Below are 56,946 nucleotides of genomic sequence, written 5' to 3'. Positions count from 1 at the left end.
ACACGTTCAGCCACCCGGACAGCATGCCGTGACCGCGCCGCCCCGGACGACACCGGGGGCGGCGCGTCACAACGGGGCGAACGTTGCCTGATGCGGCACTAGCGTCGTTCATGTCCGTCTTCGCACGTGAAACGAGGAACTGAGATGGCGATTCTGGTAGTCAACCAGGCCGAGGGCTGGAACCAGGAGCTTTACCAGGCAAGCTTCGACCGGGCGATCCCGGACCGTACGAATCCGCCCGCCGGGCTCATCGCCCACTTTGCGGCGCCCGCCGACACGGGCGGCTGGCAGGTCATTGACGTATGGGAGTCGGAGGAGGCGTTCCGGCGCTTCATGGAAGAGCAGGTCAAGCCGGCCGCGCAGGAACTAGGGGCACCACCGTTCGAGTCGAAGATGGTCGAGGTCTACAACTCTCTGATTCCGTAACGGCCGCGTGGGCGTGGTCCCGTGACGAATCAACGCGTCGGAGGTGTAACGGTGAGGGCAGCCCTGGCCTGCGGGTGGCGCGGGCGACGGACTCGGTGCTGGTAAGTGGGACGGGCACCGGGCGCCTTCACATCCACCAGGGCGGGCGGCCCCTTCCTGCTTCAGACCAGGAAGGGGGCGCTGGTCCAGAACCGCTTCCTCGACCTCGTGGCGGCCTCGGCCCAGCTCCCGGCGGGCCTGACTCCTCGACGGCGAACTACTCGTCCTGAACGGTGACGGAACCATGGACTTCGGGCGCTCCAGCGCAGGGCGGCGTCCGCTTCTCCTCGGACGATGCGGACCCTCGCGGCGGCGCACCCGGCGTACTTCGTTAGTGGATGACGTGCAGGTTCCCGGAGAGCCTTCAAGAGCGGTGGAGGCGCTCGTCAGCAGGTCAGCGGGGTGCGTGACCCTCGTTTCGCAACCTCCAGGAATTTGCGAGTAACTGATCGAAGTTCGATGAAACTCCAGTAATCTCTGTGCTCGTGTCAGATTTCGAAGGTCGCACCCTCACGCTCGTGCCGCTGCCACGTGCCGCGGAGGAGGGCCCAGGTCCACGCGTTCTTCGCCTTCCTCGAACAGCGCTACGCCCACGAGATCATGATGCGGTTCGGGGCGACGGTGGAGCCACCGGTCGGCCCGTTCAACAGGCCCGTTCACCGTGGGGACTTCGGGCTGAGGATCCCGCCCTCGCAGACGGCGATGAAGGAGTTCTTCGCGCGGTGGCGGGAGCAGTTGCCGTATGCCCGGAAGTACGCCGTGGCCTGTCGCGACTACGTCATGACGAAGATCGCATACATCTCCGGTGTCCGGGCCGCAGAGCTGTGCCCGGTGACGATCGGCGACGTCCACTGGGAACACGGCCAGTGGGGCCGGTTCGTCGTCCAGGGCAAGGGCGCTCGCGGCTCGGGGCCGCGGCCCCGCGAGGCGTACCTGTTCCGCGAGGGGCGCGAGTTGCTGGTGGTAGATCGAGGAGGTTGGGCGGAGTTCGGCGACGATGCCGATCACCCGTCGGCGCCCCTGTGGCCGTCTGAGCGGAAACCCAAGGCGATAACGGCGCTGAACCTGCCGATCGCGCCGGCGATCACACCCTCGATGTTCCGGCGCCAGCTCCACGCGGCGGCCGCGAGCTACCTGACCGGCCCGGTCACCGACCTTTTCCCGCACCTTCTGCGGCACGCCTGCGCGACCCACAAGTACGAGCGAGGCATGACGTTGTGGGAGGTCCAGCGCATTTTGGGCCACCACTGGGCCACTACGACTCTTCGGTATATGGCGACTGCACAGGCCGACCCCGAGCATGCCAATGTTGCAGCGAGCTCGCGGGCGGCCAGCGCCTGGTGATGGACAAGGGGAACCTTCGGTGAAGTGGAATCTCAGGATGGTGGCCGCTCAGCGAGACCTGTGGCGTCCCACCGAGCTGCTGGAGGCGTTCAAGACGGCCGGGTTCACCCCGTCGCTGAGCAAGGTCGCAGCGATGTGGAGCGGCACACCGGTCACGGTGCGGCTCGACGACCTGGACAAGATCTGTGCGGTGCTGAATTGCACCGTTGGCGATCTGCTCCAGGCCGAGCCCCTGGAAGCCGCTGCAGGGGAGAGCGAGGCACTGCCGAAGGCCGTGGGAGCTGAAGGCTCTGGCGGGGGTCCCGTACGGCCGACGCCCCGTCGACAGGGCAGCCCTCGCTCACTGCCGCCGAATTGACCGATGCGGGCCAGATCTCACCCCGCCAGTGCCCGGACTGCAAGGGCCGGGGGAAGCTCGGGACAACGGTGTGCCAGGGGTGCACGGAGTGGCGGAGGAACCATCCCGCGCAGGGCGTGTGCCTGCGCTGCCGCCACACGGGATACCTCAACACCGACCGCCTGTGCCGGGCATGTCTGCACGCTGTCCGGCTCGAAGCCGACGCCGAATGGGTCACCGACCCCGAAGGCGCCGGCCCGTTCAGTCGCCAGCTGATGTTCCTCTGCTACGGCCTCGCCCCCACCCACGCCCAACCCCTGAAAAGGTACCGGCCGCACCGGCGTCGATCAGCGCGAGCGGCTGCACTGGGTGGAACACATACGCGCGGCCGCGGCCCCGACGCGGGACGACCCTGCGGTCCTCCCACCCACTGTCCCGGGGCAGCTTCCGCTCTTCCCGGTCCGCCGGATGCTGTCCATCGATGTCTGTCGGCGCATTCTGCAAAGGCCGCTCGCCGGCTATCGCGACGTCGTCGAGCACACGGCTGCGTTCGCGGCGGAGACCGGCATCAGCAAACCCATGCAGCGCAAGCTGCACGAGATGCTGGACCTCGCGCTCGCCATACGCGACACAGACGGCGACGACCTCGTCGACGAACTGCTCCTCGACGACATCCCCAACTACGGCCGGTCCGTCCGGGCGGTCCTTCTGCGGGCGGGGATGCTCAGGCTTTTGCCAGAGCCTCACGAATCTGACCGCCCCCAGCGGCCACGGACTACGCGCCGTGTTCGGCCGCCCCGGACGATGACATCGAGGTCCTGCCGGCAGTGCGGCTGCTGGTTCACCGCGAAGACGACGGTCACCTGCGAGCCCTGCTCGTCCTTCGCCTTCCGCAAGAGAGGGAACCTCCCGGCGTCCCCGGGAGGGTGTGACCGCTGCCACCGTGTGGACCTGCCGCTCGCCGGCGGACACTGCCGCGGCTGCCGCTGGCACATGGCCAACTACATCTCAGGAGACATGGCCCGGTTCGGAACCCAGCTGTGGCTCGGTTCACCGGTCCCGGCGCCCACAAGCCTGCGTCACCCTGACGTGGCCCCGCCTACACGACGTCCCCCTGTCTCCGAGCACTTGACGGGCCCTGGGCAATGGAGGCTGTTCGAGCTCCGGCGAGACTGGCGCCCGGTGGCCGAACTGGCGCGGCAGGATCTGCCGACGCTCACGGACTCGGCCAAGCGGCTGCTCGCCGACCTCGACAGTGGCCCCGCTGCTGGAGACCGACATCCGGGCGCTCGTCGACAACCGTCCCCTGAAGTTCAGCGGGCGGCGGGTCACACAGTTCCTTGAAACCCGAGGGCTGCTGGTCCCGGATGCCGGGTTCCGCGGGATGCGCATCAGAAGCGTTTGGAGGCCGAGCTCGCCGCGCTGCCCGAGACGATCGCACAGGGACTCTCGGTCTGGATCAAGGTCGTGCGCGGAGAGGGCAAGTGGGAGCATGCCGGCCGGACCTACCGCAGCATCGTCCGCTACTGGCATGTTCTCGATCCGATCCTCAAGGCGTGGCTGGCGGCCGGCGCCGAGAGCCTGCGCGAGATCACCCGCGACGACGTCAAGCGGGCCATCGCCACCCGCAAGGGGACGCCGGCCCGCTCGATCCACATCGTCTTGCGGAATGTCTTCCGGGCCCTTCGGCAGGAGGGCGTGATCTTCCGCGATCCCACCCGGGGCCTCGTCTTCGCCGGGATCAACAAGACTCCGCCTTCCGTGCCCTCGGACCGGCTGGCCGACGTCCTCAGCCATGCCAAGGACGACTTCCAGCGCTTCGTGATGGTGCTGGTCTGCGTCCATGCGCTCAGTGGCACCGACATTCGCCGGTTGCCGCTCACCGACCTCGACCTGTCCCGCGAGGGGCTCGTCGTGCGACGATTGGAAGGCGACACGTCATCTACCTGGACGAACTCAACTACCGCTGCGCCTCCGCTTGGATCCGCGAACGTCACCGGCGCTGGCCGGTGACGACCAACCCGCATCTGCTGATCAACAGATGGACCGCAGTAGACACCACGCACTCGCCCGTCGGTATCAACACGTTCAGCACCGCCTTCAGGCCCACCGGGCTCACGATGCCGACACTGCGGCAGGACCGGATCCGCGACGAGGCGTTCGAGGTAGACGACCCGCTTCACCTGATGCGTCTGTTCGGCATCGCCGCTCAGACCGCAATGCGGTACATCAGCGCCGCCCACCCGGAACGTACCGCGCAGCTACCCCGGTAGAGGTGCGAGCCCGCCCGTGGTGACGGCCGTCACCACGGGCGGGCTACGCAGAGCCTGGGCCGAATCCTGAACGCGATGCTGTCGGTGGTCCACTCAAGTCGCTGCACTCATTCGGCGCTGCGGAGGACGAGCGGCTGGCCGTCCTGGTCAGCACGCTTGCTAGGGAGTGGAAGCAGGTGTGCTGGGGAGTGGAAGCAGGTGTGCTTCGGCCGTCTGGTGGCGGTGGAGCACTGGAGGTGTACGACAGCAACGGATCGTTCGAGCGTGATCCGCCAGCGGAAGGGCGACCCGCGCATGGCCTACGACACGGTGTCGTTCCGGCTGGTCGCCGGGTCCGGGAGGGCAGACGCGTGGTGCGGACGACTTTCGCCACATTGCCGGGCGTCTTCTGTGATCGCCCTCCGGCGGCCCCGCGACGCACCTCACGGCGAGGCTCTGCTTCCAGCAGGGGCGCTTTCTGCACTGGTGCGCTGTCGCGGGGGCGGGGAGGCAGAGGTTCGCAGCTCAGGAGCCCGCGGTGAAGGCGAAGCTCGGCGTGACAATGAAATGCCTGATTTGGAACACCACAAGCTGGTTTGTGGTGACGAGGAGACGTACGTACTTGGCTGCGCGCCCGTTCGGGATCGTGAGGTCGAACCCGCCCCTGGTGTAGTCGCCGAGTGGGGTCCAAGTGCTTTTGTCGAGTGATGTCTCGACCCGTCCTACGAGGCTCGCGTCGTGAGAGGGCACGATCTGTACCCGGGTGACGGTCTTGGTGTCTTTCAGCTCGATCATCGCCCAGTCTCCGGTCCGTGGGATCAGCCGTGACTGGTAGAAGGTGTCGTCCTGGCCGTCCAGCATCTTGTCCGGTGTGGCACTGGTGTTGCTTTCCGGGAAGGCACTGGCGGCCGGGAGGCCGACGGTCAGGCTGTTGCGGGCTGTCATTGTCGTGGCGGTGAGTCCGCCCGAGATGGTGGCGCTTCCTTGGACGGTCAGGCCACCGCTGTCGACCGAGATGCCGCCAGACGTCTGGCGTAGCCTGCTGCCCACTTCGATGTCACCGCCGCTGCCGACGATTTTAGGGACGGCAAGTTGCTTGCCCGTCGCGATGGTGACGTTGCCCTTCGCGATGACATTGCCGTTGACGGTGAGGTTGCCGATGTCGAGGTCGGGTTTGATGACGGTGAGCTGGGTGGAGAGGATGCGGATGACGGGGTTGGTGGGGTCTCCGGTGGTGGCACGGAGGTAGAAGGTCGTGTCGGTTTTGATGCCTTCGAGGTCGAGGCTGGTGCGGTTGGTGACGTCGCGGTTGACGTCACCGTAGAGGAGTTCGTAGGTGGCGTTGGCGGAGCGTTCCCAGGTGAGCTTGATGTCGCCGCCGTTGTTGATGACGGAGGGTTCGCACAGGAAGTTGCGCAGGTAGAAGTCGGCGGGAAACTTGCCGAGGTTGAAGACGCTGGGCCGGTCCTGGAAGGCGGAACTTCCGGTGCGGGAGCGTTCGGTGACGGTGATCGGGGCGGTTCCCACCTTGCGGCTGATGGGGATGTCGGACAGCTGGATGGTGAATCCGGTGTCCGGGCCGATCGGCGCGTTGCTGCCGGCGGGCGTGCAGACGAACTCCTTGGCCGACGCGTCCAGACGCACGGTCCAACCGGTGAGGCTGATCCGGGGACTGATCTTGTTGAGGTCGGTGGCCAGGTCGGGTGCCATCGTCCCGGCCGGGACCTTCACCCTGATCCACTCGACATCCGCCGGCGTGCCGCTCTGCCGGGCGACCGAGATCACCACCTCCCCGATCTCCTCGGGCGCCTGCGGATCCTCCGGCGACGCCTTCAGCGGGCTCGGGCTGGTGGAGACGGTGTACGACAGCAACGGGTCATTGGCCGCCGAGGTGTCGGCATCCTGAGTCTGAATCACTACGGTCACAAAGCGCTCCTTGGAGTCTCGCGGACGCGCCGCCCCGGGAAGGAACGGCGCGTGGCGTCGGGAGTGGTGGTCAGCGGGCGGCGCGGGTATGGGCGGCGGCGTCGTCGAGGGTGAGGAAGCCGGAACGGATCTCGGGTTCCGCCAGGGGCAGGTCGTACTGGTCCTGGGTGAGGATCGGCAGCTTCTCCCACTCACCGCCGCGGTTCTCCGACCAGGTCCAGGTGCCGAGGACGCCGGCCGGGGCCGGCATGAGGACGGTCTCCTCGCTCTCGTCCTGGGGGCCGCGCAGGGCGGTGGTGGCGGCCAGGAGCGGTCCGGTGCGGAAGTTCACGCTCATGCGGGTGATCGCCTGGTCGGTGAACTCCTGTGGGACGAAAACCTTCTTGGTGGCCAGGATGTCGGTGGTGGCGTGCACGGCCGCTCGTGGGTCGAGCAGCACGGTGGCGACCGCGGTGCTGTTCTCACCGAAGTCCAGCTCGAGCCTGGGCTTGTCGCCGATGGGCCGCAGGTACTCCCCGGCACCGGGGGCCGGGTCGATGACCGTCTCGAAGTGCTCGTAGTCGTTGTCGAGGACATAGCCGACCAGGCCGTCGTCGCTCTGCTGCGCCTCGCCGAGACGGATCGCCCACGGGTAGCCGGGCAGCTGGGAGGGGGTGGGTTCGAAGAGGTTGTGCCAGCTGACGTCGGTGCGCAGGGGGCCACGGAGGTTCATGGTGAGGCGGGTGCGGACCAGCGCGAGGGGGCGGCCGAGGAGGAAGCCGAGGCCGGGGTCGGCCGGGCCGTCCGGGTCGATGGTCTCAAGGGTACGGTCGAGCGTGGCGCGGAAGGCGTCGAAAGTCGCGGGGCCGCGGGTCTTCACGGTGTTCAGCAGCCGGTAGGGGTGGGGGGCCAGTGCCTCCAGCTGTTCGAAGCGGGTCACTTCAGAGCCGGGCAGGGCGGACCAGGAGACTTCCCGCCGGCTGGCGGTGTTCAAAGTGACGCGCAGTTCACCGAGCGCCGCCCCCTCGGGCGCGTGGACTACGAGGGACTGGTCGAGGCGGTTGTGTAGCAGCCAGGCGCAGACGGGATTGGTACCCGGTGTCAGGTCAGTGTCCTCGTCGGTGGTCGCGGCGAGGAAGTCGAAGCGCAGGCGGGCCGGCTGGAGCAGGCGCGGTCCCAGTTCGACCAGCCGCTCGGGGGTGTCGTCGCTGACGGGGTGGGCCGGACGCATGGTGTCCGGCATCTCGGGGTGGAAGCTGGTGGAGTCGGCCGCGATGAGATTGACGGAGCGCCCGAAGCGGTCGACGACCGCGACGTCGAGGAAGGCGAGCTGGCCGGCGCGCAGGTCCTGGAAGGTGGAGACGGGGTCGGGGTCCCAGTCGCTGGACTTGAGGGGCCCGGGGTCCGGCGGGGGGTAGTCGCCGTTGCCGATCAAGCCGCGGAAGTCGCCGGATGGCTGGAGGCCGGCCAGGGGCTGGCGTTGGGCGATAGCGGCGCCGAACCCGTCGAGGGTCTGGGAGAGGTAGTTCGCCTCGCGGGCCTGGGAACGGACACGCAGCACGGCGTCGGCGGGCAGCTGAGCGCGTACGCGGGCGTAGGTCTGCAGCGTGCCGTCGATGATGTGGCCGGCGGTGGGGGCGAGCATCTGGCGGCCCGAGACGACGAGCGGCGTGCCGGGCTCTCCGGTGCCTTTCCACTGGTAGCGGGAGCCCTCGATGAAGTCCCAGTGCGCCGCGTCACCGTCACGGAAGGGCAGGGGGAAGTACTCGGCCTTCCACAGCAGGAACAGCGGCTGCCAGGGCATCTCCCACGGCTGGGTGCCGTACTCGGGCAGAGTTCCGGTGACGTCCCGGATCGCGCCGCTGCGCAGGGCGCGGTCCAGGATGAGGAACTCGCTGAGCAGCGCGGGGAAGCAGGGCGGCTGCTGGCCGGTGAGGTCGATCTGGGCCGCGGTGGCCGCGACGTCGGCGGTGGTGATGCCGGAAGCCCGGGTGACTACACGTTCGGGGGTGCGGCAGGGCAGGGCGGTGTCGCGGGTGAGGGGCGCGTGGAGGTTGGCGCCTTCCAGGGTGAGGACCGGGTCGGCGCTGTACTCGAAGTCCTCGGCCGGGATGCGGATCAGGCGGCGGGCGGCCCGGGCGCCGTAGGCCGGGTACAGGGCGTCGATGCGCGCTGCCAGGTCCGCTTCACTCTTGCCCCACGGCAGTTCTGCGCGCTGTTCGGCCACCTCGCGGGCGAGGGCGACGACACGGCCGGCCGCGCCGTCCGCGTTGCCGACATCGAGTTCGTCGTCGACACGGGCATTGAACTCGTCCGACCGGCGTTCCAGGCGGCTGAGCCACCACAGGTGGTAGAGGCGCTCGCGGGCGGCGTCGAGTTCGGCTTCGGTGGCGTCATGCGCGGCTTGGCGGCGGTTGAGGTCGGCGACGGCGTCGGCCTCCGCGGCGCGGGTCGCGCGGGAGATGGTGCGGCCCGTCTCCTCGCCGCGTTCGCCGATGAACCAGCGGTACCCGCCGGCGACCGGACCGAAGGCGCTGTCGTGGGCGCGGCGGCCGGTGAGGATGTCGGCCTCGGGCCGGTCGCTCTCCTCCAGGGCATCGATCCCTCCCAGGAGGAAGGCCCGGAACAGGTCGGCCTCATCCGCGGACAGCGCTCCTTGGCCGTCGGCCCGGGCGCCCAGCTCGCCGACGGCTTCGGCGATGCTGTTGGACACGATCGGGGTGACGTCGGCCGGCTCAGGGCAGGGCGAGTCGGGGACGGGGCCGGTCGGGTCCCAGTCCAGGCCCAGGACGGTGCCGGAGTAGACGGAGGAGCGGATGCCGCTGCCGGAGCCCACCGGCGGCCGCCACCGCAGGCGCTCCAGCAGCGCGGCCAGGTCGTCGGTACCGGCGAGGATGTCGCTGTCCGGCTGGGCGTACCAGCCGGCGACGAAGTAGCTCAGCCGCTCCCGCCCGGGCAGTTCCCCCTCAGGGGCGTCCAGGAGGGTGTCGTGGAGGGAGAAGACGTTGGTGTTGTAGGGCTGGAAGACCGAGAAGGTCAGCAGTCCGGGGCCGATCGCAGTGAGGAACGGCTCGCGCCGGCCGGATGGCTCGCGCCAGGGTCCGGTGAGCTCGTGGCACCTGCCGATCAGGGTCGCGGCCGGTTCCTCACTGTCAGGATCCTGGAAGGAGACACTGCCGTCCATCGGGTCGAGGTAGTCGCTCTCAACGACCCACGCCTTGAGCTTGCCGGTGCAGTCGGTGCGGCGGACGACGAGCCACCGGTTGGGCACCAGGGGAAAGTCCCCGATGCCCTCTTCCTCGTCGTGGCGGCCGCGGGTGAGGGCGGCGGGCAGCTCCCACTGGAGGTAGACGCCGAGGCGGTCCTCACGGCCGGTCCACTCCTCAGGGCTGGAGAACGGGGCGGGCTCGGCAGGGACGCCCTGGCCGACGTCTTTGAAGTTGGTGATCCAGCGGTGGAACACGTGCGGGGTACCGGTGTCGCGGGTGGCCCGGTTCACGGCGAGGGCCGCCACTTCGACCGGCACGATGAGGGTGGTGTCCACGGACATGGCCCGAGGTCCTTTCGGTCAGCGCATTGGCAGTGCAGCGCGGGGACGTGGAGTCAGGGCCGGGAGAAGGTCTGGGCCTGCGGTGCGTTGATCATCTGCAGGGCGAACTGCGCGGAGGAGATCCGCTGCCCACCGGTGAGCCCGTGCGCGCTGGAGAGGGCGGGCACCAAGGCGTCGCCGGTACCGTCGACATTGAGGACATCCTTCCCGCCCGGGCGCAGGAAGCGCCGGAAGCGGCTGTCGTCGGCAGGCGGTGGCGGAGGGAACTCGCCCATCGGGTGCCCGATGCGATCTCCGGTGATTTCGCGGAGCTCGATGGTGCCGAGGTCTCCGATGCCGAAGCACAGACCCCGCGGGGGCTCGGCGAGCTCGAAGCGGTCGATGACCTCGGGGAAGAGCGCCAGGCGGATCTGCGTGCCGAAGACGGCCTCACGTACGGGTCCGACGACTTCGGTGCCCTTGTGGGCGGTGACGATGGCTTTGGGCCAGTTCTCCACCAGGCTGGAGTTGACGAGCACAGCGCACTTCGGCACCGGACCGCCGCCGGTCGCCAGAGCGTTGAGGTCGGCGTCCAGGGCGTGGCCGACGCCGACGCTCACCGCCCCGTCCACCGCGGCCCGCACCCACGCGGGATCGAGGTAGGCGAAGCGGATGCTCTCGGCCGGCAGCGCGCGGGGGTCGGGGACCAGGTGGGAGAGGCTCAGCAGTTCCAGGCGGCGCAGCGCGTCCAGCCAGTCGGTGACCTTTTTGAAGTCGTCCGGGGCGGCCTGGGTGAGCAGGCCGGCGAGGTCGGGCTGGGCCAGGACGGCACGCGCATCCCCGGGGCCGCGACGGGTGCGAACACCCGTGCGGCGGCGGCCGGCGCGCAGCTGCGGGCCGGCTTGGTCGAGGGCCTGGTTGAGGCGGGCGACACCGGAGCGGGCGTCGCCGTCAGTGAGGAGCCGGTCGAATGCCTCGAACGCGAGCGGCGCGGTCAGGTGACGGCAGCTCAGCGTGCCCGCGGCGGCGTGGGCGAGCTGCGGGTGGGAGGCCAGACGCCGAACCGCGGAGCGTGCCGCGGAGCGGAACTCCAGGAGGGCGTTGCGGAATTCGGCGTCGGCGAGGGCGAGGGTGCGGCCGGTGGTGAACGCGGCGGCGTAGGCGGTGTCGAACACGCCGTAGCGCTGCAGGTAGATCAGCGCCTCACCGGGTGAGTCCAGGCGAGTGGCGGCCGCCGGGGGCGGGGTTTGGGCCGGCTGCGCGGTGAGCGGGCCGCGGTAGAAGGCAAGGGTGCGCTCGCCGGTCTCCAGGCGCTGCGGCAGGGCCACGGCCCCGGACGCCATCCGGTCCACGGCTTCCTTCTGCGCTCCGGCCGGGTTGGCCGGTGCCGTGGTCGGCACCCGTAGGCGCAGCTCGTCCGCGGGACGCGGGAGGGGTTCGTCGCCGGTGCCGTCGTCGGTGGCGGCCAGGTGCTGTGCGAGGTCGCCGAAGCCGACGCCGGAGTCGGGTTCGGTGGTGAAGGACCAGGAGGCGAGGGAGACCAGGCGTACGCCGTCGGTGGGCGCCGGTCCGGTCAGGTGCCGCTCGTGGCCTTCGAGGGAAACGAGGTGGACGACGTGACGCCCCCCGATGGCGGCGGGAAATCGGTTGGCCACGAGGACAGCGTTGAGTTCGCCCTCGTCCGGCTCGGGGTCCGCGCCGGCGCGGGTGTGGTCGGCGTCGGGGCGCCCGCCCTCGCGCAGGTGCGCCAGGTAACCCATCTCCACCGGCAGCGGCTTCACCGCGTCGAACAGCGCGGCCGGGACGAGGACGGAGGCGCACTGCTCGTCGTACTCGTCAGGACGCATGCTGCCCGGGGCGATGACCGGCACCGCTCCAAGGCCGTGGGCCCCCTCCAGGAGCTCGCGCACGGTGCCCGTCTTGACCAGGCCCACCGCGTCCGGGTCCTCGGGCAGTTCGTCCTCGCGGAACAGCAGCAGCGCCATCCACGGGACGGCTCCCGGCTGGTCCTCAGCGAGCAGCCGGGCCCACGGCAGGCCCGGGGCGTCGAGGTTGATGTGGGCGAGAGTCTGGCTGTAGGTGCCCACCGCGTCCGGCACGGGGAACTGCGCGTTGATGCCCGTCGGGTCGAAGCTGAAGCGCGGCTGGACGACATCGAATGGCTGCGGGGTGGCATCGACGGTCCGGTCCGTGCCGTCGACGTCCTTGAGGACCTGCCGGTTGTCGATCCGGTACCGGCCGGCGTAGAGGGAGGGGATGCGGTGGTCGAAGAACCGTGTGCGGTGCTGGCCCGCCGGCTCGGTAGGACGCGGCGGAGAGGCGGGTTCGGTTGTGGTGGTCACAGGGCGTGCCTTTCGAGAGAACGCGGCGGAGGGCGGGGCGGGGCACCGTGCGCAGGCGCGTGGCGAGGCGGGGCCGCCCCACCTATGAGGCGGCCCAGTGGTACGCGTCGCGTCAGCCGGCGACGAGCATCGGCTCGGCAGTGAACGCGGTGCCGGCGGCGTGGGCGTAGGCGGGCAGCTCGCTGTGGAGAGCGCCGAGGTCCGTACCGAGCCCCTTGAGCGCCTGGGCCAGGGCGGCGCGGCTGTCGCGGGTGACTGGGGTGTCGATGCCGTTGTGGATCGCTGCGATCACCCCGCCGGGCCGCGTCGGCACCGGGCCCGTGGCCGGCTCCCCAGACAGCGGCTGCTTGCCGTCGGGGTTGATGGGGTCGAAGGAGATGGCCTTCTCGTCGAGGAAACCGGTGGAGGTGCCGTGGTCGACCGGCGGTGAGGTCAGGCGGATCCCGAGGATCCGGTCAGGGATGATCCCGTCGTCGGACGCGTCCGGGCGCTGGCCCCATAGGCCGTTCGGCACGTTGCCGTGCAGGATGGTGCGGCCCCAGGACGCCAGGGCCGCGGGCTTGGCGTTGTAGGTGAGCCAGACGCGCAGTTCGCTGCCCTTGCCCAGCAGGTGCATGGGCAGGATGTCCACCGCATCGCCGGTGGTGGCCTCAATGGTGTCGCTGCCCTGGTTCAGGTACACCTTGCTGACGGGGGCCTGGGTGTCGGCGGTGAACGTGAAGCCGCCGTTGCTGACCAGCCACGGCTTGACCGCACCGCGGGTGGCCGGGGCGCCCTCGCCGGCGTAGCCGGCGATCGCCGTGGTGCGGACCATGTTCTCCGGCGGCGGCAGCATGCCCTGGAAGCCGCCCCAGTCCAGTGCCGGCGTGTGGTTGCGGCGGTCGGCGCCGAAGCCGATGGTGAAGGAGATGAACCACAGGTGGACGGTGGCCTCACCACCGACCGCAGGGCCCCAGACGCGGACACTGACGCCGACCTCGACCGAGATCCTGATCTTGACGAACCAGACCTTGATGGTCGCCGAGACCCCGACCCGGAGGCCCATGCCGACGTCGAAGTAGAAGGGGTTCCACTCCAGCAGGGCGTCCACCCGGGCGGTGAGCCAGGCGCGCAGCATCCCGGACTGGAAGACGACGTCCAGGGAACCGCCGGCCATCAGGGACTTGGGGGTGAACGCGGCGTAGGCGTTGCCGGTGATGTTGACGGTGGAGCCGACGCCCCAGGTGATGCCGGCGGGCTGCTGTTTGGGGTAGCGGGCGGGCAGTTCCCGTCCAGCGGGGATCGCGCCGAGCATGAACGCGAAGTCGCCGGCGTTCTTGTGGTTGCCGAACCAGAACTTCATGCCGACGCCGCCGCGCAGCTTGCAGTTCGGGTCGATGAGGAACGTCTTCTCGGTGAACGCCGCCCCGATGCTCAGCTCCCCGGCCGTCGGCCGCAACGTGGCCTCGATGCCGATCTCCACCCGGGCGATCTTCTTGTTGCTCTTGGTGGGCAGCTGCATCCCGGCCGCACCGAGCAGGCTGATCGTCAGGTCGGAGCCGGTCTGCACCAGCGCCATGGCGCGGCCGCTGAACGTCTCGAAGCAGTCGAAGGCCAGACCGGCCGCGAACCACAGGTCGCCCTCCTGCGGCCGCACCCACGGAAGTGAGCCGCCGATCAGCTTGCTGAGGACCTCGAGGGGGTCGACCTCATCGTCATCGGCGCCGATCGCCCCCGGATTGTCCAAGGCCATCAGGAACGGGAAGTCGTCCAGAGCGTCGGCGGCCGGCACCCGCACACGGCTGTTCCACCCGAACCCCGCCGAGATCCCGCGCACCTGGAACAGCGGCGGGCCGAAACCGATCTGGCTGCCCAGCGAACCGTAGGCGAACAGCGACGGATCCGCACCGGAGCCGGGCACCACGTAGGCGCCCATCGCCGCGCCGCTGAACGCGCCGGTGTCCACCAGCAGCACCCCGCCGACCACCGTCTTGTACGGCGGGGAAGCCGGCAGCGCCGTCAGTGCACCAGCAATCCGCAGCGGCGGGCTGTAGTAGTCGACGCTCAGACCGTTCTCGCCGCCAGGGGTACCGATCGGCGACCAGCCGCGCACCGACGGCGCCTCCAAGACCCGCATCCCCTTGCGGCGCCGCGGCCCGGGACGGGGGGTGAGGATGCCGTGCTCGGTCACCAGCGCGCAGGAGGTGCGGTCGCTGTCCGCCCGGTTGCGGGGCTGCCTGGCGAGCAGAGCGCGGCCCAGGCCGTCCAGGCGTTCGGGGTCGACCGGCAACGCGGGGGTACGCCTGGTCAATCGCAGCACCCGGCCGTCCGCCAAGGCCCAGGCCCCCACCGGCAGATCCGTTCCGTGCGGAGCGCCGTCGACCAGAACCAGAACGCGGCCCTCGCCGAGATCAACTCTGGCCAGCGTTCCGGTCACTCGTCCGCCATCGGCGGTGAACGCGACGTCCACCGGCGCCGAGGATGCGGTGATTCTGGCCTGCCCGCCTACCGTAAGGGCCTGCGTATCGCACACCGCACCGTCGATCCGCACAGTGCTGCCCGGAAAGACGAGCGCCGCGGCGTCGGGGTCGGCGAACACGGACACCGGGATCTCGACCGCGCCTCCCGGATCCGTCTGGACAAGGAACTTCCGTACATCTTCGACGCGTGCAGTCACAGCAGGCCAACCCTCTACTCGCGGTACAAGGGAAAGACGGAAGCCCTCCGCCCTCCCCCATTACGCGACGGGCTGGCGCATCCGCTGCGAGAAGCCTAGCCAGCTAGACACTCAGAGTGTGCGGATAATGATTCTGCGTAACGAGGTTGGCTGGAAGGTGGGCGCGAACTGCTGCTCTGCGTAGATATTTGCAAGCTGCACCACTTTGTCTGCAGAAGCGTTTCCACCGTGTCCCCCAAGGGTCTTGGAAAGGCAGCCACCGAGGCGCGACCCCATGGACGCCTCCGCCCGATCCGTACGGAAGGGTTGCTAACAAGCCATCCCGCCCGCATCTTCAGCGATACGCCCCCTGGGACCGGCGCGCAGCCGCGCGCACGACCAGCGCGGACGGACCCTGGCAATCGACGTGGCCTTCACCCCATCGCCCGGCACAGCGGCCGCGAACAACGAGCGGACCGCAAACTCATCCATCAAGCCCCCATCCAAAGCCTCTCGGTGGTCGGGGTCGAGCCTGAGCCCCTCCAGGAATCGACGAACCTGCGCGCTTTGGCCTTCGACGTCCTCCAGGTCGATGGGCTGCCGATCCTCTCCGACCAGTGGGACCGAAAGTCCGCCTCCAACACACCTTCTCCGCCACCGCACTCAACGTGATCAGGCTCGACGCCCACTGGACCGCAGGCCCCCTCGACCGCCCCCGCACCAGCAGGCTCGAACGACTCAGCTACCGACTCTCCGCCTGAACGAATTGCGCAGCAGAGTCCACTCCCGCCGGAAACCGGTCCTCTGGACCCGTAGGCCGGCCCAGTCGGCTCACCTTCGGCCCGCCCTTCTGCCAAGGGTGCGGGCCATCGCCGTCTCGGCGTCTCACGGGGGCGCCGGGGGGCGTACGAGGCCGGGGGCGGCCGCACCGCCGCTTAGACTCGGAGAACGCGTACGCCCGGAAGGAACAGAGCCATGCCCCGCCCCGCCCCCGCCCGCGGCCCCGCCGTGCCGCAGTCGGTCGACCGCGCGCTGGAGATCCTGGACGCCGTGGCGGACGCTCCCGGGCCGGTCGGGGCGAAGGCCATGGCCCGGCGGCTGGGATGCTCGCTGTCGACCGTGTACCACCTGCTGGGACCCCTGACGGCCCGCGGCCATCTGGTCCGGACCGGCGCCGGTTACGCCCCCGGGCCGCGTCTGGCCGCGCTGCACCAGTCGTACCGGAGACACCTGGGGCTCGCGCCGCAGATCGCCGAGCTGCTGCCCCGACTGCGGCGGGCCACCGGGGCGGAGGCGTACTTCACGGCGTACCGGGACGGCCGGATCGTCATGATCGACAGCACGGTGCCGTTGACGGACCTCGCCCACCCTTTTCTGCCCGGACCCGAGACACGGGCGCACGCCACCGCGCACGGCAAGGTGCTGCTCGCCGCACTGCCGAGGACGGCGCGGCGGCGGTATCTGGCCGAGCACGGCATGGCCCGGTTCACCGGCCGCACGATCACGACGGCCGAACGTTTCGAGGCGGAGGTCGCGCAGGTCCGCGGGCAGGGCCTCGCGGTATCGATGGGCGAGGCGGACCCGGCGTTCACCTGCCTGGCGACCACGCTGCCGCACCCGGCCGACGGCCCGGACGGCGTGGTGCAGGCGTTGTCGGTGTCGCTGCCCACCTCCGACTTCCGGCGGCGGCACGGGGAGATCCGGGCGGCACTGGCGCGGGCCGCGGCGACCGCGCTGCTCTGAGCGGACGACCGTTTTCCGGCAGAGCCGGAACGCGGCGTGCCCCGGGTGGTCCTCCGATATCGGTGGTGTCACCCTGGACGGCATGATCTTCATCGCCGTCAGGTTCACAGTCCTTCCCGAGTACAGCGACCGCTGGCTCGACATCGTCGACGACTTCACACGAGCGACCCGCGCCGAGCCGGGAAATCTCTTCTACGACTGGTCGCGCGGCGTCGACGCCCCCCACAGGTTCACGCTCCTGGAGGCCTTCGCCGACGCCGACGCGGGCGCGGCCCATGTGGCCTCCGACCACTTCCGGGCCGGCATGGAATCGATGGCGACGGCCATCGCCACCACCCCGGAGATCATCAACGTCGAGGTCCCGGGCCAGGGCTGGAACGAGATGGCCGAACTCGAGCCGGCGCGGTAGACCTCCGCCGCTACGTGGGCTGGTATCGGCACATCACCCTGGCCATGCTCGCGCACGCCTTCCTGGCCGCCACGGCGCACCAAGCCGGGGAAAAGGGGGGCGGAACAGATGGGACGGCCGGGGTCATCGGGTTCACAGTGGCGGAGGTTCGGCGACTCCTGGCAGCTTGTCGCGCCCGGCCTCCGCACCTGAGCGGACACCGGGGACTGCACCACGCGCTGAGCTGGTCGAACTGGCGCCGCCGACGCCAAGCAGCCGCCCGCCTGCTGGAGTACTAGCGGCCGGTCTCGGCGCGTCGGTGCTGTTCGGCGGGCCACTCGTCCACCTGGTCACGGCTGACGGCGCCGCCGGCGCAGGCTACTCCAGCCGTAGATCGTGATCTCGATGGTGAGGGGCGCCGAGGACAGAGGTGGCCTGTGTCGATCATCTGGACGAGCCTGACCACGCCATCGGGGGCGTCTGTTCCTTCTCCGCCTACCCGAGTCCACCGAGACGGAGGACCTCCCTTATCTCGCTTAGCTTCGCGGCCGTCGCTGCGGTCGGCTACTTCGCCTGTCCCGAGACGGCGGGCATCCTCGATCTCGCTGAGTTTCGCGGAGGACAGGGCGCCAGCCCGCTCGATCAGGTCGTCCCGGGACACGGTGGTCAGCCACATGCAAGGGGTAAAGCCTGGGCGCGGGAACGCGAACCGCAGCACGCCTTCACAGGGCAGTCCTTCCATGGCGCCTACTGCCACTTCGACGCCCAGACCGGTGATGTCGACGCCCGCCGGAGCGACGACCTGCATCACTTGGATCCCGGACGCGTCGTCTCCGACAGCAGCACGACCGGCCGCTGCTCGTCGAACTCCACCCACCAGACTTCGCCGCGTTGCATTTGTCCCCCTGGCATAGGTACGAGGTGCCCGTGGCCTCCCTCTGCTCGGGCTTGAGGTCGGCGTGTTCGAACGAGGCCTGCCATGCCGTCAGCCCGACGAGGGGCAGGGCCGCGGCGTCGGTCAGCTCGACGGTGCGGAGGGCGGTGGCCAGCGCCTCGGCGGGTGCGGCGACGTATTCGGCGGCCGCGCCGGGAGCGGCCGCGGGCAGAAGTGCGACCACCGCGTCCCCCATGCTCCAGTTGGGCACGCCCTCGCCGACCTCGGTGATGACTCCGGACAGGTCGAGGCCTGGGATGTGCGGGAGGGCAAGTGGAAGCAGGTCCTGTCGCAATCCGGCCCGGAGGCCGGAGTCCGCGTCGTTGTACGAGGTGCCGGCTACCTGCACCACTACTCGGCCCACACCTGCCACCGGCCGGTCTGCCTCCTCGTAGACGAGGACGTCGCTGCCGCCGTAGGAGTGGTAGCGCACTGCCTTCATGATTTTCCCCTTCGCTCGCTTGCATGGCCCATCGGTCGTCTCCCCGGCGGTCAGCTGACGAAGGGCCTGGTGTGAAGGTGCGGCCTCTCAGCGGCCCTCGTCACATCGTTGTGAGGGGTCCTGGCAGGAACGCCCTCCGCGTGTCGGGGACCAGTGATGTTCAGCGCAGCGTGAGCGGGGTCACGGATGTGACGTGAGACAGTTTCTCGGGGTTGCGCACGTAGTAGAGGCCGGTGATACGGGCGTTCTCGACACTGATCACCATGACGCCGTCGATCTCGCCGTCCAGGCGCACGAGGAGTGCCGAGCGGCCGTTGATCACGGTCGGTTCGGTGGTGATCGTGCCTTCGACCTTGCCGATGCCGCCGGCGAACATACGGGCCACCCGCTCGGCGCCGGTGACCGGCCGCAGTGCGGCGTGCTTGATGCCGCCGCCGTCGCTCATCAGGACGACGTCAGGGGCGAGTACCTCAAGGAGGGCCTGCGGGTCCTCGGTTTCGACGGCGCACCGGAATGACTCCAGGACTGCCCGGCTTTCGTTCGAGGAGACCGCTCGGCGGGGGCGGCGGGCATCGACGTGCCGACGGGCTCGGTGGGCGATCTGGCGTACGGCTGCGGGACTCTTGTCGACGGCCCTTGCGATCTCGTCGTAGTCGATGTCGAAGATCTCGCGCAGCACGAAGACGGCGCGCTCGGTCGGTGTCAGCGTTTCGAGGACGAGCATCAGCGCCATCGACACACTCTCGGCGAGCTCGGCGTCCTCGGCCACGTCCGGCGCAGTGAGCAGCGGCTCGGGCAGCCAGGAGCCGACGTATGCCTCCCGGCGGCGCTTCATGGTGCGCAGCCGGTTGAGCGCCTGGCGGGTGGTGATCCGGACCAGGAAGGCGCGCTGGTCGCGCACCTGCCCCCGGTCGGCCCTGACCCATTGCAGCCAGGTCTCCTGGAGGACGTCTTCAGCGTCGGCCGCCGATCCGAGTACCTCGTAGGCGACGGTGAAGAGCAGATTGCGGTGGGTGAGGAACGCCTCGGTCGCCGGGTCGGTGGCACCGTCGCTCATTTCTGGTCCCTTCTTCTCGTCCTTCGCGGTCGGCCCTGGCGGCCGACCGCGTTCGCGCGTCCACAGCACGACCCTCGCAGCACGCACCGGTCAGGCTGCCCGGTCGGCGGCGGCGGCCGGTGTCTCGATGCGGTTGGCGCGCAGCAGCTGCCGGCGCTTGCTGACCCCGCCCGGCACGCGGTGCAGGCGGAACGAACCGGGTTTGTGCGCCTCGTCGGCCAGGTACTTGATGACGCCCGTGCAGACCATTTCCTTGATCCTGGCACCCAGACCGTCGTCGATGTGCAGCCTCACCGCGACGTCGGACCTGTTGGCGAACTGGTAGATGCCCGCGCTTCGGCCCAGGCTGATGCACTGGGCGTAGAAACCCTGGTGAAGGTTGTCCGGCTGCTCACCCGCGAGTCGGCTGAGTACGGTGTCAGCGGCTCGCGCGGCCAGCGGCGCCGCGTTCAGGCAGCTCATCCGCAGCGGTAGGTTCGAGGGTGCCGCCGAGTCCCCGGCCGCGAGGATGCGCTCGTCGTCCACGCTGGTCAGCGTCTCGTCGGTGAGCAGGCGCCCCACTGCGTCGGTGCTCAGCCCGCTGCGGGCAGCCAGGTCTGGAACGCCGAAGCCGGCGGTCCAGATAGTGACCTCGCTCGGCAGTTCACGGCCGTTTGCGAGCCGCACGGCGTCGCTCGTCACCGTCGTCACCTTCGCATCTGAGCCGTCGATGACCGTCACCCCGAGCTTGGCCAGCCGCTTGGCGACCGAGCGCCGGCCCCGGGTGTGCAGGTACGGGCCGAGTACGCTGCCGCAGACCAGGGTCACCATACGGCCGGCCTCGGCCAGCTCGGCGACGGTCTCGATGCCGGTGGGACCGGCGCCGACCACCGTCACCGGGGCCGTCGCGGGGGCGGCGTCGAGGACCAGGCGCAGCCGCTGTGCCTCCTCCAGGGTGGAGATCTGGTGGGCGAACTCGGCCGCCCCTGGCACGCTCGGTTCGGCGCTGCCACTGCCCACGGCGTAGATCAGGTAGTCGTAGTCGAGCGTGCCGCCGACTGCCAGTGTCACGCTGCGCCCGGCCGCGTCGATCCGGGTCACGGTGTCGACCGTCAACCGGACGCCCTCGGCCAGGACGTCCTGGTAGGCAACGACCGCGTCGTGGGACCCGCCCACCAGCTGGTGCAGGCGGAGCCGGTGGACGAAGTCCGGGCGCGGGTTGATCAGCGTCACGGCCATGTCGTCGCGCTGCGTCAGCCGGTTCGCGGCCATCACGCCTGCGTATCCGCCACCGATCACTACCACGTGCGTGTTCCCAGTCATAATGCCTCCTCTGTTTCCGGGTGCTCGGCCATAAGTCACCGCACCATCGGTCGCTGTGACAGGGTGTGAAGCAGATCACTTCACGGGCTCGGCGGGAGCTGTGACCGCATTGGCTCGCCAGGGTGGGTCAGGCTGCGGTTGCGAGAAGACGTCCCAGCAGCGCGGCAACTACCAGCGGCAAGAGGCCGACTAGCGACCTCGTACACGGTTAGCGGCGAGATGTCGATCTCGGATCGGCGATCATGGCTGTGTGGTGGGGAACGTGACGCGCACAGCGATCAGCAGCGACCGGAGGATCACAGGCTTGTCGGCCGCTGTGATCGCCGAAATCGTCGCTGAGGTGGGGCCGTTGTGGCATGAACGTCATCAGGCCAGGCTTGCGTCCAGGCCGCGGAAGCGTACGGTTGGCGCTGGTGCGAAGCACCGCATGGTCTTCGTCGACCGGCTCCTGGCCACGCTCGTGCACCTTCGCCACGGGGTTACTCATGACGTGCTGGCCTGCTGGTTCGGCGTGGACCGCTCGACTGTCAGCCGGGCCATCGGCAAGGTGCGGCCCCTGCTCGCGGAGCGGGGATGCACCATCAGCCCCGACGTGCGGCTGCGAACCCTCGCCGAGGTCGTCGATCATCTCGGCCAGGCCGGAAAGACCGGCATCATCGACGGCACCGAGATCCGTGTTCGCCGCCCGGCCGTCGGCCATAAGGACCGGGACAGGTTCATCTCCGGCAAGAACAAGCAGAACGCCGTGAAGACCATGGTCTTCACCGACGGGGACGGACGGCTGCTGTTCTGCAGCCCGACCAGGCCAGGCAGCTGCGCGGACATCACCCACGCCCGAGAGTTCGGGCTGTCCATGTGTTCGCGGCGGCCGAGGTGGCGGGCCAGTGCCGCCAGTTCTGGTCCAGCGTAGCGATCCGGTCAACGGCTGCCAGGTACTGGAACAGGTGCTGCAGCTACCGGTCAGCACGTGGCGGTACCACTGGGACCCGCCACACGTACGCCACCTGGGCCCCATGGCGCAGGACTGGTGGAAAGCGTTCGGGGTCGGTGAGAAACGACCGGACGATCTGCTGCACCGACGCCAACGGCGTGGCCATCGTCTCCATCCAGGCACTGCACCGGGAACTGACCGAACTACGAGGCGAAGTCGAGGCTCTACGAGCCGAGAGTCCACGACAGGCACACCCGAGCCGTGCACCTGCGCACATGACATCTGAAAAGGCCGCAGACCAAGCGTAGGAGCACCCTGAAGTTTTCCCAAGGCCGGGTAGTTGGCGTTTTCGCTGGTCACGCAAGGGGTTCGGGATCTGCGTGATGGCCGCGTAGCGGCCCGTGCGGACTCTCTTGATCTTTCCTCTCTCGGTCCAGCGGGCAAGTTGGCGATAGGTGGCGGCGAGGGTGACGTCGCCGAGGAGCACGGCGATCTCCCGTGAGCGCCATAGTCGTTCGGGCTCCGCCTGCAGAATGGTCAGGACACGTGCCATGCGATTGCCGGTGTTCTCCCGGTCGGTCGTCGCGGGCAGTGCGGGCTGCGGCAGTGGGGGTGGCAGGAGAGTGATCGTCGTCGAGGTCACGACCTTGCTGCCGTCGGGTCGACCGTCCAATTTTCTCTCCGCATAACGGGAGATGGGTGACTTCACCTTGCGGGTGCTGACGCGGCTTCGCCGTGCGGGCGACAGCGTCGACAGGACTCGCCGGCCGATCTCCCCGATGCCCTGCTCGAAGACTCCTCCCGGGCATACCAGCGAGTCGCGAGCGGTTTGGAGGGCAATAGTGAAGCTGCAGCGGTCGGGATCGGTGCCCGGCCGGGACTCCGCCGCCTCGACCATGGTGCGGCGCACAAGCTGGTAGAGGGTGAGCAGGGCCCACATCTCCTGCTCGACGCCGACCGGATCGTGCGAGCGTAGGACCCGTGCATGCAGGATGGTGTGGCGGAGCGCGTAGTAGGCGCTCTCGTGCTCCCAGCGCTCGTGATACAGGTGCACGAGGCGGTCGGCGGGGTAGCGACGGGCGTCCAGCAGCGTGGTTGCCAGGCGGTAGGAACCTTCGAAGGCGCTGCCGTCCGTGCAGAGGACGCTTACCCGGGCCTCGATGTTGCGTACCTGAACGCCGCCGATGACCGAGAGGTAGGAGGAGTCGGCGAGCGCCTTCAGAACCGGTGGGCGGCGGCGTTGGTTGATGCGGCCCAAGACCTGCGCGCCGGTGGAGTGCACGGCGGCGAGGAAGTCGTTGCGTCGAAGCCCCGGTCCCACAACACCAGCATCTCGGGGCCCAGATGGTGCAACAGCCTGGTGGCGTAAGAGGTTTCGCCCTCCCGGGTGGGGCCGAAGGCCGCTCCGATCACGGCCCGGGTGCCGGTCTCGACGAGCGTCATCAGCTCGACCTGGGGATAGCCGCCGTGCGCACACCGCCCCAGCCAGCCGCGGTTGCGCTCGCTGTCGGGCACTTTGATCGAGCTGCAGCCGTCGAACGACACCGTCCGGTACGGGCCGAACCGTACCCCTGGTGTGGTCGGCTGGGCCAACGGCCCGGCGAGCACCTCGAGCAACGCCCGCACCGGTGCGCCGCCGACTCTGCGGCGCAGATCACGTAGCGCTTTCGTGCTCGGGCAGACGACTGGCAACCCCGACAGATCAGCGGTCAGTTTGTCCCAGACCAGCCGGTAGCCGACCTCAGGGAACAGGCACATCGCCAGGAGGAAATAGACGCCGACCCGCGAGGGCAGATCACGCAACCGCCGCTGCACGGTCCCGGTCTCGGACAAGACCGCGTCGACCAGCTCGAACGGCATGACCGGCGTCAGCTCCCCCAGATGTCCGGGAGCGAACCGGCCCGCGCCACAGTCACTCCGTCCGGGTGATGGTCGTCAGCGCCGACGACGGGACACAATGAACAGGCAACGGAGCTCCTTGCGGGACAAGCTGTCTTGGACGACTGCCTGTACCAACGAACTCCGTTGCTCCACGTCGAGGCCCCGTCAACACCCCTTGCGTGACCAACGAAAACGCGCTAACTACCCGGCCTTGGAAGTTTCCCCGTGATCTTGGACACTCGTTTTCTATGCTGCGAGGTCGTGGGCGAAGTTCAGACGGAACACGAAGTGCGCCAGGAGCACCACAAGCTGGTACGCGCTCTGGCCGATCAGCACGCCCGTACTGCCGCCCAGGACCAAGGCCAAAGCGTTCCGGATGAGGCGTTCGACGTCCTGATGGAACGCGCGCAGACGCTATGGCGTACGAGAAGCAGATGCCGGCCCTCCTGGCCGAACCACAACGCCTGCGTAGCCAGAAGATCATTTTCTGGTCCTGGCGGGCCCAGAGCGCGGTGGCGATCGTCCTGCGGCCGCGGCTTGAACCGGGCGCGCCTGCCACACCTCAGCGGGTCTTTCCTGTGGTGACAGCATGTGAGGAGGCGCTCCGTCTGCGTCTGCTGTGGCGGTTCGGAGTTTGGCAAGAGCATCCCAACCGGGAAGCGGCCCGCCGTGCCGATCTTGTTCCTGGGCAGGATCCCTTTGCTGGGGTTTCCTGACGCGCGTCTGGCTACCCGAGATCATCTTCGACCAAGGGATCGGAGACCTCTCCCGGCGCGCCTCATGAACGCTCCCTGGCGGCCAGCACCAGGTTCTTGAAGGAGGTGCCAGCCCGAGCGTGCGAGGTCGATCCGTACGGGCAGAATCCGCTGCCGGGCGAGGGGGGTTCGCCCCTCTGTGGCCGCTGTTCAGCACCGGTGAGCGCGGCCTCCAGCGTGCGGGACGTGGTCTTGCCGATGCCGCCGGCCCCATAAAAGACGAGCACGTTGTCGGGTGGGGCCTTGAGGTCCTCGACGTCGAAGGCCGGGCCGGCGGTGCGTTGCAGGTGCCCGGTGAGCCCGGCCGCGACGAGCTCCCACTGCAGCTGGCGGTCGCTGAGCGTCCCTTCCTGGCCTCCAGCGTCGTCAGGATGCGGCGAGTGGGCCCGTCAAAAGCAATTCTCTAACTCAGGTCACTGGCTGACCTGCTGCAGTTCCCAGTAGTGCGGTTCAATGGGGACCCGCCTCACCTCGACACGGCCGGTTACCTCGGGAATGTCGACCACCTTTCCCCACGAGTCGGATCCATCGGCGGGGGTGTGCTCGATGTCGGCCCACACCACGCTGCCGGGCCCGGCGGAGCCGAAGGACACGGTCCACTGGGCGTACTTGTCGAAGCAGGAGTCGTTCACCCTGACTTTGTGGTCCGAGTTCACGCCCAGGCAGGTGCGGGGGTTCGAGCCCGGCGTCGATACTTCCATCGTCCCGTCGGGGCGCTTGTGTACCTGCCAGTTCGCCGAGGTCGACGCGTTCTCGGTGCAGTCGCCCAGCCCGACCGAGCCGATGCTTGCGTGCGATTTGGTCCAGACCAGACACTTGCCGTCCTGGAGAGCAGCGAACCGGTACACCCCGTCGACGACCGGGGCGGCGTGGGCGGGTTGTGCGAGGGTCGCTGTGGCTGCGGCCGCCGCGGCCACGACTGCGATGATGCGTGAACGCATGGGATGGGGCTCCTCGGAACAGCTGTGGTCGCGCCGGTCGCCGGCGCGGACGCGGTCGATGCACGCTCCGCCGGGCGGCGGCGGCACCAATCTTGGACCACCGGCCCGCCCGACAGCAGTCCGCGTGGGCCGCTGTCACTCGCCTGGCCGAGCCGCGACACGCGATGGCGTGGCGGCCTGCCGATGCGTTTGTGCGTGCCGCCACGTTCGGAGGAAGCCGGGGCATCTGCGCGATCGAAAGGGTGAGAATCAGCCTGCGGGCTGGAGAGGTTTCGCTGGGCGGACCCGGTGCGCGTCCCCGCTAGTGGGGCGTCTCGCAGCCGAGGGAGAGCGGACATAGAGCTGTTTCCTTTATGTGCTGGTGGGTTACACGGGGTGCATGGATACCTCTAGGGCCCGGGGTCGGGTGCTTGATGTTGTTCGTGCGGTCCTGCCGTCCTCTGCGGGTCCGGGGCGCGTTCTGACCGCGATGGATCGTGTGGAGCATTCGGCGCGTGCGGACCGGCTGGTCGACGCGGCGCGGGCTGTCGTCCGGGCGGTGCCCATGGGGCGGGGCCGGGATGTTCTCCATGGCCGGTGGCTGGGGCATCCGGTGCATCCGTTGATGGTGCAGTTGCCGTTGGGCAGCTGGATGTCGGCGGCGGTCCTGGACTTCGTTCCTGGCCGGCAACGGGCGGCCAGAACGCTGGTGGGGGTCGGGCTGGTGGCCGCACTTCCTGCCGCTGCTGCCGGCTGGACTGACTGGGCGGAGCTACGGCGCCCGCAGATGCGCGTCGGCTTGGTGCACGCCGCGTCGAATGCGGTCGGTGTCGCGTTCTACGGAGTGTCTTTCGCCGCCCGGGCTCGCGGCCGGTTCGCTCGCGGCCGTTTGTGGGGCTTGGCAGGCCTGGCGGCCGTCAGTGTGGGTGGTGCGGTCGGCGGTCACATGGCGTTTCGGCAGGCATCGGGCGCCAATCACGCCGAGCACGTTGCTGAGCTGCTCGGGGACGGCTGGCATCCGCTCGGCGACCTGGCTGACTTTCCTGTCGGGGCCCCCGTGCGGGGCCGCCTGGGAGAGGTGCCCGTGATCGTGGTCCACGAGTCGTCCGGGACGGTCCGCGTGCTGGCCGACCGGTGCAGCCACATGGGCGGCCCGCTTTCCGAGGGCGAGGTGACCGATGGCTGCATCCGCTGCCCCTGGCACGGCAGCACCTTCCGCCTTTCGGACGGCTGGAACACTGCGGGGCCGGCCACCGCAGCCCAGCCTGCGTTCGCGATCCGTATCACCGGCACTCTCATCGAAGCCCGACTCCAACACCTCAGCGACAAGGTGCCGCCAACAGCCGCAGCTTCGGGGGAAGAGGACGGATGGTAGTGCCGACGCCCTGGGCAACTCCGCGCGAGAACAAGACGCCACACGACCTGGAACGTTCTGCCGCGGGCAGGATCTGGCGTCTGCTCGGCGTCTACGCTCCCCAGGCCGACAGCTACTTTCTCAGCGCCGTCATGCGGCGCGAGGGGATCGGCCCGGGCATGGACGTCCTCGATGTGTGCACCGGCAGCGGTGTCCTGGCCCTTGGTGCCGCCCGGCTCGGTGCACGGGTGACGGCAGTGGACGTCAGCCGCCGCGCGGCAGTTTCCGCCCGGCTGAACGCCCTGGCAGCCAGGGTGCCCGTCACCGTGCTCCGCGGTGACCTCCTCACCGGGCTGCCCCCCGGTTCGTTCGACGTGGTGGTCAGCAACCCGCCCTACGTCCCGGCCCCTGATACGCAGCTGCCGCGTCGTGGAGCCTGCCGGGCCTGGGACGCGGGACGTGACGGCCGCATCCTGCTGAACCGTATCTGTGAGCAGGCTCCCCGTGTCCTGCGGCCCGGAGGACGCTTGCTGATAGTCCACTCCGCGCTCTGCCACCCGGACGAGACCGTGCGCCGGCTGACGCAGGCGGGACTCGCCGTTGACGTGAGCGACCGCCTGTCTATCCCCCTTTGGCCCGGTGATGACCGCACGCATCCGTTGGCTTCGCGAAAACAGCCTGGTGCCGACCGGGATAACGACGGAGGAGCTCGTGGTCGTCCGGGCCCGCCGGGCCTGAACCACCCACGAATGAGTCTGGACCCGCCAACCCGGGCGCGTGCCCCCTGTGCCTCAACGGCTGACGTCCCGCAGCAGAGGTGCACCCAAGCCGCCCGCCGGATCGACACATGTCTGGCCGGTTTACCCAGAGACGCGAACGAACTCAAGGAGTGCATGGTGAGCGAGCAGAATCCGATCAAGGCCGCGGCGGAGAAGATCGCGGACGCGCTGCGCGGCGAGGAGAGCGGCCCGCAGGACGGTGTGCCGGGCAAGCCGGGACCGGTGTCCCCGCCGGTACAGGAGCCGACCGAGCCGGTCCAGCCGCTGCCGCCCAAGGCGGACCAGCACGGCCCGGAGACCGTGAGCCCCACCGGTCAGCCAACCGGTGCGGAACAGGCGCGGGTCGCGCAGAGCGGTGCATACTTGACGACCGCGCAGGGTGCCCGGCTGTACGACACCGACCACTCGCTCAAGGCCGGCCCGCGGGGGCCGGTGCTGCTGCAGGACCACCACCTGCGGGAGAAGATCACCCACTTCGACCACGAGCGCATCCCCGAGCGCGTCGTACATGCACGCGGAGCGGCCGCCCACGGGGTCTTCCAGGCGTACGGCACGGCTACCGCCGTGTCCAAGGCGGCGTTCCTGGCCAAGGATGTCGAGACCCCAGTGTTCGTCCGCTTCTCCACCGTTCTCGGTTCGCGGGGTTCGGCCGACACGGTGCGTGACACCCGAGGGTTCGCGACGAAGTTCTACACCGAGGAGGGTGTCTTCGACCTGGTCGGGAACAACATCCCGGTGTTCTTCATCCAGGACGCGATCAAGTTCCCCGACATCATCCACGCGGGGAAGCCGCACCCGGACCGGGAGATCCCGCAGGCGCAGAGCGCCCACGACACGTTCTGGGACTTCGTCACCCTGCATACCGAGGCCACGCACCACACGCTGTGGAACATGTCCGACCGGGGCATCCCGCGCTCCTACCGGATGATGGAGGGCTTCGGCGTCCACACCTTCCGCCTCGTCAACGCCCAGGGCGAAACGACGCTGGTGAAGTTCCACTGGAAACCCAAGCTGGGCGTGCACTCCCTGGTCTGGGAGGAAGCACAGATCGCAGCAGGCGTCGATCCGGACTTCCACCGCCGGGACCTCGCCGACGCCATCGAGGCCGGTGCGTACCCGCAGTGGGAGCTGGGCATCCAGACCTTCCCCGACACCCCGGAGCAGAACTTCGCCGGGATCGACCTGCTGGACCCGACGAAGATCGTGCCCGAGGAGCTGGCCCCCGTGCAGCCGATCGGGCTGCTCACCCTCAATGCGAACCCGTCGAACTACTTCGCCGAGACCGAGCAGGTCGCCTTCCACCTCGGCCACCTGGTCCCCGGCATCGACGTCACCGACGACCCGCTGCTCCAGGGCCGCCTCTTCTCCTACCTCGACACCCAGCTCACCCGCCTCGGCGGCCCCAATTTCGGCCAGCTCCCGATCAACCGCACCCACGCCCCCGTCAACGACATGCTGCGCGACGGCATGCACCAGACCGCCGTCCACCGCGGCGTCGCCCCCTACCGCCCCAACAGCCTCGACGGCGGCTGCCCCTTCCTCGCCGGCGAGAGCACCGGCGCGTTCGTCGAGGTGCCCGCTGCGGTCGCCGCGAGCGTCAAGGAACGCAAAGCACCGGCGTCCTTCGACGACCACTTCAGCCAGCCCCGCCTGTTCTGGCTCAGCATGACCCCCACGGAGCGCGAGCACATCATCGCCGCCTACACCTTCGAGCTCGGCAAATGCTACGAGCAGGCGATCAAGGAACGAGCCCTGCTCGTCCTGGCCAAGATCGACAGCGAGCTGTGCGAACAGGTCGCCGCCGGGCTCGGCCTTCCCGCACCCGCCGGGGACAGCAGGCTCACCGACCCCGGCCCCAGCCCCGCCCTTTCCCAGATCGGCCAGACCTGGCCGCTGGACGGCCGGATCGTCGGAATCGTCGCCGACGCGAACGCAGACCTCGACGGCGTCAGGTCCGTACGACAGGCAGCTCTGGACGCGGACATGGTTCCCCTGGTCATCGCTCCGGCCGGCGGCACGCTCGGCACCGACGACAACCCGGTCACCGTCCAGCGCACCTTCGCCACCGCACGCTCGATCGAGTTCGACACAATCATCCTGGCAGGCGCCCCCGCCGCCGGCGCGGACGCCCACGGAGCCCGCGACGCCAAAGCAGGCGCCCCGCAACCCACCGCCACCGACCCCAGGCTGCTGCTCCTGCTCAACGAAGCCTTCCGCCACGGCAAGGCCATCGGCGCCTGGGCCGACGCGGACGCCATCCTGGCCGACGCCGCCATTCCCAGCGGCGCACCCGGTGTCATCCAGGGCGACATGGCAACGAACACTTTCGAGCAAGTCAGCCAACTGCTGGGCGCCCACCGCGTCTGGGAACGCTTCCCCACCACGGTCTGAGCGTTGCACTCGGGTGCCGCGTCCCCTGTGCGGATGCGGCACCCTTGATCCGCCCCAGCGTTTTGCGTCTTCATTCGGCGACATGGCGGCAATGCAGTGCTGTTCTGAGGCGGCGCCGTGGCAGGCGCGCGGGCCAAACTCATCTGTGCAGGCTGTACCAGAGGTGCTCCGCGGCACCGTAAGCGGAAGCATCGCGGGAGGTCGCTGCGGCGAGCTTCTGGGCTGTTCATGTGCATGCCCCGCAACGTCCCGGCGGCCTACACCGTTTGGCCGGTGTGGATACGATGCCCCGGGACGTGCCCTGCTTGCCACATCGAACGTCAGAACGAAATGACGCGGGCGGCGCGCGAACTGTGAGATCAGGCTGAGCAGGCGGGGCGAAGGACTGGGTAACTGGTTAGTTTGCTGCCGGCCGGGGGGCTTCCCCCAGCGGGCGCTTGCTCGTCGCCTTCGACAAGACCCCCGACGGACTTGCTTCACCCTCGATCACACCCAGCAGGCCCTGGGTTCGGCTACCTCAGCCTCACACAGCACATGGAAAGGGCGAGGGAGGCGTGAGTCCAACGCTGCTCAAGCACCACCGTAAACGGAGCGTGGAGACCGATTGTCCGAGGAACCGTGCGACCACACGGCTCTGGAGGTCGTGCGCGGCGTGCCTCGTCGTCGGCTCTCCACTTCGTCAGCCAGCTTTGGGCCGGCTCCTCGGTGGTGGTCCGGCCCTGGCGATCCTGCTCGGCCTGGAACTCGACGCGGAAATGGCCCGTGAGCGGGCCGTCATCGGCGGCCAACCACAGACGGAGGAGCCGTACGTGGACGCCCGTGACACCAACCGAAGTCGGCGACGTAGAAGGCGAAGGCCGCCGACGCCACCATCCAGATCAGCAGCGCCAGCAGGCTGCCCGGCGACACGAACTTGAAGCCCCGTCCCTTGGCGTTCGGCGCCGCCCAGTAAAGGAGCGCCAGCATGATGGTCACCAGCAACACCAGGACGGGCCACTTGGCGATCGACCAGACGGTCATGGCCGTGTCGCCGACGCCCAGAGCGGTGCCGATCTGGCGCGCGATCCCGCCCGAGAGCACGACGATCAGCGCGCTGACACAAGCCAGAACCACCAGTACCAGCGTCAGGCCTACGCGGACCGGGAGCACCTTCCAGGCCGGGCGGCCCTCGGGCACGTCGTACACGACGTTCGAGGTCCGGATGAACGCGGCGACGTAACCGGACGCGGACCACAGCGCGGCCAGCAGACCCACGATGGCCATCACCCAGCCAGCCCCGCCGCTGGACTGCAGCTGGGTCACCGCGTTGGTCAGGACGTCACGCGCCGCTCCCGGGGCGAGCTTCTACATGTTGTCCAGGACGGTCCGCGTGGTCTCCTTGCCCGCGATGCCGAGCAGGGAGACCAGGACCAGCAGGGCCGGGAACAAGGCCAGGATGCCGTAGTACGTCAGTGCCGCGGCCCGGTCGGTCAGCTCGTCCCGCTTGAACTCCCCCAACGTGCGTTTCAGTACCGCGCCCCACGACCCCTTCCCGAGCTTCGTCGGCACCGTTCGGGTCACGGGAGTCACCTTTCACACGTCGACGCTCCACCAGGGCGGAACTGTTCATACAAGCATCCGACGTCGCACTCACCTGGTACTGAATGTAGTAGCTGATCACGTGATGAGCTCCTCGTATAGCTGGGTCTACTGGTCGGCCACGGTGTCCAGTGAGCAGAAGTGCTCGGCGCGTTTGCGTGCGGCGTCGCGGTCCAGCTGTACGGCTTCGGGAATGAGGGCGGCGAGGGCGGTGGCATTGTCGGCGGGGGTGAGCGGCCGCAGTCGGGGGTACCGATGGGGCATCTTCGTCGGCGAATGGGCACCGACGCGGATCGATGAAAGTCGAGCCGGCCGGCACTGCGCGGGCCGAGGTCTTGGGGGAAGGCGTACGTGGCCACAACTGAATAGTACGAACGTTCGAATTTGGGATGCGGGGTCACGCGCCGAGAACCGTGAGTGCCTCACCTGAACGGGCGCGAAGCTGGAGCGGATCACCGCCGACCCGACCGGGGCAGCCAGGCTCGGGCGTCAGGAGTGGCAGACGCTGAGCGAGACCCTGGACAACCCGGACGGCGAGCGGCTGTACCGCATGGAGGAAGAGCAGTCCCGCCGGCAGCAGACGGAACGCAAGGCCGCGGAGCGGGAAGCGCAGCGGCCGGTGTGCACCCGGTGCGGGACGAAGTTCACCGACGAACGCTGGCAGTCGGTCATCCAGACCTCATGGCGAAGCACTGGAGACAACCTGTGCGGGCCGTGCTGGAAGGAGGATTTCGACCGTGCGGAGGCTGAGCGCGCTGCGCGCCGCGAAGCAGAGGAGGCCGCGGTGCGGGAGGCGGCCGAGGCGGACGCGAAGAAGGGCCGCGGCCTGTTCGGGCGTCGCCGGTAGACGCAGAACGCGACGCTAACGAACTCGGTGCTCTACGGTCCCGCCCGCTCGGTCCCGCGACCGCGTCTCCAACCGGGAGACCAGCGGGGCCGGGCGGAAAGGACCGTCACCATGACCTTCATCGAGCCCGGCCTATACGTACGCAACGGCTTCGCCGAGGGACCGCTCGCCGACGCCGCGCTGTCCCGCGCGGCCCGTGCCGCGCAGCTGCTCGACGACCGCCAGGAGCAGGCGCCCACGCTGACCGACGGCCAACTGCACGACGGCGTGCACTGGGCGCTGCGCCGCTTCACCCAGGAGCAGCCGCCCGCCTGCCAGGTCGACAGCATCACCGCGCTGATCCGCCTCGGGGTCCGCATCGACTGGCCCGTGCCCGACCGTCTGCCCTGCGCCTGACGCCCGCCGGGCGGGAGGAAACCGCCAAGCCCTCCCACCCGGCGGGAGGGGCCGGACTTCTGGCACCGCTCGCCTTCCGCTGTCGGCGGTGGCTGGGACGCTGGCCGGATGAACGCCTATGACGAGCAGCTGCTGCGCGGCCGGGTGTACGGCCGAGACCACGACCGCCCCAACCCGGGCCCGCTCCCGCACCAGACGTACGCCGTCCTGGTCGGCGGGCCGCTGGACGGACCGCTGCTCGACATCACCGGCTGGCGGCCGGAGGAGATAGAGGACGGCGTCGCTCGGACGACCGAGCTGGGGCGGTGGCCCGGCGGCCGGGCGCTGTACGACCCGCTCCCCGGCGAGCCGCGCCCGCCGGGCGGCCCGGGTGTGGTGTGCCGCTTCCGCTCCTCCGGCGACACACCCTGACGCCCTGCCTTCGGTCAGCTGGTCGGCGGTGTTCTCGATCCACAGCAGCGCCCACTCGACTCCGGCCTGCCACACATGGCCCCGGGGCCCAAGGCTTGCTGCCGGTGCGTGGAAGGGGCGGTCCGGATGCTGGGGAGCGGGGTGATGGTCAAGGCGTCGGTCCTGGTGGCTCCTGTGGATCGTGGAGTTTTCGGCTGCGCCTTGTTGGCACTGTTGCCGGGCGTGACCATTGCCTGCCTGTGGCGTTGTTGGTAGCGGAACGGGCTGATCCATAGGGGGCGTTGATGAAGGTGGCAGGTATTCATCATGCCTACGGTGGCCGGGTGGTGTTGCGCGGCGTGGATGTGGAACTACCGCGGGGTTCACTGATCGGCATCGTGGGGGAGAACGGTGCGGGGAAGTCCACGCTGCTGAAGATCTTGGCCGGTGAGCTGCGGCCCGATCGGGGGGTGGTGCGGCACGAGGGCCGGTTCGGGTACTGCCCGCAGCAGGTGGTCCTCAATGACGCGTTCACCGTCCGCCAGCACCTTGAGCTGTTCAGGACGGCGTACTCGCTCCCTGATCTGCGCCGGGCCGAGGAGATCATGGAGGTCTTGAGCTTTCGCGAGTACGCGCAGGAACGGGTCGGGGCGCTCAGCGGGGGAACCCGGCAGAAGCTCAACCTGACCCTCGCGTTGATGCACGATCCTGATGTGCTGCTGCTGGACGAGCCCTATCAGGGCTTCGACTGGGAAACCTATGTGCGGTTTTGGGAGCTGGCCGTCCAGTTGCGTACCGCCGGCCAGTCCGTGCTGGTGGTCTCGCACCTTGCCTACGACGTGGACCGGCTGGACGTCTTGTGGCGCCTGGAGGAAGGCGTGCTGTGCGCTGGGGCGGGGGTGGTGTCGTGAGCCCCTCCCTGGTGCGGTTTGTCATCGCGACGCGGTTCACGCTGATCGAGCATGTGCGTAACCAGTTCGCCGTGGCGCTGGTGTTCCTTTTCGTTCCCCTGTGGATCTCGCTCGGACAGTTCATGATCGTGGACGTGGGGGTGTCGTTCAGGCTCTGGGCCACTGGCGAGATCCTCGTTGCCCGCGGCAACGAGCTCACTCAGATCAGCGGCGCTTTGAACGCGGTGACGCTGATCGTCGGGTTCGCGATGTTCTCGGCCACCTTCAGCTCGGGAACTTTCGACCGGCGTCTGGCCATGGCCGGCTACCCCCGCCTCCAGCTGCTGCTGGCGAAGGTCGCCTCCCTCGTTCTGGTCTCGGCCGTCGTCAGTCTTTATGCCACAGCGGTCATGTGGGCGTACTGGTCGCCCCGCCAGCCCGTGCTGCTGGCCGTTTCGCTGTTCAGCGCGGCCATGACCTACGGAGCCGTGGGCGTCGCCCTGGGCACGGTGGTGCGCCGTGAGCTGGAGGGCATCTTCCTCGTCGTGATGATCAGCGTCATCGACCTCGCACTGCAGAACCCCATCGCCAGCAAAGGAGCCGACACCGCCTTGGTGCGTCTGCTGCCCTCCTACGGCGCCATGCAGTCCGCCTCCGCCGCCGGCTTCTCCCACTCCGTTCTCCTGAGCTGTCTGGGCGTGCAGCTGGTCTGGTTCGCCGGTGCGGCCCTCCTCAGCCTGCTCGCCTTCCGTCGGCGCACCCGGTCCGCGGTGACCGGCCAGGCCCCGTCCTCCATCCAAGGAGCACCGTGTTCGCTGCCGACTGCGCGCAGGCCGAAATCCACGACCCGCAGCTGAAAGCCGCGTACAAGGCGTGCCACGATCATCTGCGGTCCACCAGCGCCGAGGAGTTCTGGTGCCTGCAGCTGATGCCCCCTGCCCTGCGTCCGGCATGCTGGGCCCTTTTCGCCGCGCATTCCCTTGCCGATGACCTGGCCGACAGTACCGAGGGCGACGGTTCTCAGCGGCTGCGGGCATGGCGCGAAGCCCTGGACACCGACCTGCGGCTGGGCACCAGCCAAGACCCGGTGCGCCAGGCGCTGGTGCACACCATGTGGTGCTGGAACCTGAAGACCGACGCCTTCGACGTCACCTTCACGGCCCTGGAGAAAGACGCCCTGCGGACCGCTCCCGCCGCGGCGACCTGGCAGCAATGGCGGACCCGCAGCAAGGACACCAACGTGCCCTTCCTGCTGCTGTGCCTGACGATGCTGCGACACGCCGGCCTCGACATCCCTCTCCACCTCACCCGCCTGGACGCCTACCAGCGGCTGTCCGACGGCCTGTTCCTCACCGACTCACTGACCGACCTCGCCGAGGACCTCAGCCGTGGCGACATCACCCTTCCCGCAGAAGAACTGCACCGCTTCGGCACCTGTGAGACAGACCTCCTCCAACGCCGCTGGACCCCCGCCGTCCAAGCGCTGATCAGCCACCTCCTGGACACCGCCCATACCTGGCTGGACCAACCGCGACTGTGGACCGGTCTGCCGCCCGGCCCCGCCGTCGTCCTGCGCACAGGCTGCACTCTCTACCGCGCCCGCCTGCACGCCGCCGAAAAAGCCGGACCCACCCTGCTGCAACATGCCGCCCGCCCACCCCTCGCCGCCCGCCTGCGCATCACCGCCCCCGGCCGGCTCCTCGCAGCCACCACCTGGCGCCTCTTCCCCCTCCCCGAACTACGCACCGCGCTCCCGCCGACCCGCCCGGTGCTCCCCGCTCCCCGGACCGCTTCCCCCAAGCTCCTGCAACCACCCGAACCGCACGCCGATGGGGCCCGCCCACCAGCTCTCCCGGCCGAGCACATGCCGCGGCATGTCGCGATCATCATGGACGGCAACGGCCGCTGGGCCACCGCACGCGGCCTCCCACGCAGCCACGGCCACAAGACCGGAGGGGAGATGCTCGTCGACGTCGTCCACGGCGCGCTGGAAATTGGGCTCTCCCACCTGACCGTGTACCTGCTGTCCACCGAGAACTTGGAGAAGCGCCCGCCGCAGGAGATCGACAAGCTGCTGACGTTCGCACGGGAACAGCTGGAGTCCGGAGACTTCCTGCGCTACGACGTACGGATCCGCTGGGCCGGGCTCCCCGACGGCCTGCCCCGCGACTTCGTCGACCTCCTGCACACCAACGAAGAGGCCACCCAAGACCGCACCGGTCTCAACCTGACGTTCTGCCTCAACTACGGCGGCCGCAGCGAACTCACTCAGGCCGCCGACTCCCTGGCCGATGCCGCACGCACTGGACAGCTCGAGGGCACCAGGGTGTCGGAACACCTGCTTCGCTCCCATCTGCCCCTGGGGGACCTGCCCGACGTCGACCTCCTGTGGCGCACCGGCGGCGAACAGCGCATCTCCAACTTCCTGCCCTGGCACACCGCCTACGCCGAACTGCTCTTCACCGACAAACTCTGGCCCGACATCGACCGCCGCGACCTATGGGAGGCCATGACCCAATACACCCATCGCCACCGCCGCTACGGCGCGGTCCCTGCCTCGCAGCCTGCAGTCCCCGCTCAAGAAGCGCACCGCGGCACAAGCGGCTAACAGACCACAGAAACTCGTCCCACTCGCGCCGCCATCCCCGGTGCGACAGGAACGGTCCCGGACGAACGCTCATTCGTCAGGTGATCTCTCGTGTCCTGCGAGGCTCCACAGAAGTTCTCCGAACGAGCAGCGGTCTGCGTCAAGCCGATGCCTCCCCAGCCGTACTCACAAAGGAGCCTGCCGCCATGAAACCCAGCCGCCGTACCTTCAAGCCCCTCCTCCTCACTGCCGGCGTGGTCTCGACGGCTGCCCTCGGCGTGTCCTTCCTCAGCATGACCAGCCAGGCGCAGACCCCGCCCGAGCACGCCGTGGACGCCTCGCAGCTGACCGCCGCCTCCCGCCTGCAGGCAGCCCCGCTGCCGCCTGCCTGCCAGGAAGCGATCTTCAAGACCAAGGAGAAGTTCCCCACCACCCGCTACACCGTTCCCGACGAACCGTGGAACGCCGCCCTGAACGCCGTGGCCAATCTGAGCGAGGAAGACCAGGCCCTCCTCACCGAGTCCGCGTGCGCGACCTGGAACACCTGGGCCGTCCTCAACGGCGCCGCTGTGGCAACCGAGCTCGACAACCGCTACCGCAACGCCGCCGCCCCGGCATGCAACAAGTGGACCGTCGCCACCCTCGCGACGATCAAGAACCACGCCTCGGAGGTCCCCGCTGAGTACAAGCCGCAGGAAGAAACGGCCAAGAGGATTTGGAAGGAAGTTATGACCAAGCTCTCCACCACGGCCGCCGACTCCGCCTGCCGCACGGCCTACACCAAAGCCCAGGCAGACTGGTAACCACCCGGCCCAGCACCCCCACAGAACGTGAGAGATCGTCCCGGCGACTGCCCGGGAAGCTGAACCCGGCTGGGGAACCAGCCGGGTTCAGTTGTGGTACACCCTCATAGCAACATCAGCGACGCTGGCCAGCGTGCTGAGCGGAAGGCGGTGGACGGTCAAGGTGCTGGCGCTCTCATAGCCAGCCCGGACCACGCTGACGGCAACTCGGTGTTCGTACGCGGGCCTCCGGCGGATCCGTAGCCGCGAGATCTGCCCCTACGCCGGACCGGCTCGGCCGGAGTCGTCCCGCCGATGTGCGGTGCCCTGAACAGAGCGGCCGAGCGGGCGTCGCGATCAGTACGCAGGTCGCGGCGCGTGCTGGGTCGTGCTCTCGCGCGCTTGACCGACGCTGTGCCGTGCCAGACGAACCAGCTGGAGCCGGTTGTGCGGATGAGGGGTTCTCAGGCGGTGAAGCGGTTGTCCTGGCGTGCCAGGAGCGCGGTCCTGGTGCAGGGGTAGGCGGGCACGAAGGCGTCCATCCCGGTGACGCTGAGCAGGCGGTCCAGCCGTTCGGGGATGGTTGCCAGGGTCAGGGAGCCGTTGGCGTCCTTGGCGCAGCGCCAGATACCGATGAGGGTGCCCAGCCCGGAGGAGTCGCAGAAGGTGACGTCCGCCAGGTCGGCGACCAGGTCGGGGTGTCCGGCCGCGATGAGGTCCAGGGCGCGGGCTCGTACGGCGGGTGCGGTGGCGACGTCGAATTCGCCGGACAGGGCGATCACGGCCAGGGTGCCGTCGGTGTGCGGGACGTCGATGTGGAAGGCGTCGGTCATGGGCGTGGGTTCTCCCCGACGCAGACGTCGGCGGTCGGGGCGGCGGCGCTGTGAGCGGTGGTGGTGATGCCTGTGGGAGCGGCGTCGGGGGTGGGAACGGACAGGGCGAGCAGGGCTACGTCGTCGCGTTCGGTGTCGGGGAGGGTGTTCAGGAGCGCGACGGTGTCGTCGATCAGGACGCCGGCGCTCAGCGGTCCCGGCCGCTGGGCCAGGAAGTCGGTCAGGCCTGTGTCGGCGAGCATGTCACCGTCGGCGGTTCGGGCTTCGGTGAGCCCGTCGGTGTACAGCAGCAGTCCTTCGCCGGGTGCCAGGTGCAGGGTGTGTGAGGCGAAGGCGGCTTCGGCGAAGGCGCCGACCAGCATGCCGCCCTTTGCACGGGCCGCTTGGACCCGCACCCTGCCGTCCTCGGTGGGGCGCAGGTGGTAGGCGGGCGGGTGACCGCCGGTGGCCAGTGTGACCGTGAAAACGCCGTCCCCGGTGGGGTCCAGCAGGCCGAAGATGGCGGTGCAGAAGCGGGTACCGACTGCCGGGTCCAGCAGGAGCGCCGTGTTCAGTGCCTTCAGCGCAGCCGTAGGGTCCGCGTCGACGAGGGCTGCGGCCCGCAGTGTGTAGCGGGTCAGTGAGGTGACCGAGGCGGCTTCAGCGCCTTTCCCGCACACGTCGCCCAGGAAGAAAGCCCACCGGCCCCCGCTTACGGGGAAGACGTCGTAGAAGTCGCCGCCCACTTCCTGCGGGGAGGCGGTCTTGTAATGGCAGGCCAGCTCCAGACCCGGTACCGCGGGCAGCGCCGGGGGCACCAGGGTGCGCTGCAGGGTCGATGCGAACGTGGCGATCGCCGCCCTGTCCCGCTCCGCACGCCGGCGGGCCTCTTCCTCCGCCTGTCGCTTGTCCTGCTCGACCTTGCGGAGCTCCTGCTCGGCACGTACCGCGTTCAGTGCCGATAGGCGCAATTCAAGCTGGTCACGCACTACCGCGGCCAGGTCACCGAGGGTGGACGCCTCGACCTCGCTGATCTCACGGGGGCGGGTGTCGAGGATGTTGACCGTGCCCAGCCGGTACCCGTCGGCGGTGATGATCGGAGCGGCGGCGTAGAAACGCACCCCCATCGGGCCGGCGACCAGAGGGTTGGAGCAGGCGACCGGGTCCAGCAAGGTGTCGGGGATGAGAGTGGTGTCATCGCTCAGCACCGCCGAGGCACACAGGCCCGGATCGCGGCCGATCTCGGTGACGTCTTCCAGGCCGTGCGTGGCCTTGAACCAGATCCGATCTTCGTCCACGATCGTCACCGTCGCCACAGGCACCTCGAACAACCGTGCCGCCAGCGCCGCGACTCTGTCGTAGGCGCCGTCCGGTGGGGTGTCGAGGATGTCGTAACGACGCACCGCCGCCATCCGCGCCGCCTCAACCGATGTGAGCAGGGGAGCGCTCGGTGCTATCGCAGGCGGGCTCGCTTGTTCCGGCATGGTCCTCGTCTCGTCATCCCCCAGAAGGCACCGACCGGACAGCCAGCACCCCGGCACCCTACCGAACGTCCCGGCACCGCCCGGTCCGCGTCGACGAGGGCTGCGGAAGCACCTCCACCACCGTCATGAAGTCGAGGGCGAGCAGGGTCGCCCTCTCCCCAAGGATTCGAAGCCGTTTCCACCCAGTCGAGACCAGGAACTCCAGCCCGGGACGATGCTTCTGCTTCGTCCTCCACGTGAAACCGCCTCCGGCTTCGAAACAACACCGGCACCGAACCCGGATCCCGGACCGGCCAGACGACCTCCGACCCGTTTTTGATCTGCCAGGCGGCCGTCCACCGACTCGCCCAGTTGTCCCGCATAACCAGCTTCCCCGCACGTCCTGGTCTGCACCGCCAGCGGCGGCGGCAGCACCACCATGCTGCCCTCCCTGACCGCCCAGTGCCTCCACCAGGGCGCCCACGCCCTTGTCCTGGACACCAAGCGGATCTTCCACCTGTGGGCGAAGGCCCTGCCCACGGTCACCGCCCCCCGGTCCCGGTCGAGCAGGCGCGCCTCCCGCGCCGGTCAGGCCGAGTGGCGAGTGAGGCCGCGGAGTCGCTTCACTGTCTCCGGTCACTGGCTGACCTGCTGCAGTTCCCAGTAGTGGGGTTCGATGGGGACCCGCCTGACCACGACACGGCCGGTTACCTCGGGAATGTCGACGACCTTTCCCCATGAGTTGGATCCGTCGGCGGGGGTGTGCTCGATGTCGGCCCACACCACGCTGCCGGGCCCGGCGGAGCCGGATGTCACGGTCCACTCGGCGTACTTGTCGGCACAGGGTTCGTTGACCCTGAGCCTGTAGTCCGTGTTCACGCCGAGGCAGGTGCGGGGGTTGGAGCCCGGTGTCGATACTTCCATCGTTCCGTTGGGGCGCTTGTGTACCTGCCAGTGCGCCGACGTTGACGCGCTTTCCGTGCAGGTGCCCAGTCCGACCGAGCCGATGTTCGCGTGCGTTTTGGGCCAGACCAGGCACTTGCCGTCCTGGAGAGCAGCGAACCGGTACACCCCGTCGACGACTGGGGCGGCATGGGCGGGTTGTGCAAGGGCCGCAGTGGCCGCAGCCGCTGCGGCCACGACGGCGATGATGCGTGAACGCATGGGAAGGGGCTCCTCGGAACAGCTGTGGTCGCGCCGGTCACCGGCGCGGGCGCGGTCGATACATGCTCCGCCGGGGACGGCGGCGGCACCCATCGTGGACCACCGGTCCGCCGGATAGCAGTCCGCCTCGGCCACTGTCACCCGCCTGGCTGAGCCGCGAATAAGAGTCCGAAGTCGTCGTGCGTAGAGGTGGGTGGGTCGCTGGCTGGTTAGGCGCGCCCGTGCATCCGGGGGGCTGCAGGTCCTAAAAAAAGGCACGCGCGAGTACCCGTACGCCCGCAGACACTCTCCATGAGCCGGGGTGAGCGATATTCCAAAACCGACTTGGTCTCCCTATCGTCATCCGGCATGGGAAGAGATGCCTGGGGTGAACTAGCCCGCTCGTTGAACGGGCTGCGCGCTGCGTTCGACGAGACCTACGAAGCAAGCCACGGGTTTCTTCCGGGGTCGCCCGCGAGCGAGGAGTGCGGGCGTGACTCTCTTGGCGGGGCGTGGGGCGCCGTGCCTGCCCGGGATGCCAACATCACTCCCTTGACGTCCGTGTTCGTTCTTCTCGACCACATGGAGAGCCTGGGCACCCTGATCACGTCTCCAGGAGGAATCACGGCGACGCACACCATTGCCCGGGCCATGCTCGACATCGCGACCGGACCATGGTTCCTCCTGGAGCCCGGCATCGGAGGACGCGAACGAGTACGCCGTCATATGAACCTTCGCCTCCAGAGCCTCAAGGAGCAGACTCATCTGGAGACCGGAACCGAACGCACGGCGATCAAGTCGCATGCCGAAGGGCGCATCCAGCGCATCGTGCAAGCGGCGCGTACGCACGGCTTCGACGTGCGCCGGGAACGCGACCGGTACCAGCCTCCGTTCCTGGACACCAAGCTGCCCACCACCACGACCTTGGCAACCCAGATGTTCGATCCCGCGCTCGGCCAGCTCTTCTGGCGCCTGGGCTCAGCGGTCGCTCACGGACAGCAGCACGGGATCAGCATGTTCATTGAGCAGATCGACCAGCCGGTGGACCCCCTTCATGGCGATGCCGCAGTCCAGATGGGAGTCAACGCCCAGAGCACCGCACTGCGATGCGGCGGAGCGCCACTGGCCGTGGTTTGCACCCTCCAGCGGCTGTTCTCCCAGTTCGGATGGGACACGACGCGGTTGTCGCACGCCACGGCGGATGTCATAGATACGTGGCAGACCGTGGCTGGAGTCCAGGGAGGCCTGCTCCCGGACAGCTTCCGCGCCAACTCGACGACCAGAGGTCAGAACAGGTCCTGACCCGACCACCCACCGCTGACACTGTCAACCCGAGGGCCCGCGGCTACTCACAGATCCCCATACGTGTATCCCGTGGGGGCGATGCGGTTCGCGGCCGCAGTAGCCGTCCATGCTGGAACCGGTGCCGCTACGGCCAGTGCCGATGTTCAGCCCCCGGCGCCTCGTCTGCGAAGCAGCACCAGGCCGTGGGATCACGCCGGTTTCGATCCACGGTTCAGGCGTCGTGCGGTGAGGTAGCGGGACTGTAAAACGTTCGCTCGTTTGACAGACCCAATCCGTGTCGACAGGGCTTGGAGTCCACGAGAGCTGCCGGGTGCCCATCGATGACGGGGTCCTCGACGCGCGACACGGCGCTTTCCGGGGTCACGTCGCAGGTCGGACACGACACGAGCGCGGGGTAGACGGCGCGGCCCCATGGCCGAGATGTGAGCGCGCTGCGGCCACATGCCGCCGCTCAGAGGCGGCCGTCCAGAAGCTTCCGTACCTCGGTGATGGTCGTAGGCCCCGTGCCGTGCGCCACCGCCTCTCGCTCCTTCAACAGGACGTAGGACGGGGCTTTGGTGATCCCGTATCGCTCGGTTGTCGACGGGCATCGTGTGATGTCGGCGCGGACGACCGTCAGGCGGCCCCTGCAGTCGTCGGCGATGCCGCTCATGACGAGGTCCATCGCCCGGCAGGGCTCGATCGCCTTGGGCCATGTCCCGGTGAAGTATGCGAGGACCGGAAGTCCGCTCCTTCCGAGGATGAAATCGAACTCCACGTCCTCACGGGGGCAATGAACCTGTTTTGCCACGGGCGCTCCTGACCTCACGTTTTGTCGCTCCCTCCCATCATCCCCCGCGTCGCGCGGTGTGCCAGGCCGGCCCGGTCGGTCGTCCGGCTACCTGCCGCGCGCCCCGTAGGACAGCCTGGACTGTCCGAGGCCTCGTCCGGTCTTCACGTCGCCCCCGGCCTCAGCCGGCTCATGCCGCCTTCCCCCGGGCCTTGGTCGAAATGCGCGTCAGCTGTCTCGCAGACCGACCGCCAGCGTCAGTTCCAGGACCCTGTGTGGCGATGCGAGATCCGGAAACCGCTCCCGTAGCTGCGCCATCCGGTAGCGGACTGTCTGGGGATGGACGAACAACGCCGCCGCCACCTCGTCCCGCCTGCCCTGGTGCAGCAGCCATGCCCGCAACGTCTCCTCCAGCCGCTGTGCGGTCGCGGCAGGCAAAGTTCGCAACGGGGCGAGGGCCCGGGCACGCAGGTCTGCGAACGCGTCCACGTCGGCGCTCAGCACCAGCTCGGGCAGGTGGTCCTCGGTGTCGCGAATATCAGGGGAGAGGGAACGCGCGCGTACGGCTCGTGCGTACGAGGCGGACGCACGAGTCCATGGCCGCGCCGGGCCGACCACGGCGGTGCGGTCGGTCAGCTGCCGCAAGAGATGTGATCGGTCGGCATCCGGGACGAGCAGCACACCGGTGGCATCCGGCAGATCGTCGAGGACGAGGGTGCCCGGGTCGAGTGCGCGGTAGGCAGGCCGGGCCTGGACGGCGGGCAGCAGGACGGCGGTCAGCGTAACCGGAGGCTGCCACCCGGCCCGTTGACAGGAGGCCAGCAGCACGTCCGGGCCGGCGCCGGTGAGGAGGTCTCGGGCCAGGTGTTCCAGGTGGCGCTCGTGGGCCCTGCCCCGGGCGGCCAGTTCGTCGGCATGACCCGCGGCGCTCGCGGCGGAGAGCTCGTCGATGTAGGCGAAGGTCAGCTCGGCGAACTTGGCGACCTCGGCGGCAGGCAGACCTGCGGGTACGGCACCCGCTGCCAGGCATCGCCAGGCCACGCGGGCACCGACGCGGTAGGCGCTGAGCAGGGCGTCCATCGAACGGCCGTCGCGCACCTCGCCGCGGCCCAGCTCGTAGGCGGCGTCACCGCCATCGCCGCCTGTGGCGTTCCCGCTCGCGAGGTCCAGGTAGTGCCCCAGGGCGGTGCGGACGGCTCGGCGGATGGTGCCGCCCATGCGGCCCGAAAGGGCGTTGGCATAGGAAGGGACCTCGTCGATGATCGCTTGGACGACCTCGTCGGCGGTGGTCTTCAGCGCGGCCCGAAGTGCGGTGACCGTCGTCTCATCCAGGGCCAGTTCGCTGGCCCTCCGGACTGCATGACTCACGTTTTGTTCCCTACGAACAATCCAGCCGACCAGATTCACGTCCTGCGGTCAGGACTTTACACCTTGAGGCACAGCAAGCTGGAGTCATGACGAGTACAGCCCTCCGCGGCAGGGCGTGGAAACTGCTGGAGATGGTCACGACGCCGCTGCTGCCGTCGGACTACCTCGACCTGGTCAGCCCGCTGCGTACGGGCGCTGACCTACGGGGGCGCATCGAGGCCGTGCACCCCGAGACGGGTGACGCCGCGACTGTCGTGATCAGGCCGGGCCGGGCCTGGCGCGGCCACACAGCCGGTCAGTACGTGCGGATCGGGGTCGACGTCGACGGGGTGCGCCTGTGGCGTGCCTATTCCATCACCTCGCCGACGAATCGCCAGGACGGCCGCCTCACGATCACCGTGAAGGCGATCCCGGACGGCAAGGTCAGCAACCACCTGGTCCGCAGGGCGAAACCGGGCACACTGATCCAGCTCGACCAGCCGACCGGTGACTTCGTGCTGCCGCGGGTCAGGCCCGCCAAGGTGCTCTACCTGACGGCCGGCAGTGGCATCACGCCCGTCATGGGCATGCTGCGCGACACCGAGTTCGACGACGTCGTCATGGTCCACTGCGCGCCACAGCCGCAAGACGTGATCTTCCGCAACGAACTGCACGATCTGGTCGCGGGCAAGAAGCTGCGGCTCACCGAGGTGCACACCGACACGGACGGCAAGCTCGACATCTCCCGTCTCGACGAACTCGTGCCCGACTGGGCCGAGCGCGAGACCTGGGCCTGCGGGCCCGCAGGCATGCTCGACGCCGCCGAAGAACACTGGACCGGGCACGGCGTCCAAGAACGCCTGCACACCGAACGCTTCCGCCCCAGCATCGTCGTCGCCGGCGACGGCGGCGGCGGCGGCGAGGTCACGTTCAGCGCCACCGGCAAGACCGTCGACGCGGACGGCGCCACGCCGTTGCTCGACATCGGCGAGGAGGCCGACGTGTTCATGCCCTCCGGGTGCCGCATGGGCATCTGCTTCGGCTGCGTCACGCCACTCAAGGCGGGTGCCGTCCGCGACCTGCGCACCGGCCAGATCACCGAGGCCGAGCCGGGCGTCCTCATTCAGACCTGCGTGTCCGCCGCGGCGGGCCCCTGCGACATCGAACGGTAGGAGCACCTTGACCGCCATCGACCCCACCGCCCACCTGACCGCGGAACAGATCGAGGAGCTGGGCCGCGAGCTGGACGCGATCCGCGACGAGGTGATCGCCGACCGCGGCGAGAAGGACGCCGCCTACATCCGTAAGGTCATCTCGGCGCAGCGCAAGCTCGAACTGGTCAGCAGGGGCGTGCTGCTGTTCTCGATCTTCCCGCCCGCGTGGCTGCTCGGCACCGCCGGGCTGTCCGTGGCGAAGATCATGGACAACATGGAGATCGGCCACAACGTCCTGCACGGCCAGTGGGACTGGATGCGAGACCCGAAGATCCACTCCACCACCTGGGAGTGGGATCACGTCTCACCGTCCGATCAGTGGAAGCACTCGCACAACGAGCTGCACCACACGTACACCAACGTGATCGGTAAGGACAACGACCTCGGCTACGGCATCATGCGCGTCGACGAAGACCAGAAGTGGCACCCCTTCCACCTCGGCCAGCCGCTGTGGAACTTCCTCAACGCCTGCTTCTTCGAGTACGGCATCGCAGCGTACGATCTGGAGCTCGGCAAGAACCTCACCAAGCGCCGCCGCAAGAACCCTGAATTCCGCGCGCGAGCCAAGGCAGTAGGCCGCAAGATCCGCAAGCAGGTGCTCAAGGACTACGTGATCCACCCGCTGCTGTCGGGCCCGTCATTCCTCACCACGCTCGCTGCTACGTTCACCGCGAACCTGATCCGTAACATCTGGACCCACTCGGTGATCATGTGCGGGCACTTCCCCGAGGGCGTGCAGGTCTTCGAGCGCCGGTCGATCAAGGGCGAGACACGCGGCCAGTGGTACCTGCGCCAGATGATGGGCTCGGCGAACATCAGCGGGGGCAAGGCCATGCACTTCATGACCGGCAACCTCTCGCACCAGATCGAGCACCACCTCTTCCCGGACCTGCCGAGCAACCGGTACGCCGAAGTCGCGGTGCAGGTGCGCGCGCTGTTCGAGAAGTACGAGCTGGAGTACGTCACCGGCCCGCTGCCCAAGCAGGTGTTCTCCGCGTGGCGCAAGGTCTTCCGGCTCGCGCTTCCGAACAGAAAGCCCAAGGTCAAAACGCCTGATCACGAGCGGGAACTCGTCACCGCCTGATTCCGGTATCGGTTCAGCTCTCGACCGTGTCGGCGGCTGCGCCGCGTTCGGTGAGATCCGTTGCCGACGGTGGGCGACCGCGACGAAGGACCTTACGACACGGGATCCTGGGGCATACCAGCAAGGGCCCCCATGCGAAGGATGGAACGTCGGCTTCAGAGCGAGGACCAGCCGTGCGGAGGCGAGACCCGTACGCCCTGCATCCTCGGGACCCGGCGGAGCCCGGCGCAGCGGGCCTGTCCCGGCATCGGCATCCCTGGTGGCGCTGCCGCAGCGCAGTGCGGTTACGAGGAGGCCGCGTCCTCGATCGTCTGCCGCACCTCCAAGACGCTGTCGACACCGGTGATCTCGCAGAGGCGTCGTACCTGCACTGAGGGGGCGACGACGCGCAACGTCCCGATCTCGTTGGTGAGGATCAGCAGGTTCAGGAACGTCGAGTCGGCGAAGGTGACGGCGGAGGCCTCGAGGACAACCTTCGGGTACTGCCTGGCTGCGGTGTGCAGCGCCTGGCGCAGCGGAGTGATCGAGCCCATGTCGTACGCGCCGGCAGCGACGATCACCCAGGCCCCGCGGTACTCGTACTGCCGCACCTCGGGACCGTACGAGGCGTCCACAGTGGCCGACTCCAGGGGCGACATAGCGCCGGTGCTGCTCGTGCACATCGACAAGGCGGTCTCATTCCAGAACACCCCGGGCTCCTTCTCAGATTCTCCCGCGCGGGAGCACGTCATCGATTACCGGAAAAATATGTCATGCAACGCGCTTCAGGCAACCGACGTCCTCTAAAATGCTGAACATGGCCGCAGTACCTGAGTCCCACACCGGATGGACGTTCATCACCAGCCACGCGCGCGTGCTGGCCGCCATCACCGACAACCCGAAGATCCGCATCCGCGAGATCGCCGCTCACTGCCGGCTCACCGAGCGTGCCGTATCGAGGATCATCTCCGACCTGGAGCAGGACGGGTACCTGTCACACACCCGTGAAGGTCGCACGAACACCTACCGCATCGATCCGGACAAGGTGCTGCGCCATCCTGCCGAAGCCGGCCTGCCCGTGGCCTCACTGCTCTCCCTGCTCGTGCGGGACGAAACCGAGCGCACCGGAGCACCGATCGACCACAAGCAGCATTTCGTGGACACCACCGCCACAACGAGCGCAGCAACCCCCGGGGCCTAGTTCAGGGGTGCGTCAATTCAACGGCTGATCCTGGTTGTTGGATGGTCAGTTGTTGGGCGAGGTCAGGCGGCCTTCGAAGGCGATCTGGAAGGCGCAGCCGGAACGGGCACCAAAGTCCACTCGGGAGTGTCACGCGCCCCCCGCTCCGAGGCCTCGACCGTCTCCCCGACTCGACCCGGTGGCCCTGCCCCCGATGCTGATCATCCGGGGAATGTGTCGATCCGGCTCGGCGCGCTCAACGACACCGCATGGCACGCCGGCCAGGGCGGCACCGACGCCGGTGAGACCCGGCCCGGCACCGGGAGCCGCGCGGCGTGGCCGGACGGATGTCGGTCGCGGGCCCGGTTCCGGTCGTCGGCTTCCAGCCGGAGGTCGACGTCGCCCTCAGGGGCGCAGGGACAGGTAGTAGTCACCGACCTCGGACAGATAGCCGGAGTCGGCCGTCTCGCTGTCGGTGGTGAAGCGCGGAGCCGCCTTGATCTCCTCGCGGGACGATGCGACTTCCACCTTCTGCGCCACGGTGTCGATGGAAGCGACAGCGCCGGCCGGGATCAGAACGCTCCTGCCGAACTTCCACACGCCGGTGTCGACCACCAAGTGCTGCATGCCGGGCTGGTCCTGCTGCCGGTCCACATGCCCGATGATTCCGTCAGCGGCCTCCACCGTGAACCCCACCATCGACTGGCGGGCCCCGTACCCGCTGTCAGGCGCGTACATCCACACACTTCCCACCGGTACCTCTCCTCATCCTCTGCGACCTGGGCCGCAAGTTGTGGGTGGTGCCGGGCATTTCGGTGGCCCGGACCATCGTGTCGGCGGGCAGCACCGGTCCCACCAGACGTCGCCACACCCTGCCTCACGGGGGAGTCGCGCCCAGGATCCGCAGCAGACCCCTCGGGCCAAGCACGCAGCTACGAGTCGAACAAGGACGACGCTTTCACCACTCCGACCGGCCTGAGGCCCGATCGGACGATCACCTCAGCTCAGCGCACCCTCCCCCGCGGCTTCAGCGGCGTCGCGGGCAGCTCGGGCGCCGGAAGCGGAGCGCCGTCGTAGCCCCGCACCGCACCAAACCTGGTCCCGTTCATCCAGTCGTCGCGGGCCTGTGCGATATCTTCTTGGGACCGTCCGATCCAGTTCCAGAACATCACGATCTCCTCCTCGAACGGCTCGCCGCCCAGGAGCATCAGCCCGGCGTCGGAGAGGGCGCGCAGCGGCAGTTCCGTGCGGCCGCAGCCGAGGTAGAGCATCGAGCCGGGCAGCACGGGTACGCCGTCGACCTCGGCCTCTCCCGACATCGACAGGACCGCGTACTCGAAGTCCGGGTCCAGTGGGAGGCGGGCTTCGGCGTCCTCGGTCAGGGTGACGTCGGCGCCGACGATCGGGGTGTAGGAGGTGCCGGGTGAGGCCGCGCCGTCCAGTTCGCCGAGGATCACGGTGGCGGTGAGGCCGGGGGCGGTCACGGCGGGGAGGTCGGTGTGGTGCTGGAAGTGCGGCTCCACGTTGCGGTGGGCGTCAGGGAGGGCCACCCAGAGCTGGGCCCCGTGGAGGAACCTGGCGTGCGGCTTGGGGCTCTCCTCGGAGTGGCTGATGGCTCGGCCCGACGTCATGAGGCCCAGCTCGCGGGGGCGTACGGTCTGCAGACTGCCCAGGCTGTCGCGGTGCAGGACCTCGCCGTCGTGGAGCCAGCTGACGGTCTGCAGGCCCATGTGCGGGTGGGGCGGCACCTGCATACCGGGCTCGTCCGCGATGTCGTCCGGCCCGTAGTGGTCGACGAACGCCCACGCGCCGACCATGCGGCGGCCCAGGTTGGGCAGCAGGCGGCGCACCTCGGTGGACTCGCCGAGCGGTACGCGGCGAGGGTTGAGGAGTTCACGGACCGGCTCGGCGACGACGAAGCCTCGCCCTCCACAGACGGAGGGAGTGGCCTGGCGATCGAGATTGCTCATGGCGCTCAACCTATTCCCGAGGGGGCGTGGAGCGGCGGCACCCACGCCAAAGATTTAGTGGAATGTTCAACCAGTATGCGTGTTGTCACGGCTGAACGGATGGCGGGACGGGAGCTCGGCGGTTCGGCCCCGAGCGAGTGGCCTGCACGATGACGAGGAGGACGCGTGAACGAGGCCTACTACGAGTTCGGCACGGCCGCCGACCGGTGGGACCGGGCGCAGATGTTCTTCGAGGCCAAGGAGTACCTCACGGCCGCACGGATCCTGGGCGGGCTCGTCGAGGAGGCCCCGGAGCAGGTCGCGCCGCGGCTGCTGCTGGCCCGGTCCTTCTACCACTCCGCCCGGCTCGGCCGGGCCGAGGAGGAGCTGCGGGCGGTCCTGGAGCTCGACCCGGTGGAGAGTTACGCGCGCCTCATGCTGGGCCGGACGCTGGAGCGCCAGGGGCTGCAGGCCGAGGCGGCGACGCAGCTGCGGATGGCCGCCGCGCTCGAAGGCGACTTCGGGCCGCGGGAGAGCTGACCGGGACCGCCGTCGACCCGCACGGGAGGACGGGGGCGCACCGGAGCGGTGCGGCCCCGTCCTCCTTTACCAGCCGGTGCGAGCCGCCGATAATGAGCTTTCCGGGACGAAGGGTCGGGGGATGCGCAGATCCAGGGGTGCGGAGTTAGGCCGGGCGCGGGTGGCCGCGCTCATCGCGTCGGCGGCGGTGGCCGTGTCCGGTTGCTCCGGGGGCGCCCAGGAGGCAGCCGGAGCCCCGGGGAAGCCCGCCGCCCGCGCACCGGGGATGCACAGCTGGACCGGCAGCCCGTGCGAACTGCTCACGGGCGCGCCGCTCGCCCAGGGGTTCACCATCGGCTCGACCACCGATTCCGCCGACCCCGACGCCCGGGAGGACATCGGGGAGAACGGCGCCCGGCCCCGCTACCGGAAGACGGGCTGCCTGGCCGATCTCGCGGGCCCGGACGGGACGTTGTGGGAGCTCAGCACGACCGCCGCCGTGTACGAGGACGTCGGTCCCGCCCACCACGCGTACCGCGTCAAGGAAGACCTCGACCGGGCGCACGGGCGCTGGACGCGGCGGGTACACGACGCCGCGTACGTGAAACCGGCCGGCGACCAGGGCCGCCCCGGCCGCACGCTCCTCCTGTGGAACGGGGACCTCCTGCTCTCGGTGACCACGTACGGCCCGTACGGGAGCAAGGAACACCAGGTGCGCGACGACCTCGGGGCCATCGTCGAGAACACCGCCCGCCGCATGGAGGACGAGCTGCGCGACCGCGACGGCCCCTCCCCCACGGCATCCTGACGGACGGGCGGGCGGCCTCAGTCCCCGGGCCGGTGTTCGCGACCCGGTCGAGCCACTCCTTCATCAGCGCCGCCGCCGCGGTGCTGGGCCCCGCTCCCTGCGCCGGGCCGTCGGGGCCGTAACACCGCTCCCCCTCCCCCCGGAAACGACAGAACCCGCCGGATACACCCCGGCGGGTTCTGCACGGAGCGCGGGCGGTCAGCCCGCGGGCGTCGCCACGCGGGGCACGTCGGCACCGTTCACGGAGGCCAGCAGCCGCTCCGTGGAGTAGCCGAAGATCAGGCCGAACCCGGCCCAGAACGTGGTCTGGACGGCGAGCGTGGAGAGCCGGAACTTCCACAGCAGGCCGGCCGGGAAGTCCTTGCCGACCTCGTCGAACGAGGGCAGGAAGGCGTAGGCGAGGCCGATCGCCAGGACGAAGCCCGCGGCCGCCGCGATGGTCGCGTTCCAGTTGCCCAGGCCCGGTGCGAGCCGCTTGCCGATGATCACGGCGGCGACGGCCAGCAGCAGGCTGAGCGCGACCATCAGGAAGAACAGGGTGGTGCGCTTCCCGATGGTGTCGGGGTTGCCGACGGCCGGCGGGTTCGCCGGGTACTTCAGGAACGGCACCACGTAGACGGTGAGGAGGGCCGCTCCCGCGATCAGCGCGGCGGTGGCCCGCGGGCCGAAGTCGCCGATGCGGCCGAGCGCGTACGCGAACACGAGGGCGGCGATGCCGCCCACCGCGACGCCGAAGACCAGGAGTGCGGTGGCGAGGCCGCCGGTGGCCTGCAGGGTGCGGCTGACCAGTTCCTCTTCCTCGCCGCCGCCACCGCCGCCGTGGGCGGCGTGGCTGTGCGCCTCTTCGATGGCGATGGCGGCGTCCACCTGGGACTCGCCGAGGAAGTACGCCACGGCGAGGGCCAGCGCACCCGCGATCACGCCCGCGATCATGCCGCGCACGAGCAGGGCTCTGACAGATATGGAGTTCACGACTTTCCCTGTTTCCCTTGTTCCTTCGCCGAACCGGATGTCGCGGGTGGCTCAGTGGCAGGGGAAGCCGAGCAGGTGACGGCCGTCGTGGACCCATTCGTGGACGCCCTCGCCCGAGATGAGGGCGGTGGCGCCCTGTTCGGCGCCGACGAAGTACAGCAGTACGAGCGCCAGGATGCCGACGAAGACCGCCCAGGGGGCAAGGGCCTTGGCCGAGATCGGGGTGCTGGCGGGTGCCCCGGTTGCGGGAGCGGCGGACTGCGCCATGGCGGAACCTCCTGTGGGAACACGCGTCCCTGTCGTGGTACGTCCGACGAAGGTGCTGGGTCTGACTTCCCGCACAGGTACGGGTACACAGTGGCGCGACCGTGCCGGATTCTCACCGGGCTTCCTACACACCATCGTCATGGTCGACGTGACCCTACCGTCTGTACGCGGGCACCGCCATGGTGCAGTCTGCGGAGCTTCGGGCCCCGAATCGTCTGTCGGTCAAGGGCGTTGGGGCCTTCACGGAACAACTTGAGGCAGGAACATGACAGTACGGGTGATGTTGGTGTCACCGTCGATGAACGCGGCGCTGCGGGAGGCACGTTTCGACGGCGATGCCCCGCTGGACCGGGCCGGCGAGCGGAGCGCGCGGGCGGCGGCTGCCGCCGTGCCGAGGTCCGGCACGGTGCTGAGCGGCCCTTCCACGTGGTGCCTCGGGACCGCCGCCACCCTCGGTCTCTCCGCTCGCGCCGAACCGGCGCTCACCGGCTGGGACCTCGGACGCTGGAGCGGCCGCCGCCTCGACGAGGTGGGCGCCGCCGAACCCGCCGCTGTGGCAGCCTGGATCGGCGACCCGTCGGCGGCTCCGCACGGGGGCGAGTCGCTGCGGGCGCTGGTGGAGCGGGTGGGCGGCTGGCTGGACGGGACCGGCGGCGTGGACGGGCCCGGCGCCGGGGACGGGAGCGTCCTCGCGGTCGCCGAGCCCGCGGTGGTCCGGGCCGCCGTCGTGCACGCTCTGGCGCTGCCGGTGGAGGCGTTCTGGCGGCTCGACGTCGCGCCGCTGGTCCTCACGGAGCTCAGCGGCCGGTCGGGCCGGTGGAACGTCCGGCTGGGTCGGCCGCTCGCCGCCCCTCAGGAATCGCCCGCCGCCCCTCAGGATTCCTGAGAGCCGCCCTTCAGGAGGACTGAGAGAAGCCCTCCGCCCGCCGGTCGGGCCGCAGCAGCACCGCCGTGGCCACGATGCCGTCCTCCACGCGCCACTTCCCGTCCAGCACCGGCGGCAGGGCCGGATCGGTGCGCAGCAGCCGGGCGGTGAAGGTGCCGCCCGCCGCCCGGTGGTCGTCCCGGTGGAAGGTCAGGTCCGCCTCGTCGAAGTCCAGCTCGGTCAGGGTGAGCGGATACCAGGTCTTGAACACGCTCTCCTTGGCGCTGAACAGCAGCCGGTCCCAGTGGATCCCGCCCGCCTCCCCAGCCCGTGGGCCTGGGAACCGTTCGCGTTCCGAGGGGCGCACCACCAACTCCCCCACGCCCTCCGGCAGCGGGGCGTGCGGCTCGGCGTCGACACCGAGCGACAGCACGTCTCCCGCGCGCGCCAGCGCCGCGGCCCGGTACCCGTCGCAGTGCGTGAGGCTGCCGACGATCCCCTCGGGCCACAAGGGCATGCCGCGCTTGCCGTGGAGTACGGCGACGGGTTCCAGCCCGAGCCGGCCCATGGCCCGCCGCGCGCAGGCCCGCGCGGTCGCGAAGTCGTTCCGGCGTTTGGGCACGCTCCGGGCGACCAGCGCCTCCTCCTCGGGGAACAGGGTTCCGTCCGGCACGCTCTCCTCACGTGTCGCGGCGCAGGAGACGTACGCGGGCAGCAGACTCTCGATCACCGGGAGCCTCCGGAGGTGGCGGTGCCGGTACGGGCGGAGGGCGCGGACTCCGGCTCGTACGGGAGGATCTGGCGCAGGAGACCGCGCGGGTGGCCCCGTTCGCGCCACTCCCTCGGGTAGCCGATCGAGACCTCCTCGAAGCGCACGTCGTCGTACCAGGTCGTACGGGGGATGTGGAGGTGCCCGTAGACGACGGCCGTGACGTTGAACCGGCGGTGCCAGTCGGCGGTCAGTTCGGTGCCGCACCACTGGGCGAACTCCGGGTACCACATCACCGACGTGGGTTGGCGGACCAGCGGCCAGTGCCCGGCGAGGACGAGCGGGATCTCCGGGTCGTGCGCGGCGAGCCTGCGCTCCGTCTCCGCGACCCGCGCCCGGCACCAGTCGTCGCGGGTCGGGTACGGGTCGGGGTGGAGGAGGTATTCGTCGTTGCAGACGATGCCGGACTCGTGGGCGACCGCCAGCGACTCCTCCTTCGTGTGCGTCCCCGGGGCCCGGAAGGTGTAGTCGTACAGGAGGAACAGCGGGGCGATCGCCACCGGCCCCTCGGGGCCCGGCCACAGCGGGAACGGGTCCTCGGGTGTGGTCACGCCGAGCTCGCGGCAGAGCTCGACGAGGTGCTCGTACCGGGCCTGGCCGCGCAGCCGTACCGGATCCTTGTCCAGGGTCCACAGTTCGTGGTTGCCGGGCGTCCATATCACCTGGGCGAAACGCTCCGCGAGGAGGCCGAGCGCCCACCGGATGTCGTCGGGGCGCTCCGCCACGTCGCCCGCGACGATGAGCCAGTCCGCGTCGGACGTGGGGTGGAGGGACTCGACGATGGGCCGGTTGTCGGTGACCGCCGCATGGAGGTCGCTCACGGCCAGCAGGCGTCCGGTCCCGCGCGGGCCGGGAGCGCCGCCGGGCGACGGAACGGCTGAAGGGACACTGGGCGGTGTGGGATCGCTCGGAGCGGTCATGTGCGCTGGTTCCCCGTTCTGTCGGCCGTCATCCGACTCCGTCCGCAGGGGTGCGGAGCCGCTGGGAACGTAGCCTCTCATGAGCCTCCGACAGCCGCCCCGGGGTTCGTCCGCAAGCCCGTCAGCCCGCTCGCCCGGAGCCGCGGCGGAGTCAGCGGCGGGGTCAGCGGCGCTCCTGTGCACGGCGGTTGTTCAGTTCCTGCACCGCCCCGAGCGCGTCGCCGACGGTCGTGTAGTCGACCGCGACGAAGTTCACCGGGCTGCCACGCTGGGCCTCGCAGTCCCGGGCCCGCTCCAGCAGCCAGTCACGGGAGTTGATCCGGCCCGCGTCCAGCCGGCTGCCGCCGCCGTCGGTGACGAAGTGGTTGAGCAGGAAGAGGCGTTTGCCGGTGCCGCCGCGGTTCGGTGCGCAGCTCATCTCGTCGGGGCTGCGGAAGGCGAACGGTGTCTCCATGCCGTACCGGTAGAAGTTGCGGTACCAGGGCGCCGGGCCGTCCGCCTTCTCGGCGAACACCACCAGTCGTCGGCCGCTGTCGATCATCTCCTCCAGCGTGGGCCACGGCTCGTCGGGGTCCTCGGACGGAGTGTGGAGCAGGTCGTCGAGCCCCGCCCGGCGGAACGCCTCCGCGGTCTCCTCGGCGTCGATGTCGTCCTGCACGATCAGCGTCACGATCTCGGTGGGGTGGGCGCGCAGCCAGGCGCCGATGTCCTCCAGGGCCGGGCCCAGTTCGATCGCGCCGGCCCGGCAGACGCTGTGGCAGAGCCAGAGGCCCTCGCGCGGCGGGTTGGCCTTGTCGATCGCGGCGGAGATCAGCCGGCGCTGCTCGGGGGTGAACTCGGGGTCGTCGAGCCGGGCGGCGATGTCCTGCGGGCTCTCCCAGTGGTACGTGTCCAGTTGGAGCGCCCGGACCCCGGTGTCGAGCTGGGTCGTGATGTCGGGGTCCTGGAGGGGGCCGATGAACCGGTCGGCGGTGGTGGCCATGGCGTTGTGGGCCGTGAGGTGGGCCACCTCGTCGTACCGCAGCTCGCAGAGTTCGGTGCTGCCCTGGCAGCGGCGGGGCGCGGACGGGGCGAGCACGGGCGGGACGAGCAGGGCGCCCGCCAGCGCGGCGCAGGTCACGCCGACGGCCACGCCCCGTACGGCGGTGGGTGTGGGGAGCGTGCGCGGGCGCACCAGGAAGGCCCAGCCGGTGGCGGTGAGGAGGGTACCGCCGACGAGGGCCGTGAGGGCGGCGGTCAGCCCGGTGGCCACGGCCTGGTCCGCGGCATTGCGCTGGAGGTCCTCGACGAGGGCGGTGACGCTCGGCGGCCAGGAGGCCGGGATGGTGAGGAACCGGCCCCCGGTGACCCACCGGGTCAGCAGGACGGCCGTCGCCGCGAGGATCCCGCCGCAGGCGACCGCCTGCCCCAGCACCATCAGCCGCCGGGCGGACGCACGAGGGCCGGTGGCCCAGAGCACCGCGAGGGAGGCCAGGGCGAGGACGGTGGCGAGGATCTGGAGGTACGTCAGCCATTGGACCCGCTCGCGCGCCTGCTCCAGGGCGTCGAGGTCGTTACCCGCCGCCGTCAGGGTCGCGGTGAGGTCCCACGTACCTCCTTGGAGCGTGGTGCGAAGGTCGGCGGCGGCGGTCCGTGACCCGTCGGCGAGTGCTGCGGCCGCGGTCGTCGCCAGCGCGGTCGATACGTCGCCCCTCCCCAGGGCTGCCTCCAGATCGCGGCGCAGCTCCGTCCGGTCCCGCTCGGGCACCAGCCTCAGCAGGGCGTCGGTGGCACGGGCCGCCTGGTCGTCGGTGAGCGGCAGGGCGGGCAGGGTGGGCGCGCGGCCCTCCCTGAGGGCTTCGAGCGCCGCGGTGAGGTCGGCGGCGAACCGGGCGAAGTCCGGTTCCTCCTGGTCCTGGAGGCCGGCCACCAGGTCACCGAAGTAGATACGGGCGAGGTCGGCCAGGTTCCGCAGCACCGGGTCGATGTCGACGTTCAGCCGCAGTTCGTCGGTGTCGCCGTGCAGGTAGTCGGTGAGCGCGCGGATCTGCTGGTCGGTCAGGGAGCGGACGGTCTCCGGGGGCAGGACGACCTTGATGTTGGAGGTCACGAGCGCCTCGGGCACGGGCAGGTGGGCGAGGAGGTCGCGGGTGACCGGGGCGATCGCGGGGTCGACGAGCACCTCGCTGTAGAGGCGGTCGTACGCCGACTCCTCGTCCAGGACCGACCGGTAGTAGCCCGGCGACAGGACGGTGGCGCGGACCGTCGAGGTGAGCGCCACCGTCAGCACGCTCAGCGCGGCCAGCACGAACGCCACCACGCGCACCGCACGCCGGGTCCGGCTCGGGGACATGGGGCCGGGCTCCGGGGGAAACGGGTACTCCATCGGTGGGGCGATCACTCACTCAGCCTATGCGGATTATCAGCTTTTATGCATGAATGATGA

General features: G+C 69.4%; 50 protein-coding genes and 6 pseudogenes (1 of these 56 cut by a window edge). 29 read left to right on the top strand and 27 right to left on the bottom strand.

Annotation, left to right across the window (positions count from 1 at the left end):
- Positions 1-14, bottom strand: a pseudogene (locus AMK21_RS35365) (IS630 family transposase); it reaches 1,119 nt to the left of the window's first position.
- A 130-nt stretch (positions 15-144) separates the two neighbouring features.
- Between AMK21_RS35365 and AMK21_RS10565 the strand changes: the two are divergent.
- The 3 genes and pseudogenes from AMK21_RS10565 to AMK21_RS10555 all read left to right on the top strand — a co-directional run bounded on the left by AMK21_RS10565 (position 145) and on the right by AMK21_RS10555 (position 2,167).
- Positions 145-426, top strand: coding sequence for a hypothetical protein (locus tag AMK21_RS10565; protein WP_073876502.1), 282 nt, complete (start codon positions 145-147; stop codon positions 424-426).
- 547 nt (positions 427-973) lie between these two features.
- Positions 974-1,832, top strand: a pseudogene (locus tag AMK21_RS10560) (tyrosine-type recombinase/integrase); the annotation flags it as partial.
- Entirely contained in the window at positions 1,829-2,167 is a 339-nt protein-coding gene (locus AMK21_RS10555; protein WP_199863154.1) for a helix-turn-helix domain-containing protein, read from the top strand. The pseudogene AMK21_RS10560 and the gene AMK21_RS10555, both read left to right, overlap by 4 nt.
- Before the next feature lie 240 nt (positions 2,168-2,407).
- On the opposite strand, the gene AMK21_RS34825 is transcribed toward AMK21_RS10555, so the two are convergent.
- Positions 2,408-2,893 (bottom strand): hypothetical protein, encoded by a 486-nt coding sequence (locus AMK21_RS34825; protein ID WP_143194856.1) that lies wholly within the window; start codon positions 2,891-2,893, stop codon positions 2,408-2,410.
- A 654-nt stretch (positions 2,894-3,547) separates the two neighbouring features.
- On the opposite strand from AMK21_RS34825, the gene AMK21_RS10545 reads away from it, so the two are divergent.
- Both AMK21_RS10545 and AMK21_RS10540 read left to right on the top strand, forming a co-directional pair.
- Positions 3,548-4,159 (top strand): hypothetical protein, encoded by a 612-nt coding sequence (locus AMK21_RS10545; RefSeq protein ID WP_073876498.1) that lies wholly within the window; start codon positions 3,548-3,550, stop codon positions 4,157-4,159.
- A complete protein-coding gene (locus AMK21_RS10540) occupies positions 4,156-4,419 on the top strand; it encodes a hypothetical protein (protein ID WP_199863172.1) in 264 nt (87 codons plus the stop codon). Before AMK21_RS10545 ends, AMK21_RS10540 begins: the two co-directional genes overlap by 4 nt.
- Positions 4,420-4,923: 504 nt before the next feature.
- Here AMK21_RS10540 and AMK21_RS10535 read toward each other — a convergent pair.
- From AMK21_RS10535 to AMK21_RS35905, 4 genes are all read right to left on the bottom strand, one after another.
- Positions 4,924-6,324: a discoidin domain-containing protein gene (locus tag AMK21_RS10535; protein WP_143194855.1), complete on the bottom strand. Its 1,401-nt coding sequence runs from the start codon at positions 6,322-6,324 to the stop codon at positions 4,924-4,926.
- A 70-nt stretch (positions 6,325-6,394) separates the two neighbouring features.
- Positions 6,395-9,853, bottom strand: a complete 3,459-nt coding sequence (locus AMK21_RS35910) for a hypothetical protein (protein ID WP_234421885.1) — start codon at positions 9,851-9,853, stop codon at positions 6,395-6,397.
- A 53-nt stretch (positions 9,854-9,906) separates the two neighbouring features.
- Positions 9,907-12,174 carry a hypothetical protein gene (locus AMK21_RS10525; protein ID WP_199863153.1) on the bottom strand — a complete coding sequence of 756 codons (2,268 nt, stop codon included), beginning with the start codon at positions 12,172-12,174 and terminating at the stop codon, positions 9,907-9,909.
- A 112-nt stretch (positions 12,175-12,286) separates the two neighbouring features.
- On the bottom strand, positions 12,287-14,464 hold the full coding sequence (locus AMK21_RS35905; protein WP_143194853.1) for a DUF6603 domain-containing protein: 2,178 nt from the start codon (positions 14,462-14,464) through the stop codon (positions 12,287-12,289).
- A gap of 54 nt (positions 14,465-14,518) precedes the next feature.
- Between AMK21_RS35905 and AMK21_RS34815 the strand changes: the two genes are divergently transcribed.
- The 4 genes from AMK21_RS34815 to AMK21_RS10510 all read left to right on the top strand — a co-directional run bounded on the left by AMK21_RS34815 (position 14,519) and on the right by AMK21_RS10510 (position 16,961).
- A complete protein-coding gene (locus tag AMK21_RS34815) occupies positions 14,519-14,929 on the top strand; it encodes a hypothetical protein (RefSeq protein WP_143194852.1) in 411 nt (136 codons plus the stop codon).
- A 497-nt stretch (positions 14,930-15,426) separates the two neighbouring features.
- A complete protein-coding gene (locus AMK21_RS35080) occupies positions 15,427-15,570 on the top strand; it encodes a hypothetical protein (protein WP_158070714.1) in 144 nt (47 codons plus the stop codon).
- 214 nt (positions 15,571-15,784) lie between these two features.
- Entirely contained in the window at positions 15,785-16,552 is a 768-nt protein-coding gene (locus tag AMK21_RS10515; protein WP_073876492.1) for an IclR family transcriptional regulator, read from the top strand.
- Between the two features lie 82 nt (positions 16,553-16,634).
- Positions 16,635-16,961, top strand: coding sequence for a putative quinol monooxygenase (locus AMK21_RS10510; RefSeq protein WP_073876490.1), 327 nt, complete (start codon positions 16,635-16,637; stop codon positions 16,959-16,961).
- A gap of 474 nt (positions 16,962-17,435) precedes the next feature.
- On the opposite strand, the pseudogene AMK21_RS35900 reads toward AMK21_RS10510, so the two are convergent.
- From AMK21_RS35900 to AMK21_RS10485, 4 genes and pseudogenes are all read right to left on the bottom strand, one after another.
- A pseudogene (locus AMK21_RS35900) lies at positions 17,436-17,837 on the bottom strand (type II toxin-antitoxin system PemK/MazF family toxin).
- Between the two features lie 158 nt (positions 17,838-17,995).
- Positions 17,996-18,316, bottom strand: a pseudogene (locus AMK21_RS35895) (alcohol dehydrogenase catalytic domain-containing protein); the annotation flags it as partial.
- Between the two features lie 160 nt (positions 18,317-18,476).
- Positions 18,477-19,373, bottom strand: coding sequence for an RNA polymerase sigma-70 factor (locus AMK21_RS10490; protein WP_073876488.1), 897 nt, complete (start codon positions 19,371-19,373; stop codon positions 18,477-18,479).
- 90 nt (positions 19,374-19,463) lie between these two features.
- The gene (locus AMK21_RS10485; RefSeq protein ID WP_073876487.1) at positions 19,464-20,675 is read right to left on the bottom strand and encodes an NAD(P)/FAD-dependent oxidoreductase; all 1,212 of its coding nucleotides are present in this window, start codon (positions 20,673-20,675) and stop codon (positions 19,464-19,466) included.
- A gap of 262 nt (positions 20,676-20,937) precedes the next feature.
- Between AMK21_RS10485 and AMK21_RS10480 the strand changes: the two genes are divergently transcribed.
- Positions 20,938-21,585, top strand: a complete 648-nt coding sequence (locus AMK21_RS10480; RefSeq protein ID WP_234421884.1) for a transposase — start codon at positions 20,938-20,940, stop codon at positions 21,583-21,585.
- Positions 21,560-21,892 (top strand): tail fiber domain-containing protein, encoded by a 333-nt coding sequence (locus AMK21_RS36840; RefSeq protein WP_324613883.1) that lies wholly within the window; start codon positions 21,560-21,562, stop codon positions 21,890-21,892. Before AMK21_RS10480 ends, AMK21_RS36840 begins: the two co-directional genes overlap by 26 nt.
- Before the next feature lie 932 nt (positions 21,893-22,824).
- Here AMK21_RS36840 and AMK21_RS34195 read toward each other — a convergent pair.
- Positions 22,825-23,466 (bottom strand): transposase domain-containing protein, encoded by a 642-nt coding sequence (locus AMK21_RS34195; protein ID WP_073876482.1) that lies wholly within the window; start codon positions 23,464-23,466, stop codon positions 22,825-22,827.
- A 437-nt stretch (positions 23,467-23,903) separates the two neighbouring features.
- On the opposite strand from AMK21_RS34195, the gene AMK21_RS34810 reads away from it, so the two are divergent.
- Entirely contained in the window at positions 23,904-24,203 is a 300-nt protein-coding gene (locus tag AMK21_RS34810; protein WP_143194851.1) for a hypothetical protein, read from the top strand.
- A 452-nt stretch (positions 24,204-24,655) separates the two neighbouring features.
- On the opposite strand, the gene AMK21_RS10465 is transcribed toward AMK21_RS34810, so the two are convergent.
- A complete protein-coding gene (locus tag AMK21_RS10465; RefSeq protein WP_073876480.1) occupies positions 24,656-25,183 on the bottom strand; it encodes a hypothetical protein in 528 nt (175 codons plus the stop codon).
- 469 nt (positions 25,184-25,652) lie between these two features.
- Between AMK21_RS10465 and AMK21_RS10460 the strand changes: the two genes are divergently transcribed.
- The 3 genes and pseudogenes from AMK21_RS10460 to AMK21_RS10450 all read left to right on the top strand — a co-directional run bounded on the left by AMK21_RS10460 (position 25,653) and on the right by AMK21_RS10450 (position 29,686).
- A complete protein-coding gene (locus AMK21_RS10460; protein WP_073876797.1) occupies positions 25,653-26,537 on the top strand; it encodes a Rieske 2Fe-2S domain-containing protein in 885 nt (294 codons plus the stop codon).
- Positions 26,531-27,082 (top strand): annotated as a pseudogene (locus AMK21_RS10455) (methyltransferase); the annotation flags it as partial. The gene AMK21_RS10460 and the pseudogene AMK21_RS10455, both read left to right, overlap by 7 nt.
- A 330-nt stretch (positions 27,083-27,412) precedes the next feature.
- The gene (locus tag AMK21_RS10450; protein ID WP_073876795.1) at positions 27,413-29,686 is read left to right on the top strand and encodes a catalase; all 2,274 of its coding nucleotides are present in this window, start codon (positions 27,413-27,415) and stop codon (positions 29,684-29,686) included.
- A gap of 512 nt (positions 29,687-30,198) precedes the next feature.
- Here the strand turns inward: AMK21_RS10450 and AMK21_RS10440 are convergent.
- Both AMK21_RS10440 and AMK21_RS35075 read right to left on the bottom strand, forming a co-directional pair.
- Positions 30,199-31,255: pseudogene (locus tag AMK21_RS10440) on the bottom strand (YihY/virulence factor BrkB family protein).
- A 117-nt stretch (positions 31,256-31,372) separates the two neighbouring features.
- Entirely contained in the window at positions 31,373-31,528 is a 156-nt protein-coding gene (locus AMK21_RS35075; RefSeq protein WP_158070713.1) for a hypothetical protein, read from the bottom strand.
- A gap of 286 nt (positions 31,529-31,814) precedes the next feature.
- On the opposite strand from AMK21_RS35075, the gene AMK21_RS33650 reads away from it, so the two are divergent.
- The 7 genes from AMK21_RS33650 (at position 31,815) to AMK21_RS10405 (ending at position 37,177) form a co-directional block, all read left to right on the top strand.
- Positions 31,815-32,111 carry a hypothetical protein gene (locus AMK21_RS33650; protein ID WP_234421883.1) on the top strand — a complete coding sequence of 99 codons (297 nt, stop codon included), beginning with the start codon at positions 31,815-31,817 and terminating at the stop codon, positions 32,109-32,111.
- A 111-nt stretch (positions 32,112-32,222) separates the two neighbouring features.
- Positions 32,223-32,507 (top strand): hypothetical protein, encoded by a 285-nt coding sequence (locus AMK21_RS10430; protein WP_073876474.1) that lies wholly within the window; start codon positions 32,223-32,225, stop codon positions 32,505-32,507.
- A 108-nt stretch (positions 32,508-32,615) separates the two neighbouring features.
- Entirely contained in the window at positions 32,616-32,918 is a 303-nt protein-coding gene (locus AMK21_RS10425; protein ID WP_073876472.1) for a hypothetical protein, read from the top strand.
- 284 nt (positions 32,919-33,202) lie between these two features.
- Positions 33,203-33,808 (top strand): ABC transporter ATP-binding protein, encoded by a 606-nt coding sequence (locus tag AMK21_RS10420; RefSeq protein WP_073876469.1) that lies wholly within the window; start codon positions 33,203-33,205, stop codon positions 33,806-33,808.
- Positions 33,805-34,644: a hypothetical protein gene (locus tag AMK21_RS10415; protein WP_073876793.1), complete on the top strand. Its 840-nt coding sequence runs from the start codon at positions 33,805-33,807 to the stop codon at positions 34,642-34,644. The genes AMK21_RS10420 and AMK21_RS10415 overlap by 4 nt, the downstream gene beginning before the upstream one ends.
- Complete coding sequence (uppS, locus tag AMK21_RS10410) at positions 34,596-36,395, top strand: polyprenyl diphosphate synthase (RefSeq protein WP_073876467.1); 1,800 nt, start codon at positions 34,596-34,598, stop codon at positions 36,393-36,395. Before AMK21_RS10415 ends, uppS begins: the two co-directional genes overlap by 49 nt.
- Before the next feature lie 185 nt (positions 36,396-36,580).
- Positions 36,581-37,177 carry a hypothetical protein gene (locus AMK21_RS10405; RefSeq protein ID WP_079181125.1) on the top strand — a complete coding sequence of 199 codons (597 nt, stop codon included), beginning with the start codon at positions 36,581-36,583 and terminating at the stop codon, positions 37,175-37,177.
- 443 nt (positions 37,178-37,620) lie between these two features.
- On the opposite strand, the gene AMK21_RS10400 is transcribed toward AMK21_RS10405, so the two are convergent.
- The 3 genes from AMK21_RS10400 to AMK21_RS10385 all read right to left on the bottom strand — a co-directional run bounded on the left by AMK21_RS10400 (position 37,621) and on the right by AMK21_RS10385 (position 40,595).
- Positions 37,621-37,989 (bottom strand): STAS domain-containing protein, encoded by a 369-nt coding sequence (locus AMK21_RS10400; RefSeq protein ID WP_073876465.1) that lies wholly within the window; start codon positions 37,987-37,989, stop codon positions 37,621-37,623.
- Positions 37,986-39,380, bottom strand: coding sequence for a PP2C family protein-serine/threonine phosphatase (locus tag AMK21_RS10395; protein ID WP_073876463.1), 1,395 nt, complete (start codon positions 39,378-39,380; stop codon positions 37,986-37,988). Before AMK21_RS10395 ends, AMK21_RS10400 begins: the two co-directional genes overlap by 4 nt.
- A 687-nt stretch (positions 39,381-40,067) precedes the next feature.
- A complete protein-coding gene (locus AMK21_RS10385) occupies positions 40,068-40,595 on the bottom strand; it encodes a hypothetical protein (protein ID WP_073876459.1) in 528 nt (175 codons plus the stop codon).
- A 531-nt stretch (positions 40,596-41,126) separates the two neighbouring features.
- Here AMK21_RS10385 and AMK21_RS10380 point away from each other — a divergent pair.
- Positions 41,127-41,876, top strand: a complete 750-nt coding sequence (locus AMK21_RS10380) for a hypothetical protein (protein ID WP_143194850.1) — start codon at positions 41,127-41,129, stop codon at positions 41,874-41,876.
- Between the two features lie 454 nt (positions 41,877-42,330).
- Here the strand turns inward: AMK21_RS10380 and AMK21_RS10370 are convergent, their stop codons facing one another.
- Positions 42,331-42,669, bottom strand: coding sequence for a thioredoxin family protein (locus AMK21_RS10370; RefSeq protein WP_073876455.1), 339 nt, complete (start codon positions 42,667-42,669; stop codon positions 42,331-42,333).
- Between the two features lie 207 nt (positions 42,670-42,876).
- The gene (locus tag AMK21_RS10365) at positions 42,877-44,016 is read right to left on the bottom strand and encodes a PucR family transcriptional regulator (protein WP_073876453.1); all 1,140 of its coding nucleotides are present in this window, start codon (positions 44,014-44,016) and stop codon (positions 42,877-42,879) included.
- Between the two features lie 86 nt (positions 44,017-44,102).
- On the opposite strand from AMK21_RS10365, the gene AMK21_RS10360 reads away from it, so the two are divergent.
- Together AMK21_RS10360 and AMK21_RS10355 are read left to right on the top strand one after the other, a co-directional pair.
- Entirely contained in the window at positions 44,103-45,167 is a 1,065-nt protein-coding gene (locus tag AMK21_RS10360) for a ferredoxin reductase (RefSeq protein WP_073876451.1), read from the top strand.
- A 7-nt stretch (positions 45,168-45,174) separates the two neighbouring features.
- Positions 45,175-46,293: a fatty acid desaturase family protein gene (locus tag AMK21_RS10355; protein WP_073876449.1), complete on the top strand. Its 1,119-nt coding sequence runs from the start codon at positions 45,175-45,177 to the stop codon at positions 46,291-46,293.
- 284 nt (positions 46,294-46,577) lie between these two features.
- Here AMK21_RS10355 and AMK21_RS10350 read toward each other — a convergent pair whose 3' ends face one another.
- Positions 46,578-46,982, bottom strand: coding sequence for an STAS domain-containing protein (locus tag AMK21_RS10350; protein WP_234421882.1), 405 nt, complete (start codon positions 46,980-46,982; stop codon positions 46,578-46,580).
- A gap of 107 nt (positions 46,983-47,089) precedes the next feature.
- Between AMK21_RS10350 and AMK21_RS10345 the strand changes: the two genes are divergently transcribed.
- Positions 47,090-47,473, top strand: a complete 384-nt coding sequence (locus tag AMK21_RS10345; protein WP_073876787.1) for a helix-turn-helix transcriptional regulator — start codon at positions 47,090-47,092, stop codon at positions 47,471-47,473.
- 384 nt (positions 47,474-47,857) lie between these two features.
- Here the strand turns inward: AMK21_RS10345 and AMK21_RS10340 are convergent, their stop codons facing one another.
- A complete protein-coding gene (locus AMK21_RS10340; protein WP_073876447.1) occupies positions 47,858-48,205 on the bottom strand; it encodes a hypothetical protein in 348 nt (115 codons plus the stop codon).
- A gap of 251 nt (positions 48,206-48,456) precedes the next feature.
- Positions 48,457-49,422: a pirin family protein gene (locus AMK21_RS10335; RefSeq protein ID WP_073876445.1), complete on the bottom strand. Its 966-nt coding sequence runs from the start codon at positions 49,420-49,422 to the stop codon at positions 48,457-48,459.
- A gap of 165 nt (positions 49,423-49,587) precedes the next feature.
- Here AMK21_RS10335 and AMK21_RS10330 point away from each other — a divergent pair, with 165 nt between their 5' ends.
- Entirely contained in the window at positions 49,588-49,941 is a 354-nt protein-coding gene (locus AMK21_RS10330) for a tetratricopeptide repeat protein (RefSeq protein WP_073876443.1), read from the top strand.
- Between the two features lie 121 nt (positions 49,942-50,062).
- Positions 50,063-50,728, top strand: coding sequence for a hypothetical protein (locus AMK21_RS10325; protein WP_073876441.1), 666 nt, complete (start codon positions 50,063-50,065; stop codon positions 50,726-50,728).
- A 198-nt stretch (positions 50,729-50,926) separates the two neighbouring features.
- Here AMK21_RS10325 and AMK21_RS10320 read toward each other — a convergent pair whose 3' ends face one another.
- Together AMK21_RS10320 and AMK21_RS10315 are read right to left on the bottom strand one after the other, a co-directional pair.
- Entirely contained in the window at positions 50,927-51,700 is a 774-nt protein-coding gene (locus AMK21_RS10320) for a CbtA family protein (protein ID WP_073876439.1), read from the bottom strand.
- Between the two features lie 51 nt (positions 51,701-51,751).
- Complete coding sequence (locus tag AMK21_RS10315; RefSeq protein ID WP_073876437.1) at positions 51,752-51,967, bottom strand: CbtB domain-containing protein; 216 nt, start codon at positions 51,965-51,967, stop codon at positions 51,752-51,754.
- A 265-nt stretch (positions 51,968-52,232) separates the two neighbouring features.
- Between AMK21_RS10315 and AMK21_RS10310 the strand changes: the two genes are divergently transcribed.
- The gene (locus AMK21_RS10310; protein WP_073876435.1) at positions 52,233-52,853 is read left to right on the top strand and encodes a histidine phosphatase family protein; all 621 of its coding nucleotides are present in this window, start codon (positions 52,233-52,235) and stop codon (positions 52,851-52,853) included.
- A gap of 10 nt (positions 52,854-52,863) precedes the next feature.
- On the opposite strand, the gene AMK21_RS10305 is transcribed toward AMK21_RS10310, so the two are convergent.
- The 3 genes from AMK21_RS10305 to AMK21_RS10295 all read right to left on the bottom strand — a co-directional run bounded on the left by AMK21_RS10305 (position 52,864) and on the right by AMK21_RS10295 (position 56,853).
- Positions 52,864-53,562: a 4'-phosphopantetheinyl transferase family protein gene (locus AMK21_RS10305; protein WP_073876433.1), complete on the bottom strand. Its 699-nt coding sequence runs from the start codon at positions 53,560-53,562 to the stop codon at positions 52,864-52,866.
- A complete protein-coding gene (locus tag AMK21_RS10300; RefSeq protein ID WP_073876431.1) occupies positions 53,559-54,521 on the bottom strand; it encodes a metallophosphoesterase family protein in 963 nt (320 codons plus the stop codon). The genes AMK21_RS10305 and AMK21_RS10300 overlap by 4 nt, the downstream gene beginning before the upstream one ends.
- Positions 54,522-54,684: 163 nt before the next feature.
- Positions 54,685-56,853 carry a hypothetical protein gene (locus AMK21_RS10295; RefSeq protein WP_199863152.1) on the bottom strand — a complete coding sequence of 723 codons (2,169 nt, stop codon included), beginning with the start codon at positions 56,851-56,853 and terminating at the stop codon, positions 54,685-54,687.
- Positions 56,854-56,946 lie beyond the last annotated feature (93 nt).

Source organism: Streptomyces sp. CB00316, from assembly GCF_001905595.1.
Classification (GTDB): domain Bacteria; phylum Actinomycetota; class Actinomycetes; order Streptomycetales; family Streptomycetaceae; genus Streptomyces.
This window is presented reverse-complemented; position numbering and strand designations above follow the sequence as displayed.

Excerpts from the sequence above, each read along its gene's own strand:
- AMK21_RS10565 (WP_073876502.1), top strand. The coding sequence starts at position 145 with ATGGCGATTCTGGTAGTCAACCAGGCCGAGGGCTGGAACCAGGAGCTT.
- AMK21_RS35910 (WP_234421885.1), bottom strand. The coding sequence starts at position 9,853 with ATGTCCGTGGACACCACCCTCATCGTGCCGGTCGAAGTGGCGGCCCTC.
- AMK21_RS10515 (WP_073876492.1), top strand. The coding sequence starts at position 15,785 with ATGCCCCGCCCCGCCCCCGCCCGCGGCCCCGCCGTGCCGCAGTCGGTC.
- AMK21_RS10510 (WP_073876490.1), top strand. The coding sequence starts at position 16,635 with ATGATCTTCATCGCCGTCAGGTTCACAGTCCTTCCCGAGTACAGCGAC.
- AMK21_RS10490 (WP_073876488.1), bottom strand. The coding sequence starts at position 19,373 with ATGAGCGACGGTGCCACCGACCCGGCGACCGAGGCGTTCCTCACCCAC.
- AMK21_RS10485 (WP_073876487.1), bottom strand. The coding sequence starts at position 20,675 with ATGACTGGGAACACGCACGTGGTAGTGATCGGTGGCGGATACGCAGGC.
- AMK21_RS34195 (WP_073876482.1), bottom strand. The coding sequence starts at position 23,466 with ATGCCGTTCGAGCTGGTCGACGCGGTCTTGTCCGAGACCGGGACCGTG.
- AMK21_RS34810 (WP_143194851.1), top strand. The coding sequence starts at position 23,904 with ATGGCGTACGAGAAGCAGATGCCGGCCCTCCTGGCCGAACCACAACGC.
- AMK21_RS10465 (WP_073876480.1), bottom strand. The coding sequence starts at position 25,183 with ATGCGTTCACGCATCATCGCAGTCGTGGCCGCGGCGGCCGCAGCCACA.
- AMK21_RS10460 (WP_073876797.1), top strand. The coding sequence starts at position 25,653 with ATGGATCGTGTGGAGCATTCGGCGCGTGCGGACCGGCTGGTCGACGCG.
- AMK21_RS35075 (WP_158070713.1), bottom strand. The coding sequence starts at position 31,528 with ATGCCCCATCGGTACCCCCGACTGCGGCCGCTCACCCCCGCCGACAAT.
- AMK21_RS33650 (WP_234421883.1), top strand. The coding sequence starts at position 31,815 with ATGGAGGAAGAGCAGTCCCGCCGGCAGCAGACGGAACGCAAGGCCGCG.
- AMK21_RS10430 (WP_073876474.1), top strand. The coding sequence starts at position 32,223 with ATGACCTTCATCGAGCCCGGCCTATACGTACGCAACGGCTTCGCCGAG.
- AMK21_RS10425 (WP_073876472.1), top strand. The coding sequence starts at position 32,616 with ATGAACGCCTATGACGAGCAGCTGCTGCGCGGCCGGGTGTACGGCCGA.
- AMK21_RS10420 (WP_073876469.1), top strand. The coding sequence starts at position 33,203 with ATGAAGGTGGCAGGTATTCATCATGCCTACGGTGGCCGGGTGGTGTTG.
- AMK21_RS10405 (WP_079181125.1), top strand. The coding sequence starts at position 36,581 with ATGAAACCCAGCCGCCGTACCTTCAAGCCCCTCCTCCTCACTGCCGGC.
- AMK21_RS10400 (WP_073876465.1), bottom strand. The coding sequence starts at position 37,989 with ATGACCGACGCCTTCCACATCGACGTCCCGCACACCGACGGCACCCTG.
- AMK21_RS10395 (WP_073876463.1), bottom strand. The coding sequence starts at position 39,380 with ATGGCGGCGGTGCGTCGTTACGACATCCTCGACACCCCACCGGACGGC.
- AMK21_RS10385 (WP_073876459.1), bottom strand. The coding sequence starts at position 40,595 with ATGCGTTCACGCATCATCGCCGTCGTGGCCGCAGCGGCTGCGGCCACT.
- AMK21_RS10360 (WP_073876451.1), top strand. The coding sequence starts at position 44,103 with ATGACGAGTACAGCCCTCCGCGGCAGGGCGTGGAAACTGCTGGAGATG.
- AMK21_RS10345 (WP_073876787.1), top strand. The coding sequence starts at position 47,090 with ATGGCCGCAGTACCTGAGTCCCACACCGGATGGACGTTCATCACCAGC.
- AMK21_RS10335 (WP_073876445.1), bottom strand. The coding sequence starts at position 49,422 with ATGAGCAATCTCGATCGCCAGGCCACTCCCTCCGTCTGTGGAGGGCGA.
- AMK21_RS10325 (WP_073876441.1), top strand. The coding sequence starts at position 50,063 with ATGCGCAGATCCAGGGGTGCGGAGTTAGGCCGGGCGCGGGTGGCCGCG.
- AMK21_RS10315 (WP_073876437.1), bottom strand. The coding sequence starts at position 51,967 with ATGGCGCAGTCCGCCGCTCCCGCAACCGGGGCACCCGCCAGCACCCCG.
- AMK21_RS10310 (WP_073876435.1), top strand. The coding sequence starts at position 52,233 with ATGACAGTACGGGTGATGTTGGTGTCACCGTCGATGAACGCGGCGCTG.
- AMK21_RS10300 (WP_073876431.1), bottom strand. The coding sequence starts at position 54,521 with ATGACCGCTCCGAGCGATCCCACACCGCCCAGTGTCCCTTCAGCCGTT.
- AMK21_RS10295 (WP_199863152.1), bottom strand. The coding sequence starts at position 56,853 with ATGTCCCCGAGCCGGACCCGGCGTGCGGTGCGCGTGGTGGCGTTCGTG.